Raw genomic sequence first — 56,211 nt, forward strand, 5'->3', positions numbered from 1 at the left:
TATTAGCCTCAGAATTTATTCTGAGGCGGGCTAGATGAGAATGAAATAGCCCTGTTATCGCACTCATTGAACAAGAGCGCGATACCGTAAAAGACTTGTTTGTTAGATTTCCTAGCCACCAGTAAAAAAAACACACTTCTTCCCAGTTTGATCTTTTAATTCCTCTTTGAATTTAGATATCTCTTGCCAACTCTTACCAGCAATTGCACTTTCTGGAACGTACAGACAGTCTCGATCTCTGACTTGTATTGATGGTTGCAACGATTTATCTGAGTTTGTTTGAGTGGTTTTTGAATTTTCTAGTTGAGTGGAATAGGGTACAAATCTTCCATAGCGAAAATAATTGCTTCCGAAGTATATTATAGCAACTACACTTATTACACCTAAAGTCTTGAGAAAGCCTTTTGAAAACATAATCTATAAATCCTAAAAAAGAAAAAATTTAAGCTATGCCAGTTCAGTAAGGTGCATTTTGAATCATAAAGATAACCAGACCTTCATAAATTGCAGTGAGCATAGTTTTCCCAAAAAATTAAAAAATCTAACTATAATTATCAGAATCAAAGCGGATAATGAAAATAGAGGCGAATGTATTGATCAAAGATTGAGATAGTATTACACACCCGATCCCTTGTATTGAAATGACAGTGATGAGGTTTAGCGTTTGAGCGATCACATGTTTGAAATTTTGGTGCGTTGCATTTGGCTACAACACACCACTTTCTAAGTAATCTAGCTTGACAAATGATTTTGAAACAGTTCTAGAACATGCTGCCAAGCATCAGGAGCAGCTTCAGGGTTATAACTTGGGTGTTGTTCCATAAATGGGTACTTATCTTTGAAAAATCCGGCAAAGAATCCATGTCCGGCATCGTATCGAAATACACGATGATTAATTTGATGTTTCTTTAATTCTGCCTCAATTTGCTCGTTTTCTTCCTGGGAAACTAATGTATCTCTTGTGCCAAAAAATGCATAAATAATACCTTTAATTTCCGAGGTACGATTAATTGTTGGAGTCTCTTCACCATAACTAGAAGTAGTAATCCCACCACCATAAAAGGAAGCTGTTGCTTTGATATCGGGTAAAGTTGCAGCCATATAAGCAACATGACCGCCAAAACAGAAACCAATCACACCTATGGCATCATCTTTGACATTGGGTAAAGTTTTTAAGTAGGCGATCGCAGCTTGAATGTCGCTGAATATCTCTTGATACTTTACTTGTTGATAATATTGCAAACCAAGTCGATATGCTTCTGGACTAAACCCAACATCTTCAGCGCTAAAATCAGCCTCAAAACCGGGAGCAATACGTTGATACATCGCTGGAGCTATTGCCACGTATCCTTGTTTGGCAATTAATTCTGTAATATCTCGAATATTGCTATTGATTCCAAAAATTTCTGGAAAAACTATAATCGCGCCAAAAGTCCCGTTTTGTGCTGGTTGAGCTAAGTAAGCATCGATTTCTAAGTCATCGTTGGGTACTTTGACATAGGAGGTGTTAATTTCGATGTTTGTTGTTTCTAGCATCTTTGTTTCGGCTGATTTTATACCAACTCATTTATTTTGACTGGTTTTCGACACAGACGGGCACAAACATCAGAAGTATTGCTCTCCTCAACCATGATTTTACAGCTATGAGCAAATCAAAGAAATTTCTAACTTTTGAATAGATACCATCTCAAACTTCTGGAAGATTCCAAGGGTTTTTGATTTGTGCGACCTTACATACAGTAAGCATAAAGACTCAAAATTAATAACCAGAAGAAAAAACAATGCCAGATCAAAGTTTTAGAACAAATATTCCAGAAGTTGACCCAACAGAGATTGAAGATACTCGAACTGCGATCGCTGATGAACATCACTCCTTTCTTGAAAAGGTCATGGTTAAAAGCGGATTTGCAGATTTGTATGACGCAAGAGACTTTACCGAAGTTGTGTATCGTGTCATGCGTGACTTAATGACCGCGGACACAATCGATCGCGTCGAGTCAGAACTGCATACAGAAGCTATACCTACAGATGAAAAAGCACTCCAGTTTGAAGTGGCTGAACTCTGGAAAGACACCAATCCCATTGTGAGATTTTTAAGTAAAATCCGTCAACCTTTAAAAGGCCCGGCTCCCATTGGAATTGATTCCAAGCTATTTCTAACGCGGGTTGCAAATGAAGGAGGAGTTCCAGGATCAGTTGAGGCAGAACAGGCAGTTAAAGCAGTATTTTCTGCCACCAAAGACGAACTTTCCCAAGAGCGAATTCAGGAAATTGCTGGCGCACTCCCTGATTATGTACGTCAGCTTTGGGAGCAAGCTTAATTAGAAATGTGAAAAAGTCAAGTCTGTTTGCGAGTAGCGATCGCAAACAGGCTTTTTCAATAGGTTTAGCCTACAGCAAACTCTGTATACTGCCTTACGTGAGGTGCATGATATGCGATCACAATATCTTGCTTAGGCACTCCTTCGCTCACAACCAATTCTGTGACAAAATAATATTGTTGTCATATAGCCAATGCGATCGCTTACAATCTATGATTTCTACCATCTCGCGCCGCTACAGCTTGGATGAATATCGCGCGATCGAAGAAAAAGCCGAAGGACGCAGCGAATATCGAGATGGAGAAATTGTGCCCATGCCTGGAGGAATGCTCAAACACAGCCGCATTGGTCGAAACATTTTGACCTATTTTACTTCTGTGATGCGCGATACTCAATTCGAGCCAATTAACAGCGATTTACGGCTATGGATTCCTGAACATCGACGCGGAGTATATCCAGATGTAATGGTTTTTGACGGCGAACCGCAACTAAATGGCGATGTCTACGACAAGCCGCAGGAGCGTCTACGTTTAGATGAAGTATTAAATCCCGTGCTGATTGTTGAAGTCTTATCTCCTTCCACCGCAGATTACGACCAACTCAGTAAATTTCGGATGTATAGATCAATTCCAAGTTTTAGCGAATATTTATTAGTTGAGCAGGATGAACCTTTTATTGAACGTTATAGTAAACAGGCTCAAGGTTGGTTACTCAGTGATTTTAGCGGTTTAGAGGTATCTATTTCTTTGGATTCAGTTAGTATTGAATTGCCAATGGCGGAAATTTATGGCGGCGTTGTTTTTGAATAAAGTGACTCTGGCTTTTTGCGACAACGCACGCTAAGTAAGGGATGCGTACTAAACAGACATTTATCCTGTAATTAGTTTTTAGACAAATTCACGCTACGCCATATTGCGTATATTGACGCAGGTAAGATGGCTGTAATCCCAAAACAATATCTTCTTTAGATACTCCCATCTCAGTCAAATCTTCAGCAATTTGGATATCGGTCATATTATGCTGAATCCATATTTTTTCATCTTTGATATCGAGATGTATCACACAATTATAAATTCGGTCATATCCATCCCAACCAATCTCTAGAATCTGGTAATGATCTCGCGCTGTATCGAATATCAATTGGATTTCAACATCTTCTTCTAAAGGTTGGTAACTGCCATACTTCGTTAGTAAATTTTGAATATATTCACGATACTGGTCTAGCTTTGCCATTGTACAATCACCTCAACTTTTGGATCGTAAACTATCAATTTAACTTGATACTCTTGTACTGAACTTTGGGCAAAGTCTCGGCTAAATAATGAGCGATAGGTTGAGACTGGAACTGCTAAAAACAAAACTCGTTCTGGCTCCCTGAGTCGCAGAGCTAATCGATAATTGAGAAACTGCCCTAAAGCCGCGTGGTACTCAAACAGTTCTGAATCCCCCAAAAAACTTTTAATCTCAACAGCAATTTTTTCAGTTCCTCGCTCGGCTGCTAATATTTTTTCTGCACCTAAATCGATTGACATTTTATCTTTGGCAAACTTAACAATTAGCGGATCATGAGTGATAACCCACCCTTCTTTTTGCAGTCCTCGTTTGACGGCTTCGTGAAAAATGTCTCTTGCAGACATGGACAGAACCAGAACCCAATACCTTTATAATACCGAAGCATTGTCAATCAATGCAATAACACACCCTACACGAGGAATGCGATCGCCTGCTGATATGATGAAGGTGCATTGGGATTTGCGATAACTCACTCTCATTAAGGATGCGATCGCATTACGACTGTGGACACACATCAAAATTTCTATCTTTCCACAAATTTTATCAGGCTGCGGTATCAGCTTTGTAAATTTGAGATCGTGCTGCGTTGCGCTTTGCAACGCCTGTACCTTATATTAGGTATGCGATCGCACTTAATTTATCAGTAAACGCTTAAAATCGTAGATGTCTTAATAGAAGTTTCATTATTCTATACTTCTAATGCATGTATTTTGCCAGAGATGGAGATTAAAATGCCGAAAGCCCGAAACATACCACCAGAGCCAGAGATTACTGATGAGCAAATAGAAGCCGCGGAAGAAGAAATCCGTGAAAAGCAGAAAATAGTTGACTACGATACAAAAGAATACCCGGTAGAAGTCCTTGTTCAGAAATATAGAGATGGCTTAGACGAGGATCTTAGTGAGTTATATATACCCGACTATCAAAGAGAACTTATCTGGGAAGATTCTCGGCAATCAAAGTTTATCGAATCTATTTTTTTGGGATTACCTATTCCATATATTTTTGTTGCTGATTTAGTGCCTGAAATAGATGATTTGGGTCGATTAGAGATCGTAGATGGAACTCAGCGTATTCGTGCTTTAGATAGATTTATTAACAATCAGTTGAGATTATGCGAACTAAAGAAGCTAACAAAACTTAATGGTTTTAGATTTAGTGATTTGCCACTTGCTCGACAAAGACGCTTTAATCGCGCTACTCTTCGCATGATCGTGCTTACTGAAAAAGCTGATGAGGAGACAAGGAGAGATTTATTTGAGCGTATTAACACAGGCAGTATTGCACTGAATGATATGGAGAAACGGAGAGGTATATCTCCTGGCCCATTTGTCAAACTACTTGAAGAACTTGCAAAAGAGCCAAAGTTTGTAAGACTGTGCCCTCTATCTGAAGCATCACGTCGCAGTCGAGAACCCGAAGAATTTGTACTACGCTTCTTTGCGTACTTGGATAATTACAAAAACTTTGAAAGACAAGTCAATATATTTTTAAATGATTATTTAGAAGTACATAATAATTCAGAAATTGATCAGGATGCTTTTCGGAATAGATTTAATACAATGTTAGATTTTGTTGATAAGTATTTTCCTAATGGATTTGCTAAAGCAAAAGGTAATGTTAGAACACCTAGAATTCGCTTTGAAGCTATCTCTGTAGGTGTTGCACTTGCACTGCAAAAAAAGAGCGACTTGGTACCAAGCTCAATAGATTGGCTTGACTCAAAAGAGTTCAAAGAATATACAACCTCTGATGCAAGCAACTCTAAACCTAAAGTAATTAGACGTATTGAGTACGTGCGCGATCAACTTCTAAATTAGCTATGCAAACAGTTTTGTTAGATTTCAATACTCGTGTTAAAGAAATTAATGAATATTTTTTATTTTTAGAAGAATTAATTAACGAGACAACTAAACTGGTTGTATTAGAGGATGATGGGAAACACAATATTAAGGCTATTGATCCTGAGTTGGCTAAAACTCTAAAAGCCAACGGCTTTCTACTCCTCTACAATCTTATTGAATCAAGTATGAGGAATGCGATTGAAGCTATTTTTGATGAGCTAAAAGGTAAAAAAGTTTCCTTTAATTCTGTCAGAATTGAAATCAAAAAAGTTGTACTTCAAAACTTCAAGAATCGTTCTCCTGATGATATACATGCTAGGATAACAGATATTTCTCTTGATATTATTACTGCTGGATTTAAGAGTAGAGAGTTATTCTCAGGAAATATTGATCGAGATGAAATTACAAAAACAGCTAGAAAATACGGTTTTTCTTGTGATACAGATTACTCTAAAACAAGGCATGGTGAAAACTTGTACAATATCATGCGGAACCGTAACGATCTAGCTCATGGAAACAAATCATTTTCTGAAGTTGGTAAAGAGACAAGTATCGGAGACCTTCTAAAATTTAAGGAAGAGGTAATAGAGTATATTGGACAGATATTGGAAAATATTGAAAAGTATTTAAATGCGAAAGAATATTTGGATTCTTCTTGTGTAAGCACTCTTTAAATAACTTGATTGATATGTTGCAGGATGCTTTGAGCAATAACTTGACCTAGTTTGACAGGAACAGCGTTTCCAATTAATCTTCCTACATGAGCAAACACAACAGGTTCATCAATGGCTACAAATTCATAATCTGCTGGAAAAGTTTGTAATAATGCTGCTTCTCTAAGAGATATAGCCCGATCTTGTTCAGGATGTCCAAAGCGTCCATTACCGAAACCAAAGCACTGTGTAGTGATAGTTGGGCTAGGCTGATCCCATTCCATCCTACCGTATACTCCTGAATAGTTTTTACCAGTGGTTTTAGTGTGACATTTAGCTATTAAGTCTTTAGACCAATCACGCCAAGTTCCACCAGGTTTGGAAGCACGGATACGTTGAAGATTTAAAGGAGATAATTTACTACATTGATGAAGTCTATCAGTTTTAGATGCTTGACCTGCTAAAAGAGGTTCAAGATGTCCAATTGTTTTACGTACTGTTCTGTATTGTTCGGTATTATGGATGGGTTTAATCAAATCAATTTTACCGAACTTTGAAGCAAGAAGAACTAAACGTTTTCGAGTCTGAGGAATTCCATAATCTGAACAATTAACTTCGTAAGTTTCAAATGAATAGTTCAAATCCTCTAACTGCTGGATAAATTCAGAAAAAACTGAGTGGTACTTTAACTGAAGTACGTTTTCCATCGAAACAATTTCAGGTTTGCACTCCTGCACAAGACGAGCAAAATCTTGCACAAGCTTCCATTTCGATTCTTTATCCGTGTAACGTCTTGAGTAGCTTGAAAAAGGTTGACAAGGGGCACAACCAGCTAAGACCTTAACACTACTGGCAGAAAAATGTTTTGCCAAATCAGAGCCGTTAACACGCTCCACATCTTCTAGTATAAATTCTGCTTTAGTGTTGTGTTCGTATGGAAATTGACACGCTGGATCAATATCATATCCAGCTCTAACTGGAAGACCTGCTTGCTCAAACCCATAAGTAAGTCCACCTACACCACAAAACAGATCAACTGTAGAGATGCTGTCAGCCATTCACTTCCTCTTCTTGTTGGTATATAGTAACCAACGAGCTAGTCTAGCCTATTTGCTATAGGGACTACAAGATAGCGAGTTAGCAGATTTACTTTTAAGTAGATCAGACAACCCTATTTTAGCTGATTTATGAGCAAATTCAACTATGCTTGTAAACCATCTCCATTTTCATTTTCTCAATCTCCAATCTCAACTTATCATTCTCCATCCTCAACTTTGCATTCTCTTCCCTAATCAACTCAACTTCATTTCTCTTACTCAAAGCCTGATTAATTGCCAACTTCCGCATATCTAGCGAAAACCAACGCTGATAAGTTTGCGTGTGAACTTGCACACTATGCCCCAAATTATCTGCCGCAGCTTTAATTGGTATTCCCAATATATGCGCCCGAATTGCCCAAGCGTGACGTAAATCATAAGGTTTAAAATCCAATCCTATCTTGCGAAACCACCAACTAACTCGCTGTGTTAACGCCGTTATCTCAGCATGATTAGTGTTATCTTTTTTAGCGATCGCACCCCTCAACATCTCCAAATACTTCGGATTTCTCAAATCAAAATCCTCAATCCATTGTCGATATAATGGTAATGCTTCTCTCTCACCAGTTTTACAATCTTTATGAACTTTCCATGTCAAGTCTATATTCTCTTGACTCAACCACCAATCAATATCAGGATTAATAAAAAGTTCCCGTGGACGTAAACCAAAAACTGCTAACATTCCACACGTCCAACGCCAAAGTTGCCAACTATCTTGAACGTTTTGATTAACTTGATTGCCTCTGTTATTTTGATAATCCTCAAACTTCATAATTCCCTCAGAGATTTCTGCATCTGTAGGGATATTGCGGGAATTATTCTCAGGCATTTTGGAATATTTAGATAAATCAATTTCGATATTGAATGTCACACAAAATGCTGCGATCGCTCTAGCAGCATTATACTTAGCCCATTCTTTATCGATTTGTTCAATTGAGCTTATCAGATTTTCAGCAGTTGCCAAATCCTGGGGATTAGTAAATCTCTTTGTACGGGAAAAGTAATAAAAGAAAGTATGTTCACTCTTCGTTGTGCGTTTGTGAGTTTTAAAATACTCTTCCTCAAATTTTTCCAGTAATTTTCCTATAGTTTGAAAATCTTTTTTAATTGCCTCATTACCTAAATATTTATCATTCCATTCAAAAGTTTTACGAGCGATTAACTTTCCCAACTCATAGGCTTCTTCCTCGGCCGTCTTGAGTCCATCCAAGTTAGCGGGAATATTCAAACTGAGATTGTATTGCTTTCTCCCAGTTCCATTACTATCTTTGTCTCCCGGCTTAATTGGTAAAGTCGCCCGTAATTGCAGACTTCCATTCGATTCTCTAATTGTCACCTTTGCCTTTGCAGACTTCAAACGCAGATTAACTTTCTCTAATTCCAGTAGTACTTTTGTTCTCATGTGTTCTTTTTGCTGCTGTGCTTGCAGAGATGAGCAAAAAAATGGGCGATTTTTTAATCGCCTTGGCTCAGGACAACATTTAGATGATGCGTGAGTCCTGAACCTGATTATGCATCGCTGTGTTTTTAGCCTATATTTAGGCTAAAAATAAATGTGTTCTCAGAAAACAATGTTTAGCAGAGACATTGCTTACTGCAAACATTAGGCTAGTGAAAAAAATTAAACCACAAAAAGGATTACTCCGGCCCTTATCACGGTTATGACGGCTTCGCCATCTTCGCACGTGACATGGACTTGGCACTTAACAGCCCAACCTGGTCATTAATTGGCGCTCCTTGGAATGAAAAAGCTCAGGCTAAGAAGGCTGAAGCTAAGGCTAAGGCTGCCGTTTAGGGAAATGGGAGAGTGAGATAAGTAAGGATAACCTGGGGCTAAAACCCCAGGGGGGAGTTGGGAATCCAAAATTCAAAATTGAAAGATTAAAAATTTATTTTGATTTTTGCATTTTGAATTTTGAATCATATTCCCATCTCCCTTGTAAAGACAGACGCGATTAATCGCGTCTCTACCTACTCTCGCCTCAATCAGTAAAAGAATTCAGTAAGCTTGGAGTCCAGAAGAAATGCCTCAGAATCCAGAAAAAATTCAAGATCACGTCGAGTTATTCCACCAACCTGAGTACCAACAGCTATTTGAAAACAAAAAGCAGTTTGAAAACGGTCACGAACCCGAAGAAGTACAACGGGTTGCAGAGTGGACAAAGGGTTGGGATTATCGTGAAAAGAACTTCGCTCGTGAAGCTTTAACCGTTAACCCTGCTAAAGGCTGCCAACCACTAGGAGCAATCTTTGCTGCTGTTGGTTTTGAAGGTACTCTACCTTTCGTTCAAGGTTCTCAAGGTTGCGTTGCTTACTTCCGCACCCACTTAACCCGTCACTATAAAGAGCCATTCTCTGGTGTATCTTCTTCAATGACTGAAGATGCAGCCGTGTTTGGTGGTCTGCAAAACATGATTGACGGGTTGGCGAACTCTTACCAACTGTACAAGCCCAAGATGATTGCTGTCTGCACCACCTGTATGGCAGAAGTAATTGGTGATGACTTACAAGCCTTCATCAACAACTCTAAGCAAGCTGGTTCAGTTCCTCAAGATTTCCCAGTTCCCTACGCTCACACCCCTAGCTTTGTCGGTTCCCACATCACTGGTTACGACAACATGATGAAGGGAATTCTTTCTAACTTGACCGCAGGTCATAAGAAAGAAACCAGCAATGGTAAAATCAACTTCATCCCAGGTTTTGACACCTATGTAGGCAACAACCGCGAAATCAAGCGGATTGCTTCTTTGTTCGGCTTTGACTACACAATTCTAGCCGACAACAGCGACTACCTCGATTCACCCAACACAGGTGAATTCGATATGTACCCAGGTGGAACAAAGCTAGAAGATGCAGCAGATTCAATCAATGCGAAAGCTACGATCGCACTGCAAGCACACTCTACCCCCAAAACCCGCGAGTACATCGAAAAAGAATGGAAGCAACCAACCTCAGTTTCCCGTCCTTGGGGCATTAAGGGTACTGATGAGTTCTTGATGAAACTCAGCGAATTGAGCGGTATCCCCATTCCTGAAGAATTGGAAATCGAACGCGGTCGTGCAGTTGATGCCATGACTGACTCTCACTCATGGATTCACGGCAAGCGCTTCGCTATCTACGGCGAACCAGATTTAGTATACAGCGTAGTTGGCTTTATGCTAGAAATGGGTGCTGAACCTGTGCATATCTTGGTTCACAACAGCAACGAAGTATTTGAAGCAGAAATGAAAGAACTGCTTGCTTCTAGCCCCTTCGGTCAACATGCAACTGTTTGGCCTGGTAAGGACTTGTGGCACATGCGATCGCTGTTGTTCACCGAACCAGTAGACTTCTTAGTTGGTAACACATACGGTAAGTACCTGTGGCGCGACACCAAGATTCCCCTCGTGAGAATCGGCTACCCCATCATGGATCGCCACCACCTACACCGCTATGCCACCATTGGTTATCAAGGTGTGATCAACCTCCTCAACTGGACTGTAAACACCCTGTTTGAAGAAATCGATCGTAACACCAACATTCCTTCTAAGACAGATATTTCCTACGACTTGATTCGTTAGAAATTGCGTAGAAACACAACGTGTTAATTAAAGGGTGAAGAAGGGGAGTAGGGACTGGGGAGTAGGGACTGGGGACTGGGGACTAGGGACTGGGAAAACACCCAATGCCCAATGCCCAATGCCCCATGCCCAATCCCCAATCCCCAATCCCCAACTCCCCTTTTTCTTGATAGCATTTACCCAAGGAATTGATAAATGGAAACCATCAATCACACTCACGAACATACTCACACTCATCCTCATCCTAATTACCATCCACCTAACCAGAAAAAACCAGGATGGTTCCACAATCTTCTTAATCCGTTGCGCCGTGTAGTGGATGGAATTCAGGTTAAAAATAATCGCTTCGCTCATCTAATTTGCCAAACAATTCCTTGTTGTTGTCCCTTTGAGCGACAAATTAAATTATTTGGGAAGTCTATTGATATTCCACCACTATGTAAACTCAATCCTTTATATGACGAATTTGTAGGATTGCGTTTCCGCGCTCTATCTTACCTCGCTGATGTATGTGGAGAGGATGTCACAAGATACATTTGTTAGTCATTGGTCATTGGTCATTAGTCATTAGTCATTGGTCACTTGTACTGAGCGTAGTCGAAGTATTGGTCATTAGTTGTTAGTTATTCAAAGGACAAATGACAAATGACAAAGGACAATTAACAATTAAGAGAAGAGAGATGAAAAGCACCCAAGGCAAAATCAACGAGCTGCTGACTGAGACAGGATGCGAACATAATCAGCACAAACAAGCGGAAAAGAAAAACAAATCATGCGCTCAACAGGCACAACCTGGCGCGGCTCAAGGGGGCTGTGCCTTTGATGGTGCAATGATTGCTCTAGTGCCGATCGCAGATGCAGCGCATTTAGTCCACGGGCCGATCGCCTGTGCTGGTAATTCCTGGGGCAGTCGTGGTAGTCTGTCGTCTGGCCCTCAACTCTACAAAATGGGCTTTACCACTGACTTGGGTGAAAATGATGTCATCTTCGGCGGCGAAAAGAAACTCTACAAAGCGATTCTGGAACTCAAAGAGCGCTACCAACCAGCAGCAGTATTCGTCTATGCCACTTGCGTTACAGCCCTAATTGGCGATGATATGGATGCTGTCTGCAAAGCGGCAGCTGAGAAAATCGGTATTCCTGTTGTTCCCGTCATTGCCCCAGGATTCATTGGCAGTAAAAATCTCGGCAACCGTTTTGGCGGCGAAGCTTTATTAGAATATGTTGTCGGAACAGCAGAACCGGAACATACAACGCCCTATGATATTAACTTAATCGGTGAATACAATATCGCCGGGGAAATGTGGGGAGTAACACCACTGCTAGAAAAATTAGGCATCCGTATTCTGTCTAAAATTACGGGCGATGCTCGCTACGATGAAATTCGCTACGCCCACCGCGCCAAGCTCAACGTCATGATCTGCTCACGAGCATTGCTGAATATGGCGAGAAAGATGGAGGAGCGTTACAACATCCCCTACATTGAAGAGTCTTTCTACGGCATCGATGATATGAATCGCTGTCTGCGAAACATTGCTGCTAAATTAGGCGATCCCGATTTACAGGAGCGCACAGAAAAGCTAATTGCAGAAGAAACGGCTGCTTTAGATTTGGCACTGGCTCCTTATCGCGCTCGACTCAAAGGTAAGCGGGTTGTTTTATATACTGGTGGTGTCAAGAGTTGGTCGATTATTTCGGCTGCTAGAGACTTAGGCATTGAAGTTGTTGCTACCAGTACTCGGAAAAGTACTGAAGAAGATAAAGCCAAAATCAAGAAGTTGATTGGCAACGATGGCATCATGCTAGAGAAAGGCAACGCTCAAGAATTGCTACAACTGGTTAAAGACACTCGCGCAGATATGCTGATTGCTGGTGGACGTAACCAATACACAGCTTTGAAAGCTCGGATTCCTTTCCTTGATATCAACCAAGAACGCCACCATCCTTATGCAGGTTATGTAGGAATGATTGAGATGGCGCGGGAATTGTACGAAGCTCTCTATAGCCCGATTTGGGAACAAATACGCAAACCCGCTCCTTGGGAAGAAGAGGAGGAAGTTTAATGGCGATCGTTACCGCTTCTAACAAAGCACTGACAGTTAATCCCCTCAAGCAAAGTCAAGCTTTGGGCGCAACCTTAGCCTTTTTGGGATTAAAAGGGACGATGCCCTTATTCCACGGTTCTCAAGGTTGTACTGCTTTCGCCAAAGTTGTCCTGGTACGGCATTTCCGGGAAGCGATTCCCCTAGCTACTACAGCGATGACGGAAGTCACTACTATTTTGGGTGGTGAAGAGAATGTGGAGCAAGCAATTCTGACTCTGGTGGAAAAGGCTAACCCGGAAATTATTGGTTTATGTACCACTGGGTTAACGGAAACTAGAGGAGATGACATTGAAGGTTTTCTTAAGGAAATCCGCGATCGCCATCCTGAATTGAATGATTTAGCGATCGTTTTTGCACCTACCCCAGATTTTAAAGGTGCGTTACAAGATGGCTTTGCTGTTGCTGTCGAAAGCATAGTTAAGGAAATTCCTCGCGCAGGTGGACTCAGAACTGAACAAGTCACGATTTTGGCGGGTTCTGCTTTCACACCTGGGGATGTACAGGAAATTAAAGAGATAGTCACATCCTTTGGATTAGTGCCGATCTTTGTACCTGACCTTGGCGCTTCTCTAGATGGTCATTTAGAGGATAATTACAGTGCGGTTACAGTCAGTGGGACTACCTTAAAACAGCTACGAGAAGTAGGTAGTTCTGCCTTTACCCTGGCATTGGGTGAAAGTATGCGGGGGGCTGCTAAGATTCTGGAAGAACGCTTTGGCACACCTTATGAGGTGTTTGGCGAACTGACGGGATTAGAACCAGTAGATGAATTTATCCAAGCATTGGCGATTCTGAGCGGTAATAGCGTACCGGAAAAATACCGCCGCCAACGTCGTCAGTTGCAAGATGCGATGCTGGACACCCACTTTTACTTCGGTGCAAAACGAGTTTCCTTAGCGTTAGAACCAGACTTGTTGTGGTCAACCGTGCATTTCCTGCAATCGATGGGAGCGCAAATTCATGCAGTGGTGACAACCACGCGATCGCACCTCTTAGAAAAACTCCCAGTTAAAAGCATCACTATCGGCGACTTGGAAGACTTTGAGAGTCTAGCGGGTGGTTCTGATTTGCTGATTGGTAACTCGAATGTGGGTGCGATCGCTAAACGCCTCTCAATTCCTCTTTATCGTCTAGGATTGCCCATTTATGACCGCTTAGGTAATGGTCAATTTACCAAAGTTGGCTATCGAGGCACGATGGAGCTTTTATTTGGCATCGGCAACCTATTTTTAGAGGCAGAAGAAACGAGAGTTAAGCAGTTCCAAGAGTTCGGAATTGTGAGCGCAGAGTTTTGAATTCTTCTTCAAGAATTCAGGAGTCAGAATTCAGAATTCAGAATTCAACCACTAATACCAATTCTTCCTTTGTGTCCTTTGCGTCCTTTGCGGTTCGTTCCTCATATAATTTGGCGCATCTTAAACAGAATTGGTCTAAATATGCAGATTTACTTCTGCCAGTCAAACTCTAATTACTCCTGAATTCTGACTCCTGACTCCTGAATTCCTTCTTCCCACTTCAAAATTCAAAACTTTAGAGAGGAGAATTACAATGAAAATAGCCTTCACGACGAGTGACCGAGTTCATATTAATGCCCACTTCGGATGGGCAAAAATGATTGATGTTTACGAAATTACCGATGAGGGATATCACTTCGTAGAAACCCTCACCTTTGAAGGCGAACTCAAAGAAGACGGGAATGAAGACAAAATCACCCCAAAACTTGAAGCAATAGGCGACTGTACGATTGTTTACGTAACAGCAATTGGTGGTAGTGCCGCTGCTCGGTTAATCAAGAAAGGTGTCACCCCAGTGAAGGCGCGATCGGAAGAAGAAGAAATTAGTGAAGTGCTAAATAAGCTAGTGAAAACCCTTAAAGGTAATCCTCCACCTTGGTTGCGTAAAGCTTTGCAGCCAAAAACCACAAACTTTGCTGATGAAATTGAAGACGAAGCAACAGTATGACCGCAAATAATAGTGTGAACGGAACCGCTACAACTGAAGTCTTGAACTCACCTTTTCTTAAGGTATTAATCAAACAAATCCGTGGTCAAGACAGTTATGGAGTTTATCGTACTTGGTCGGATGAGTTGATTCTCAAACCCTTTATTGTCACCAAACAAAAGAAACGGGAAATCTCCGTTGAAGGCGAAGTTGATGCGGTAACTCAAGCCCGGATTATGGCATTTTTTCGAGCTGTAGCGGCTGGGATTGAACAAGAAACAGGTTTGATATCCCAGGTTGTAGTTGATTTGAGCCACGAAGGATTTGGCTGGGCGCTAGTTTTTTCTGGTCGTCTTTTGCTAACTGTGAAAACCCTGCGAGATGCTCATCGCTTTGGCTTTGACTCGCTAGAAAAATTAGCAGAAGAGGGAGAAAACTACGTCAAAAAAGGTCTTGATTTGGCGAAGCGCTTTCCGGAAGTTGGGAAAATTTAATTAGTCATTAGTCATTGGTCATTGGTCATTAGTGAAAGACACATGACTAATGACAAAGAACGAAGGACGAAGGACAAATGACAATTGAGGAACTACAAGGACAAATCAGACGGCTTAACAGCAAAGCAGGTCAAATGAAAATGGATCTGCATGATTTAGCTGAAGGTCTGCCAACAGATTACAACCAACTTATGGATGTTGCCGCCGCAACTTATGAAATCTATCGCAAGTTAGATGAACTTAAGCAACATCTAAAACAATTGGAAAATGCTAAATGACCTAAAAGGAAAAAGATACAAGCCCCTAAAATCATGGGGATTGTTAATTTTGACTTTTGACTTTTGACTTTTGAATTCGGAGCAAAGCGACGTGACTGGAACTATTGATGAATTCAAGAAGCTCGTAGATGCAGAAGAATTTTTTCAATTCTTTAATATGCCCTACGACTTAGAAGTTGTAAATGTACATCGTCTACATATTCTGAAAAAGTTTTCTCAATATATGCAGGAAATTGATGATAATTCTCCTGACTTAAGTCAAGAAGAGAAATTAAATCAATATTCTTTGGCTTTGCAAAAAGCTTATCAGTTATTTATCGAATCGACAGCTTATGAACAAAAGCTGTTCAAAGTGTTTAACGACAAGCCGAAAAATGTAGTCACACTGACAGAAATCACTTCTGATTAGGAGGTATAAATTGGTTAACCTAACGCCTACCGAATTAGAACGCTATCGTCGCCAAATGATGCTTCCGAACTTTGGCGAAACAGCACAGAAACGCCTGAAGTCAGCGACGGTTTTGGTTACAGGTGTGGGAGGATTAGGCGGTACGGCGGCGCTTTACTTAGCAGTAGCGGGCGTTGGGCGGCTAATCCTAGTCCGGGGTGGTGACTTGCGGCTAGATGATATGAATCGTCAGGTTCTTATGACTGATGATTGGGTAGGTAAGCCAAGGGTATTCAAAGCTAAAGAAACTCTGGATGCGATTAATCCTGATGTCCAAGTGGAAATTGTTCATGATTACATCACCCCGGAAAATGTAGATTCCTTAGTGCAGTCGGCTGATATGGCTCTTGATTGCGCCCACAACTTTACAGAGCGCAATTTGTTAAATGAAGCCTGTGTGCGATCGCGTAAGCCAATGGTGGAAGCCGCAATGAATGGGATGGAGGCTTACCTGACAACGATTATTCCTGGTGTGACTCCTTGTTTATCTTGTCTGTTTCCAGAAAAGCCTGAGTGGGATCAGCGCGGCTTTTCAGTTCTAGGCGCTGTCTCTGGAACCCTAGCTTGTCTAACGGCGCTGGAAGCTATCAAGCTGATCACCGGGTTTAGTCAGCCTCTATTGTCGCAATTGCTGACAATCGACCTAAATCGGATGGAATTTGCTAAACGCCGTTCTCACCGCGATCGCTCTTGTCCAGTATGCGGTAATAGTGCGCCTTGGAGACACGCGCAATCCAATTCGATGGAACCCACGGGTATTACACAAAATAGTCATTAGTCATTGGTCATTGGTCATTAGTAAATAACAAAGGACAAATGACAAAGGACAACTGACAAATGACAACCTACACCTGAAATCAGAACAACTAATCGCTACAAATCAGGAGACTTAATGGCCGTTATCTTATCAGAAAAAGCAGAATTTCATCTGCGGGCATTCCTCAAAGGTTCCGCACCCGATGCTAATGGCGCAACTAAAGGTGTCCGCATCTCTGTAAGAGATGGTGGTTGCAGTGGCTATGAATATGCGATCGATATCACCAGCAAGCCCCAACCAGATGATTTGGTAAGTCAGCAAGGCAAAGTGCTGGTTTACGTTGATGCCAAAAGTGCGCCGTTATTAGACGGAGTTATCGTTGACTTCGTTGAGGGAGTGATGGAAAGCGGTTTTAAATTCATTAACCCCAATGCAACTGATACCTGCGGTTGTGGAAAGTCCTTCAAAACAGACGATGGTACGCCTACTGGTGTACCTTGCAGCTAACATCATTCCATTAGCGCCAAGTCTGATTATAGAGGCTTTCTATAGATGCATTACGCAGAGTTTCAATGCTCTTGAGATAGCTTCTAGTTCGCCTTGCATCCCTTACCCCTATAGAGAAGCTGACTAAACTTAGCATCTCTGTAAGAAGAAAGGAAGCAAAAAGTAGGATAGGTTGCTCAAAAAATTCGGAAATTAGACCAACTGTATAACGTTTGAGGAGAATCTGAAAATGGCTTCCTACCAAGTTAGATTAATCAACAAAAAAGAAGACCTCGACAGCACAATTGAAGTTGACGAAGAGACTACCATCTTAGAAGCAGCAGAAGAAAATGGTATTGAATTGCCTTTTTCATGTCATGCAGGATCTTGCTCTAGCTGTGTAGGTAAAGTTGTCGAAGGTGAAGTTAATCAAGACGATCAAAACTTCCTGGATGACGATCAGGTTTCTAAAGGATACGCTCTACTTTGTGTAACTTATCCTCGTTCTAATTGCACAATCAAAACACATCAAGAAGCGTATCTCGTATAAAGTATTACTTTGGCTGCTGTCTTTAGCAACCAAATAAAGCATGAAGGATGAAGGATGAAAATATACTTCCTTCTTCCCTTCAAAATTCTTAATTTATAATTCAAATGTTTACCCCCTTTAGTGTAACTGGCTGTTCATTAGAATTATTGAGAACAGGAGAGCGAGGAATCGTGACTTTCTGTAAAAGTCAGGATGAAAGAATCTTAAACGAACTGATATCAATAGGGGTAACACCAGGAACCACGATTACTTTAGAACAAAACTTTCCATCATTCCTTATTAAAATAGAAAATACATTTTTAGCACTAGATACAAAAAGAATCCAAGCTATTTATGTCCGCATTATTGATAGTTGAAATAATTAAAATATATATAGCAATTTTAAATAAGTTGTGAAAATCGAGAGACTCAGATCCCCGACTTTTCAGAGAAGTCGGGGATCTTATTGTTCATTTAGGACTGCTATATAATAAATAATATTTTCTTGAACAAAAGTTTTTGATTTCTTAATTAAGACCATACATAGCAATTACGAATTACTAATTACAAATTAAATTGACCTCACTCCTTTACTAATTAATTCCAGGAGTGAGGTCACTAAATTTAGAAATATAAATGCAATTCGGTATTAGAGATAGAGCCGCTTGCAAGAAAAGGCAACTTGCCTATTTTTACTCAACAGCAACTATCACATCTGATGATTTAATCACGGCATAAGCCTGCTTGCCTTCTGCAAGTCCCAGCTTTTCTGCTGATGACTTTGTGATAATTGACACTAACTCTACTCCTGGTGCAATTTCTAAAGTTACTTCAGTGTTAACTGTGCCAGGCACAACTTTTTTTACAGTACCTTTTAGAGAATTACGAGCGCTAATTTCCATGTTTTGCCTGTGTTTTACTTATTTCTACTTAAAAAAGATAGCAAATTTGGCTTGAAAAAAGAAAATGTTTTAAATTTCTTAATAAGTCTTAGATGTATAAAGTAAATCTCAACATCATAATTCAGTTTTATTAAAAACAAGATTTAATGGAAAAGTGGCATCAAATTTTAGCAAGACAATGAGCTTAAAATCATTATTAAAGCTAGGGAAACTTACACAATAATCTGCTATTAGTCTAGATAATGAAATTACATTGTAAAAAATACTGCATTTTAATTGTTTTTAAATATTTTTTCCTAGATATATCTAGGGATCTTTATAAATGATTCATAATTCAAACTTATCATAGTGATAATATATAACTAAGCTAAATTGTTGCTAGTTAACTTAGTACTAAAGCAAACCAAAATAAAATTGCTGGGTGAGGGTGGAGCGTGGAGCGTAGAGTGAGGAAAGATTTTTTGTTTTACCAAACTTTTAAATACCTAGCAAAGTTACTTTGGTAAACTACTAAACTTTAGCTATTTGTATAAGATTTTAAAATAATGGTGGGTAATGCCCACCATTAAGTTTTCCAAGCATAAAGTTGCTTAGAAAATACTTAATCGTGTGACGTTGAAAGAATAATTATGAGTCAACTAAACAGACAACACTTGAGTGAAGTAACAACTCAATGGCTAATAGCAAAAGGCTATAACCCTGGGGATTTAAATCAGCTAGGGGAAAATGGCGATACAGCTTTAATGAAAGCCACAAGGGAGGGAGTGTATGCAGTCGTCAAAGAACTAATTGATGTAGGTGTAGATATCAACGCTCGAAATAGCGATCGTAACAATGCTTTATGGTTTGCTTGTTTTGGCAATCACTACAATTTAATTAATTTGCTGCTTGCTAGCAACATTAACATAGATAACCAAAACGATAACGGTGCAACGGTTTTAATGTATGCAGCCTCAGCCGGAAAGACAGAAGTAGTCAAGTTACTTTTACAACATCAGCCTAATTTGTATTTGAAAAATTTAGATGACTATAAAGCTATCGATTTTGCCAGCAATGTAGAAGTTTTAAGGATTCTGAAAAATGCCATCAAATCAGATATCGGGCAAAACTTATCATGACGCTACTAAGCATTCTTACTTATCGGTACAACTCGATCCAAATTATGTAGATGCTTCAACACAGCCATCTGCATTTAAAGTTTATCCAAAGTTTTATCGGAGAGTGAAATTAAATCTCAATAATCATGTTCACTCTTTTATCTCGTTAACCAGTGCGGTAACACTAGAAAAAGTATATAAAGATGGCCCTTATAAACTGCGAGTCAATCCATCAGCAGGCGCTCTGTATCCTACGGAAGTTTACGTACAGGTTCGTGGGATTGAGGGAATGATAGATGGTATATACCATCTAGAAGTTGAGAATAATTGTCTAACTCTCATCTATGAATTAATTGATGATGGATTAGAGAATTATATTATACCGGGCAAATGTATCAACGGATTCATCTTTTTAATTAGTTGTGTTTATTATAGGTCTAGCTGGAAATATCAAAACAGGAGCATAAGATATTGCTTCTTAGATAGCGGACACCATTTAGGTGCGATCGCAGCTTCAGCTTTTCTCCACAACCGAGATATACAACTAATTTTTGACTTTGATAAACTTGCACTCAATTCTGAGTTGGGATTTGAGAATAAAGAGTTTATTACTGCTTGTGCGGTGTCAGGGGAAATACAAGACAAGAAAATCAGACGCTTAAGGCTGAAAATTCCTTTTGTCTCTGGTACTGATTATTTTGAATCCAATCAATTTATTGAAGATGCCTATCAAGCAACTACTTTACAAAAGAGTTGTCAGCAGCAATTAGAGTATTCTCAATTTGATTTTGATCGGGATCAATTTTATCAAACGATTTGGAATAGACGTTCTATTAGACGTTTCCGGAAAGAGTCTATTTCTCAAGAAGATTATTTATATGTAGTGCAACAACTTCAGCAGTCAATACCAACAGAAAATTATGAGGAAATAGAAATTTACTCAGTGGTGCATCGAGTAGAGGGAATGACACCTGGGTTATATAAAGGTACGTATCTGGTTAAGGCAGGTAATTTTAGTGAAAAGACAGGTTACTTATGTATTAATCAGGCTATTGCTAGAGATAGCGCTGTAACTTTATTTTTTGTGTCAGATTATTTAAACTATCAAACTGCTATGCAAATAGCTGGTTTTCTTGGACAGAGACTTTATTTAACTAGTAATTATTTGGGAATTAGCTGTAGTGGAATAGGTGCTTATTATGACGACGAAACCCAGGAATTATTAGAAACAAATAAAGATGTACTTTATGGAATGGTAATTGGAAGATAAGTAGGAAGCTAAAGAGATATGCCTAGAAAGACGTATTACTTAAATGGTGATGACTCACACCCTATACAACCGACATCAGCAGATATTATACTGCGGCAGCAACTAGAGTATTCTATTAGTAGATACTTTTATGACGCTTGCGATCGCACCATTCAAAATCTGCTATCTGATTGTCGGTGGTATGTCACAACCCACGCCAATGCTTTAACATTAGTTATTGAATGTCCCGATCAAGTTATTAATTGGCGTGTGCTACAAAAAATTGTGCCAATGGGAACATTACTATATGGAATTGTTAGCAGTGCTAAAATCCGTGTTTGTCCACCAGAGAGTCAAGGTGTACCTTTTGAAATGAGGGTAGATGAACTCTCTGTTTATCGGGATTGGGCATAATTCAATTTTGGATTTTGGATTAGTTAATATTCTGGCTGATGAGTGCAGCTACCTCTTCAAAAACTAAATCAGCAGAATGTTTTATAGCAGGACTTAACTCCAGTCCCAAATCAAGATTTGCCGCTTCAATTAAATAAACTGTTATATCTTCAGGAAAGTCATTTTGAAAGATTTTCCGTCCGGCGGCTAAAGCATTATCCCAACGAAAATCGTGCAAGTTATAACTAGGTTCTGGCAAAGCTTCCAGTTCTTTTCCTGGAACTTTAAACACAGCACCAGGTTCAGAACCTGTTGAACTTGCATCAATAATTATTAATTCTTTACTACCTCTAGCTTGAAACATTACTTCCATCCCTGCGGTGCCACAGTCATAAACTCGCACATGAGGATGAGGGTTTTCAGCTAGATATTTTTGTAAGCGTTGGGCAATGATTACGCCTACAGCGTCGTCACTGCGATTTAGATTGCCACAACCGATAATAGTGAGCATAAAATGAGATTTAATTGTTTAAGCGGTTGCAAATTCAGTCAAAGCGCGATCGCTTGGAGGATGAAAAGCTAACACAATATCACTTTGGGGAACCCCTGCGTTTAATAATTCGGTGGCAATACCTTCTTCAGTCCAGTCTTCTTCGATCCAAATTTTGTTATTTTTAATCCGAATATGTACAGTAATACCTTTAATGCGGCGATTTTTTTGCCAACCAATCTGAAACCATAAATATTGCTCGCGTTCATCATCTAGTGCTAAAAGGCTCTCTACGTCATTATCAGGTGAGCTATTGCAAAGACGGTCATATTCTATGAGAATATTTTTAATAATGTTTCTGTAGTTAGTTAGTTTATCCATTGAACTATAACCTCGCTTTCGACATCTACAACCATTAATAAGAGTTGATTCTGCTGAACTACTAATGTAATTGCTTTTAGCTGGAAAAAATTTTCATAAGTACTTTGCTTGATTGCTAAATAAAGTTGATATTGAGGTTCTGTAACCTTAATCAGATTACGATAAAGAATATATTGACCTAAAGCATTTTCAAAGTCATTTATTGGCGATTTACCCAGGAAGCTTTTAATTTCAACAATAATTTTAGTTCCATTGCGTTCAGCTGCAACTGTTCTCTCAGCCGCTAAGTCAGCAAATAGCTTAGTATTTTCATACTTAATGATGTAAGGGTCAGCTGTAATTATCCAACCGTCTTTGATGAGGGCTGCTTTTACAGCATTATGGTAGAAATCCCTAGCGGGCATAGAGTCACAAAATTATAGTAAGTATATTTTAGCAATACCACAGTAGGTATGTAGCTGTCAGTTTCCTGGTGGGGCGATCGCATATCCTAAGCAGGCACGAATATCTTCAATTTGTAGGTCTGGATAGTAGTCTCGGATAATTTCTTCAAATGAAAGTCCGTCATTGAGCAGTTCAAGAATGCTTTGTACAGTGATGCGTGTTCCTGCAATGCAAGGTTTACCGAAATGAATCTGAGAGTTAACTACGATTCTGTCCATTTAACTATAAACTAATAATATGTTTCCTAAATTATAAAATAAAAAGTCATACTGTATCTAGAAATGCAGTGAAACTTAGTTTAAAGCTTATGGTCATAGCAAAGGTATAAGATTAAGAACAACTCATCATCAATCTTCTGCTGATTGTGATTATTTCGAGTTTGTGTCAGAAACTGCAAAATACGAGGCTCTGACTGATGGGACAGACAAAGCCTCTGAAGAATAATTTATCAGCAGGAAACTAAAACTCTACACCATGTTTCTTGGCGATTTCATTCAGTTTATCATACTGATCTTGTGAGACTTTAGTTAATATCTCTTCAGCCTGTTCTTTAGTACTTCCTTCTTTAGGAATTAAATACTTGACATAAAGAGATACAAAATCAGCTGCGATCGCTAAACCAGATAAACTATGTTTGTCAGCTTCTTTACCTGCGATCGCAGCTACCAACCCGGCTTTAATTGGGTCTGGTTTAACTTTCATGAACTGCTCGACAAGTTTAGGAACATAGTCTTTTGGTGGCAAATTATCTAACTTACTTCTATCGGGAGTAAAGTTACATTCTGCGGCTTTTGCCTGTTCTAAAACACACCATTCTATGTATTCTTGCAATGCTGCATCGGGAACGCGAGGGAGATAATTATGTAGCGCTAAATCAGACACAAGCTTACCGTGTAAATTGCTGTTTTATGCAAGTGCATTAACGCAAGCCTAACCCACTGTTTCTATAAGTTTTAGTGTGGTACGCTACGAGTTTTGAATATAATGCATTGGGAATAGGACATTGGGAATAGGTTATTTATCTCTCATTTTCCCCAAATTTATCTTTTGGGCGATCGCTTAGGTAGATGGTTAATCCAGTAAGCTGTAAGTAACCCTAGTTGGAGAAATGGAGAGCCAAACATGACACTCACTGAGCTACTTCCTGCTGTCAGGAAACTCTCTATATCAGAAAAAATTAAGCTAATCCGCATTTTGGCGGAAGAATTGGATACCAACAAAGATATTTCACCTCTCGAACCATTTAAGACCTATGATTTGCCTACACCCTACAATTCGTTTGGTGCAGGTGAAATTCTCATGCAAGCCTTGAAGCAGGAAGATTCGGTCTGATCACATGCGATTCAAATACTCGACCACTGACCCTTCCCAAAATGAGTTTGACAGTTTGCCACGGATTCCACTTTGTCTTCGTCAGGGTGATAAAGCTGTTGAAGCTCTTGGATTAGTGGACAGTGGTGCAACTGTAAATGTCTTGCCCTATGAAATTGGTATTGAGTTAGGTGGGGTTTGGGATGATAGCAGGGCGATTATTCAATTAGCAGGCAACCTGAGCAATCTTCCAGCAATACCATTCTTGGCAAACGTTGAGATCGGTGACTTTGCGCCAGTTCAACTGGCATTTGCTTGGGTGAGAAGAGTGAATGTACCCTTAATTTTTGGACAGACAAACTTTTTCCTAAATGCAGCTATTTGGCAACGGCAGGTGTATTTTATGTCTTATGTTGTATGAATGGAGTAAGTAGACTCACAATAGCTGCTTAGGAAACTATAAACTACAAAAATTTCGGTGCGTTACCCTATGACTAACGCACCTGATAATTAAATTAAGCGCGTAAGTCCTAGAGATATTGTGATAATAGTAAGCTAATGATGTTTTTACCAGAAGGTAAGGTGATTATGGCAATCACATTAGATAAAGCTGCATCTGGGAATATGACTCTTGAGGAGTTCTTTAATTATGACGATGGTACAGATGCTCTCTATGAGTTTGAAGATGGAGAATTGCTTCTGATGACGGCCGAGAGTGAGATAAATCGACGAATTGCCATGTTTATCCTTGTCTGCTTTGTGCAACTGGGTATTCCTGCTTATCGGCTGTCGATGAAAACGGAAATTATGACTACTGGCTCACGGGTGCGCGTTCCTGATTTAGTGGTGTTTTCTGAGGAGTTGGCGACGGCGATGGAGGGGGCTAAACGATCTACGGTAATGCCAGAGATGCCACCGCCGTTATTAGTGGTTGAAGTAGTGAGTCCAAATCAGAGTAGTCGTGATTATCGCTATAAGCGATCTGAGTATGCAGCACGGGGTATTGTTGAGTATTGGATTGTTGATCCGATACAACAGCGAGTGACAGTTCTGGAATGGGTAGAGGGTTTTTATGAGGAGAAGGTGTATCTAGGAGATAGTGCGATCGCTTCACTGGTATTTGCTGATCTAAAGTTGACTGCTGTTCAAGTTTTGCAGTGCCATTAAGCAGCACTCAATGTAGGTTGTGGTAGATGATCTGATATTTTGAGAATTAAGCAGTCCGAAAACGCGCTAACTCTTCACCAGTCTTAGCATCATGGGCGTGAACTGTGCACACCAAACATGAATCAAACGATCGCGCCACATGACCAACTTCCACTGGATCGCTAGAATCGTAAATGGGTGTCCCAATTAACGCTTCTTCAATGGGGCCGCGAATTCCTTCACCGTCACGAGGGCCGATATTCCAAGTACCTGGGGCAATCACTTGGTAATTCTTAATCTTACCGCCCTCTATTTCCACCCAGTGAGATAAGGAACCGCGCGCTGCTTCCGTTGCACCCCAACCCTTGCCATCTTTTTCTGTGGGTTTGATATACCAGGGGTCGTTTAATTTGAATTCGCGCAAGCAGTGTTCAGCTTGGCGATATAACTTGACAATTTCGTGAACTCGTGCTAGCTGACGCACATGAATACTAGCACCACCCATCCGTTTAAAGACATCGAGGATAAAGCCGTCGTAGTGTTGCCAAGATTCGCCATGTTTACCACCAGCTACTAATTGACGCGCTAAGGGGCCAGTTTCCAAACGTCCGAAGTCTTTGTGAAGGACTGCACTTGACCAAGAGTAGGCGTTATCGAAGTCTTTGGTATTGATTGCAGTGGGTTTAGTGGTGCGATCGCTAGGGTGAATATCCTCTGTCCCTTCATCGTACCAGGAGTGAGTTGTATTCTCGCGGGTAAATGACTGATCCATTAAAACGTGAGTGTCTGCGAAGCTATCGTACACTCCACTTTTCATGATCATCGCCGCATTTCGCCCTTCGATAGTCGGCTTTTGGTATTTATCTTCATGGGCTAAATATCCCCAAGTCACATATTTACCAACACCAGCGCCATATCTATCTAAACCGATATCTAAACCCATGCGCCAATAAAAACCTAAGTCGGAATCCCGATGATTGCGGTCTTCATCTAACCAATCTCTAAAGTCATCATAAGTTTGGATTTGTTCGTAGCGTTCTAAGGAACAACCCAACCACACTGGTTCTAACCAATTGGTGCGGAAATATTCGAGAAGCGCCCAAGCACGGGTAATGTCTGTAAGGGTTGGGGCGCACATCACGCCACCAGGCACCATATAACTGCTGTGGCAACTGGTGATATGCTAAAAATGTTCCTGAGTAACTTATTACATAAAGTTATTTTGCTCGGCAATAACATTTTATTTTCACCATTTCAGCTTATAAATAAGGGAATATTTAGGGAATGAGCGGGCAAAATCAAGGTAATTGCGAGGAGACATATTCCACATCTACACATGAATATGCAAATGCAGACTCAACCGACTGGTTCGCAGATATGTTCGCAGATTTCGAGCCGCAGAACACTACAGATGGCAGCTATAGGGGAACAATGGCGAAAATAAAAGCAACGGAATTACAGTATCAAGCAGTTTTTGAGCAGAAGTTAATCGAAGCCAATACTAATTTAAAAAGAGAGAGAATAAGAGTTAGCATCAAACAAACTGGCAATTCTCTTCAGTTACGAGCTACGCTACCGTTAAAACCAGAAGATCGCAGCGTAGGTAAGACAAAAAAGCAGTATGATTTGTCTCTAGGGATACCAGCAAATTTAGAGGGACTGAAAACTGCGATCGAGGAAAGTTACGAGTTGGGTAAATTAATTGCTCGCCATACTTTCGAGTGGAATGAGAAGTATTTAGGAATTAAATCTAGAGAGAAGCAAGAGATAAAAACTATTGGGGAATTATTAGATACATTTGATGAAAAATATTATCAAACCCGTCAGAAAACTATAACTAGTCAAAATACTTTTGCTAACTATATATCCGTTATTAAAAGAAACTTTCCTCCAACAACTTTGTCAACAAAAAATCATTTTGAGGAAATTATTAATTCATTTCAGGGAAATAAAAAAAATGAATTAATTGCGGTAACTTCTGTTTTTATTAAAACCTTTCAGTTGGGATTTATACTTGATGTGACACGAGATCATGTCACTCCTGCCCATCGAGAAATACCTGACAATGATAAAATAGTATCTTCTTTTGATCTATTTGAAAAATTCGCGCTCAATCGCAAAAATACAAATATCACTGATGAAATAGACACCTGGGAAATGTGGCGTTGGGTATATGGAATGTTGGCAACCTTTGGGTTAAGACCAAGGGAATTATTTGTCGAACCAGATATTAATTGGTGGATGTGTCCCCAAAATATAGACCATACTTGGAAAGTCAATAAAAATACAAAAACTGGATATCGAGAAGTTATCCCCTTTGTACCAGAATGGATAGAATTCTTTGATTTACAAAATCCCAAACCATTAAAGATTTTAGAAAAAAAGGTCACAAAAATTGCATCTGTGCAAAATATTAATTGGATGCGGAGAGATATATCCAGATGGTTTAGAAAAGTGGGAATTGAGTTTCAACCCTACGATTTGCGTCATGCTTGCGCCATTCGAGCGCATCTTCAGGGAATACCCATCAAAGCAGCAGCAGATAATTTAGGTCATACTGTTGATGAACATACAAAAACCTATCAAAGATGGTTTGGGATTGAAAACCGGAAAAAAGCCTTTGGTGAGGTAATTAGTCAAAAGTCGTTAATTGAGTTGCAGAAGAATGAAATATTGGCGTTAAGTATGGAAAATGAAAGGTTGAGGTTGGAAGTTGAGAGATTTAGGAAAATTCTGGATATCAGCGAGAAATAAGCTCAAATTATCGGTTATTTGCAAAGCATAGGTAATTGTGAAGCGATCGCTGCATAACAAATCATTGGAGCGGACAATATTATGATATTTCAGTTTTGAGTTGGGGGTGATGTTTTACCGCTCAATTCAGCCGTTATACCGCTCAGGTTGTCTGTGATAACGGTAGGTGAAAGCCTGTCTGTTGACATTTATGGGTCAGTTGCTTTGAAATTATTGATAGACCGATCTGTTTATGGTGGGATAAAATACCAGTGGATAAAGTAAATTCAAACAATGAGACAGAAGCCCGCGAACTCACGACATATCCTGAACGGTTACGAGAATTATATCGATCTGCTATAGAAGTTCACCCTACTCTAGCAAATAACCCAAATACACCGATCGATATCCTACAACTTGCTGCATGCGACCATGACGAGTATATTCGTTTTTTTGTAGCAAGAAATCCCAGTACACCTGCTGACACGCTTGAGATGCTGGCTCATGACCATGCATTTGTTGAATCTTGCGGAAGATATGTTCGCAGTAATGTTGGTCTGAATCCAAATACACCTAATAGAATACTAGAGTTACTCGCTCAAGATATTGAATGTGTTCGGCAGTGTGTGGCACAAAATCCTAATTTACCCATTGCTCTTCTAAGAACTCTTGCCCAAGACGAATCATCAATTGTTCGCTCTAGTGTGGCGAGCAATCTCAGTACACCCGTTGATCTCTTAAGGCTTTTCGCGTCGGATAAATGCGAATTTACTCGCTGTTATGTAGCAAAAAATCCAAGTACATCTGCTGATATTTTAGAAAGCCTATCTCAAGATCAACTTCATAGAGTTCGCACTGCGGTAGCTGGTAATTTTCATACTTCGGCTAGCACACTTGAAAGACTTTTTTCCAACTGTCAAGCGATTGGCAACTCCTTTAAGAATAGAGATACTATGATTTCTGATTTAGCTAAAGTCAACTTCCAAGCTACAGGTTTCTTCGACCCTGATGTTTGGTTTCAAGAATACGAAAACTTTATCCTAGCAATTGCCGAAAATCCTAATACTCCTCTTCATATTTTAAGAATTCTTAATTGTTATCCGACTGGATCTATGTTAGGAAAAGCACTTCAAAATTGTGTCGCACGAAATCCTAACTGGAATTCAAACTAAGTGCGATCGCCGATCTTGTAGGGTGCGTTAACGGAGTGTAACGCACCATATTTGTGATTATTTGCTGATTTTCGGTGCGTTACGCTGTCGCTAACACACCCTACTGCTAATCGTCCCAATATCCTTGAGTGCGATCGCCGATCTTGTACGGTGCGTTAATGGAATGTAAAGCACCTTATAAATTCACCGTTAAACATCTTTGAAAAAAGCGATCGCTCAATATCCAAACAAATAAATCAATAAAAATATGCGTGCAAACATTGACACTCAGAAGTTAGAACGTCTGATGCAAGTCTTAGGTAGAGAAGCCCAGGGTTCAGGCTGCATCTACTTTACAGGTGGAGCTAGTGCCTTACTAATTGGATGGCGCAACTCCACAGTTGATGTTGATCTTCGTCTAGATCCTGAACCACCAGGCATTTTTCAAGCGATCGCCAAGCTCAAACAAGAATTAAACATCAATATCGAATTAGCATCTCCGCAGGACTTCTTGCCACCTCTTCCAGGATGGCGTGATAGAAGCGTATTCATTGGCAAACAAGGTCAAATTTCGTTTTATCACTATGATTTTACAGCCCAAGCTCTTTCTAAACTATCTAGGGGGTTTGACCGTGATATTAAAGATATTGAAGCCATGTACAAACAGAAATTATTTTCTTTGAGTAATCTACGGGATTGCTTTGAAGCGATCGCACCTGAACTAATCAGATTCCCATCTCTTAACCCTGATATGCTTAGAAGCAGAGTAGATAACTTTATTGAACGTTGTGAAGATAACCTGGAGGATGATCAATCATGAATCTCAATGAGTTGCCGGGATCTGAGATAATCTTGCCTGGACTGAGTGATCTTCACAGAGGTGAGTCCAATACAATTGGAGCATTGTTAGCTGCGATCGCGTCAACACGCTTAACTGAAGCTGGTTTAGATATCCCTAAAGATAACTTAGCCCCAGAGCCAGAGATAACCTTATATGCCCTTCTTGAAGATGAACGAGACGATGCTTACGTTTACTATAATGCTTTGCTTAATCAACTAAATAGCTTTTGCAATGCTCTTGAACTCAGTTATAAATATAAACCGTCTAACTTCATTGTTTAACATCTTTGAGAAAAGCGATCGCTCAATTTCCAAATAAATCAATACTTCTATACTCTAACCAACCTGTAAATATTTGAACTTTTATATTAAAGTGTACATATTTATATTGAGAATAAGCTGGGTTTATATTTCAATAGAAAGAAAAAATTATACTTAACCACTTGCCTTGTACTTCCTTAATTGCGATTAACTGCGATAGCTAATATCGAGTTAGTGCGATCGCCAATCTTGTAGGGTGCGTTAACGGAGTGTAACGCATCATATTTATGATTATTTACTGATTTTCGGTGCGTTATGCTGTCGCTAACACACCCTACTGCTAATCGTCCCATTGGTTGGGTAAGAACATTTTTTGCTAAACTATAATCAGGGAAACAGCAAGATGAGATTATGAACTTAGATAAAATTCAACAAGATATTGCGTCTCTTCCTCCCGATGCACAACAAATCATAGTTCAACTCGTAGAATTCCTGAAAAAACGCTACCTTCTGAATCAACACGAATCTTCAGAAAATTCCTTGCAAGACTGGTCAGACTTTATCGGTTGCATAGAAGCTGAAACAGACCTCTCAAAAAACTATAAAAACTACTTAGACCATGAACTTAACCAAAAATATGATCATAGTTGATACAGGCTTTTGGTTAGCTCTTGCCAATAAAAAAGATACAGTTCATATATCCGCAAAAAAACGATTTCAAGATTTAGCTAATCAGCAATTTATTACGACTTGGTGTGTCGTCACGGAAACGTGCTATCTATTACAAAAAAGAGTAGGAGTAGATGCTCCAAAAATCTTTATTCATAAAATTTCTACAGGAAAGCTACAAATCTTTGATCTGAAACAACATCATTGCCAGCGTATTGAAGAACTGATGGAAAAATATAAAGACTTACCGATGGATTTAGCCGATCCCTCTCTCGTTATTTTGGCAGAATAATTAGGTCATGGTCAAATTTTATCGGTTGATTATCGAGACTTCAACACCTATCGCTGGAAAAATACAGAACCGTTCGATAACCTCTTTCAGGAATTTTTATGACGTAGTGCGATCACGTTCGCGGAGCGTCCCGGAGGGAACTAGCTCTGCTGCAAGCAGTTCGCCGATCCTATAGGGTGCGTTAATGGAATCTCAATAATTTCACCGTTAAACATATTTGGGTTAATGCGATCGCTCAATATCCAAATAAATCAATACTTCTATACATAAGCTAACCTGTAATTATTTAAACTCAGATATTACTATTTGCGTATTTATATTGAGAAAAACCGCGCTTTATACTTCAATACAAAGAAAATAATTATACTTAACCACTTACCTTTTACTGCGTTAACTGCGCCAGGTTAAAATGATAGGGCAAGCAATGATGAATTTTCATCTTCATAAAATAATTTGATCGTGCTGAACTCCCGACGCAGTAAATTTTCAACTTGTAAGGTAGAACAGTTTCCAAGTCTAAGCCAGATGACTTTCGGGGGATTTCCAAACACTAAACTCAGATCGTGCATATCAGCATCTTTCGAGACGATCATAAAATCATTATCTTTTGCATAATTCCAAACTATCGGGTCTATTGTTGCTTTCATGCCTACATCCCGAACATGAAGTGAGTCTGGAAAAAGATCGCTCAAACGAGTGGATAATTTAGGGGATAAGTTTTCATCAAACAGTAATTTCATGCTGATAATGGAGAAATCATAAGCCGACGTTCACGGTCAGCCGCATAAGCAATACAAGCTTTTAAATCTTCTCGCGTTAGATCGGGAAAATCATCAAGAATTTCTGCTTCGGTCATCTCGGAAGCTAGGTATTCAAGCACCTCATAAACTGTAATTCGCAAGCCACGCACACAAGGCTTACCACCGCGTTTATTCGCTTCAATTGTGATATAGTTTCTGTAATTCATTATGTGGCTAGTGCATTTTTGCCAATTCGTCTGATCGTACCATGTATTTCTGCTAAAAACTCAATAATTTCACCATTAAACATCTTTGAGAAAAGCGATCGCTCAATTTTTAAACAAAGAAATCAATACTTCTATACTGAAGCTTGTATGTAATTATTTAAGTTTTTATATTACTGTTTGCGTATTTATATGGATAATAAATCGGGTTTATATTTCAAAAGTAAGAAAATAATTATACTTAACTACTTGAGTTGTACTTCCCTTAACTGCGATCGCTAATCTAGGGTTAGGGAAAAATTAGGTAATACCTGAGAAAAGCAAATAACTTTTAACAGAGAAAAATAAATGGATTTACTGCTTGCTATCTTTGCTTATGGTGTAGCTGACTGTGGATTTATCGCCTAATTTAAGGAAAAACCAGGGAATCATTACACATATCCTGGCAAATCCTTACTATATAAGCAATTCCCTAATTTCTTTCCATATAACTGCTGTGGGGCCATTGTCCGCCCAATAGTGCATAAATTTCTACGGGTTTAGCGGAAATTGTTATGCCTAGTTCATAAGATTTGCCTGTGAAGGCGGCGAAGCGTTTAACAGCTTCCTCATAAAAGCGACTATTGCGGTATTTTCTATTTGTTAAATCAATAGCAAACAGTCCATAAAAATAGCGGGGGATGCTTTGAATTGTCTCGACAATTTGTCCGAGATTTCTCGCCAAAATTGCATTGCGGGGAACTTCTGTTTCCCAAGCTGTATCTAATGCCCAAGATGCACTAGTCAGGTGAGAACCGCCGCAAATTCCGCAAATGCGAGGTGTGACAATTAATCCAGCTTGGGGATCTTTACCACGGAGGATAACTTCAAATCCACGAAATAATTCAGCGTGTGTCCAGGCATTGACTACCCGCCCATGTTCAATATCAACTCGAACATCTAAATCGCCTTCAACTCTACCGACGGGCGAAATGTCTAATGATTGAATTGTCATTTGTCATTTGTCCTTTGTCATTTGTTATTTGTCATTGGTAATTATTCACTTGTCTCCCTGTAAAATGGTCGAAACCCTTGATTGATCGTTGATGGGAGTGTGAAAAGGTTATGGTCTAATACTCTTGGGTTTTCAAGACGCGATAAATCGCCGTCTCTACAAGTGTTTTGTTGCTCATTCTGAACTGTATTGGGTTATAGTCATTGGTCAAATCACAAATGACTAATGACCAATGACCAATGACTAATGACTAAACTGTAAAAAAGTCTTCTTCTGCCCAAGGTGGTGCTGCATCTTTTGCAACCATTGTAAGTAAGGCGTAGTCTTTTTTGTTCACCCCTGGCGGTAATTCTTTGGGAACTCCCATTACTGTTTGAGTTTTGAATACTGTTCCTGGTTTAAGATCAAAGAAGGGAAATTCTGGTTCTGTGCAACCTAAACAAGGCATTCCGGCGCGAGTTTTGGAAGAGACACGGTTCCATAAGATGCGGTTGCAGGAAGAATGGGTCATGGGGCCGCGACAACCCAAGTCATAAAATAGACAGCCTTTGCGCTGACCAAATTCGGCGGTTGATGCTTTGTAAGCAAAGTGGACGTTGCGGGTACAACCTGTTTGAGTATAGGTGTTGAAGAAGGTTTGGGGACGATTTAGTTCATCGAAAGCAATGTCTGCTATGCGTCCAGTAGCGATCGCTACTAATATCTGCGTTATCCAGTCGGGATGGGCAGGACATCCAGGTATATTAATTACAGGTAATCCGGCTTGTGAGAGAAAATCTTTCCCTAAAAAACCGCCTTCTTGACGTTTGAGAAATTGCAAACCTTCCGATTCGCTGGGGTTGGGTGACATGGCGGGAATTCCTCCCCATGTAGCACAGTCTCCCACGGCGACGATAAATTTAGCAACTTTGGCAAGGTCTGCTAACCAATCTTTCATGGCGCGATCGGCAAACCGATTCCATTCGCCAGTACCGTTGGGGGCGTTAACAACACTGCCTTCAAATACCAAGATATCTAAAGGAATTGTGCCAGAAATACAATTCCGTAGCAGTGTTTGCAAATCGTTGCCCAGTTCCAATCCCAAGGAAGGATGCCAAAGTATATTGATACCAAAGTCGGCAATCAAATCGCAGACTGTCGGTTCTTCAGCGTTGAGAAATGACATGGTGTTGCCTGAACAAGCACCACCTTGTAGCCATAGTACGTTAGTCATGGGCTAGGTATTTTTGTATTGTTTGCCACACGTGATTTAAGAAATAGCGCTTGTAGAGCATCACGTATTTAATCAATATTTATTTCTTAATATTAGTATATTTTCTATTGAATTACCTTTTGTTAAATAAAAATTAATCATTGGCAATAATTTAAATCTAATTAAGATTCACGAAAAGGTTGTGTTAATCGTATATTTTTAACAAGATATTGAACAATAAACTAAATACACTGATTCTAGATAGCTGTTCTAAATCATTTTTAGGAAGTTCAATCCCTAATTATTTGATATAAATAGACTGATATTTTAAAGGTGAAATTCTTGTATATTAAGAAATACAAGCCATAAGCAAAAAAGGAAATAGTTATATTTCGATAACAAAGTTAGGTATTAAATATATAAGATGTTATGAGTTCAATATAGAATGACATAACTGCGTTGTGTTGAAGAATGATACAAAACATCTGATAAAAATGTAAGGTGTTTAAAGCTGACATTAATATTGGCAATTTCCCCCTAGAATTTTAGAAATAGAGTGTTTTATATTTTAGAGATTGGGAATTAAGGACTAGGTATTGGGGATTGGGTATTGGGTACTGGGAAAACTTTTCCCAAATCCCCAGCGATACACTGAGCTTGTCGAAGTGTAACCCCCAGTCACCAGTCACCAGTCACTAATTCCTAGTCTCAGACGAAAAAGGGGAATTCCGCCTAAAGGACTCGAAGCCTGCGTAAATCAGTATGGCCCGTGATTAGATGCGATCGCGTGTCTTGATCATTCATGGGTGTTGACTCAATTCCCAATTGGCTAGAGTACGGCAGAGTTATGACCCCCAGCATTACAGATTCAGCGGTGAAGGCTGCGGTAGCAGCTGTTGCATCGGAGTCAGCCACAGCAGAAGAAAAAATCCAGATGCTGATTGAGATAGCACAGGGTTTTCAAAAAAAGCCCAAAGCTGCCCAAGACTTGCGAAATGCAGTTGGGTTATATTACCGGGCCTATGAAATGTGTGGTGAGGAGTATCCCCTGCTGAAAGCCAGGGCCAAAGTGGGCATGGCAGGGACGTTACAGGCAATACCGGATGCTGATTACCAACTGTTGATGCAAGCGAAAGTCGGTTATGAAGAGGCGTTACCGATTTTACAACAATTAGCAACACCAGAGGAAGTAGCAGAGACGCAGATGAATTTTGGGTTAGTGTTGCAGTCATTAGTGCCATTCAATTTGGCGCGGATAACTGACAGCATCCAGGCTTACCATGAGGCTTTACGGGTGTTTACTTGGGAAGATTACCCCCAAGAATACGCGATTTTGTATAACAATATTGCGATCGCTTATCTTTCTATGCCCTTAGCATCAGAACGGGAATACTTGCGTCAAGGGTTAGCTGTGCAATCATTTGAGGTGGCGCTAAAGCACATTACTTTGATTGACCATCCTAGAGAATATGCGATGTTGCAAAACAACTTAGGTAATGCTTTGCAATATTTGGTGAGTTCCCATCCTGTGGAGAATAACTTACGTGCGATCGCAGCTTATGACGAAGCGCTAAAAGTGCGTAATGCCAACGATACACCTCTAGAGTACGCTAACACAATTTCAAACAAAGCCAACGCTCTATTCAACTTACCAGATGACCAGGAAAAACCAGAAGCTGGTAATCTTCAAAATCTTTTACAAGCGCGTATCTACTATCAAAATGCTTTAGAAATATTTACGAAATACCAACAAATTGGGCAAGCAGAGGTAGTAACCCAAGCACTACAAGATGTAGAAGCAGAAATAGGGGATAGGCAATAGGTGATAGGTTACTTATTCTTTCTCCCTCATCTCCCCACTCCCCATTCCCCACTCCCTACTCCCCTAATTCCTAACAATCAGGACAAAACAGCATGAGAGATATTTTAACCTACCCAAACGTGATAAATTTTATCACAAGTTTAGCAGATGGTGACCTGAACATAGCAACAGAATTAGTGTGGCTAATCATAGCAGTAGTATTGTCTATGGTCGGCGGTGCAATTGGTGGAATGCTGTTAGCTGGGAAAGATATAGGCTATCAGTTTTCAGCAATGCTTGGTGCATTACTTGCCCCTGCGGGTGTAATTCCTGCCATTCTCTTAGGGCTTGCTGCTTTAAATTTATTGACAAATTATTAGGAGAAAACATGTTAGAGCTAGGATGGCTATCTGCCAAGCTATTTTTTAAAGGAAAGCTAATACGCGACCCGATGTATTTTGCCAAGCAAACTACTATTGGTATTGCTGTAGGTTTCTTATTGCTCGTGTTACTTGCACAAGCTCCAATTCCCTTCTACTTACCAATAATATTATCTAGTTTAGTGACAGGCATAATTATGCCATTTCTCCTCAAGGATTTCAAAATGAAGTAATTTGTCATTAATGAATAACCAATGCCCAATGCCCAATTCCCAATGCCCAATGACTAATGACAAACCTTGAAGAATTAGTTCAGGAAATTAACCGCTTTGAGGCGATTATATCCGAGTGGGATGAAAGCCAAAGGTGTGTAGCAGTAGGTCTGAAAAGAGCAATTGAGGCTTTGCATAAAGCTGCGTTGACTAGTTTGATTAAAAGCCTCAAACAAGAATCAATGTCAGCTTTACGCCATGCTGTTGCTGATGAAGTAGTGTATGGTGTGCTGCTTTATCACGAACTAGTTAAACCACCAAAAGCACCATTAGCACAGCGCATTCAGACAGCCCTTGAAGAAGTTCGCCCAGGTTTAAAAAGCCATAATGGAGATGTAGAACTAGTGGCAATTAAGCCACCAGATACCGTAGAAGTCAGATTAATAGGAACTTGCAGTAGTTGTCCGACTTCTACTTTAACTTTATCTCAGGGAATAGAACAGGCAATCAAAAACCATTGTCCCGAAGTTACCAAAGTAGTTGCAGTAAATCATAACTCTTCTGTTAACAACAGGAATTCTGGTTTAATCAGTCCATTCTCTTCAAAAATAACTTCTACCTGGATCAAAGTGGCAACTATTGATCAAGTTCCTGAATTTAGTATTTTAGCAGTACAACTTGCTGGTACTTCACTAATTTTACATCGTCAAGGTGTTACGGTAACATGTTACCGTAATGCTTGCAGTCATTTAGGATCTCCCTTAGAAAAGGGTAAAGTTGAAAATGCTATTATTACCTGTCCTTCCCACGGATTTCAGTACAGTTTAGAGACAGGTAAATGCTTAACTGCGCCTGATGTTTCGCTTCAGTCGTATCTAGTAAACATTAAAGGTGATAAGGTCTTTGTGAAACTGCAAAAATGAGGATGCGAAAATCACATTTAGGCAAATATACCCGGCGATTAATAAATTACAACGACTTTGCCTTTTCATTTCAATAGTTCATGCATTGATTTTAGGGTTTTGTGCAAGCAAAATGCCTGAATCCTTTTTCAATATGTCTGAATTGATTCTCATTTGTGTAATTCAGCTATTCATTTTAGGCTTTGAGGAAGCAAAAGGTCATTTGGCTTACTCAAAATGACCTTTGACTTATTCATTTTGGTGTTTTCCGCAAGCAAAAGGTCATTTGACTTACTCAAAAGGTCATTTGACTTACTCATTTTGGTGTTTTCCGCAAGCAAAAGGTCATTTGACTTATTCATTTTAGTGTTTTCCGCAAGTAAAAGAAGCTTTTACTTTCTCAAACCCCAGTTTGCTTTCTCATTTCAGTACATCACATACTCATGCCGAAAATTCGCTATGTAGCAAAAGTTACGAAAGGTTAGCTGGCTTTTTTAACTTAATTTGAAAAAACATAATGTAAAATCTTACTGCTATTACATCCTAATCAACCTGGCAAAATTTACACACGAAAAATAGTTCTCTCCATGCAAGTCTACAGTACATACACAAGTCAAAAAAGCTTGAGTCAGCATTCCAGATGAATGCATTCCCATACTCCATATGGGAACGAGGAAAACTTTATAGTACAAGATTGCGGAAAGCTATAACCACGGCTTGTAGACAAGAATGTACTGTTTTAGAGATAAAGAATTAAGGGTGTAAGTCATGAGCGATAACACTTCACAGGGCAGTTTCTGGACTACATTGCCTGGTATTCTTACCGGACTTGCAGGTGTGTTAGGTGGAATATTAGGAATTGTTCAAGTTTTTAAGCCTCCATCGCCACCACCTGGTACTCAAGTTCCTCCTCTGGGACAAGAAAGAGTTATCGAAGTAGATGCTAAATTTATTCAAGGTACTGCATTTACAAATTCTGAAGATAAACCTGTAAGAATAAAATTTCAAGCTGAGGGAAAATGGAGCATAATACCTACAAATGTCAATGGAGATAATTTACCCAAAGGTTTGATATCAGCCAATGGTTCTGGTGACTTTGCTGCTAATTCCAATAGGCTGTGTCCTGGGTTTGCACTAGGAGCATTGGTAGTCAGAACCAAACAAGGGGAATGTATTACATCAGGTGCAAACGGTAATTTTGATTTAACAAGTGGACAAACTGTATATTTTTCAGCTAATGATGTCAAGAGACTTTATGAAGATAATGATGGTTCAATTACAGTATATTTATCAACTGTCAATTAAGTTATAACTTTGATTTTCAGAGCAAAAAAAGTAAAATACTTAGTTATGCTGGCTTGTACAAAGCATCCTTTTGAAAATTTAAACAATAAAAATTGATTGATTTTTGAAAAGGATGTTATTTTTAAATCTATTTGCATAGCTTGAAATTCAAATTAGTTACAAACTGCTACTCTTGATACACATCAATATACGCGAATGCGGTTGGATATTAATTATCACTTATCTCCAATTACTCATCAACGAAAATTGCCATCAGACAAAACAGTAAATCACCGAACTTTACCTTTATCACCTCAAGGTGCAGAGGTAATTTTAGGCAACATTATTGAACCACAGCAATTAGTAATACCTGTAGAACCCAGTCCCGCAACAATGTTTGGGCCTCGTGCTGCTTGTTTGTTATCAGAAACAGGCCCCTTATGGGTATCAGATACAGGACATCATCGATTATTAGGATGGCAGAATTTGCCTACCAGAGATAGTCAACCTGCTGATTGGGTAATTGGACAACCTGACTTTTATCATGAGGGACAAAATGCTAAAAGTATACCGGGAAGGGCAACCCTAAGTGTACCAACAGGGATTTGTGCTTGCGGTGAAGGGTTAGCTGTAGCAGATGCTTGGAATCATCGGGTTTTGATTTGGAAAAACTTACCAGAAGATAACAATGTTCCGGCAGATTTGGTGTTAGGGCAAGTTAATTTTACTGATAATGAACCAAATCGGGGAAGTCAACAAGCATCTGCTTGTACAATGCACTGGCCCTATGGTGTTTTTTATCATCAAGGGCGGCTATTTATTGCTGACACTGGTAATAGAAGAGTATTAATTTGGCATCAATTACCAACAGAAAATGGTCAACCCGCTGATTTAGTTTTGGGACAACCAGATATGATATCTCGCAATGAAAACGGCGGTGGTTCTCCAACCGCAGCGAGTATGCGTTGGTGTCACGACATCACCCTTTGGGGAGAAAATCTGGTTGTTAGCGATGCAGGTAATCACCGGATAATGATTTGGCAGGGAATACCAACAGAAAATAATACTCCTTGTGCAGTAGTTTTAGGACAAAAAAGCTTTGATTTTGTGGAAATGAATCAAGGAGTTTATTTGCCAAGTGATAGTAGTTTGAGTATGCCTTATGGTGTAGATGTGGCTGGCGATTGGTTAGTAGTTGCAGATACTGCTAATTCCCGTTTGTTAGGATGGAGAAAACCAGAATCAATTTTATCACTGCAAAATGTAGTGGCAGATGGGTTAGGAGGACAAATAAATTTTCAAAGTAAAGGTGAAAATCGTAATTTTGGACTACCTAAACGAGATAGCTTAAATTGGTGTTACGGAATAAAAATTTGTGGTAATACAGCAGTCATAGCTGATTCTGGAAATAACCGAATTTTGCTGTGGCAGTTTAATAATTCGTAATTCGTAATGGGCTACGCCCCGCTACGCCCCGCTACGCTAACGTAATTCATAATACTTGCCTCCGGTGAGAAGCAAGCTACATAATTTTTGAAAGTCAGATTTATATGGCGACTGAAGAAATTAGAGTTCGCGGCACAGTTCAAGGGGTAGGATTTCGCCCTACTGTATATCGTCTGGCTAAAACCTGCGGTTTGCGTGGAGATGTTTATAATGATGGCCAAGGTGTATTAATTCGGGTATCTGGTAGTGAGGAGGCAATAAACGAATTTGTTGCCAGATTGCAAACAGAGTGTCCACCGTTGGCAAAAATTAATCAAGTAACAAGAATTATTTATAAAGGTGAATTTAAATTTGATGATTTTGTAATTTCTACTAGTGTCAGTAATGCCATTAAAACAGAAATTACCCCTGATGCAGCCACTTGTCCGCAATGTCAAAAAGAAATATTCGACCCTTTTAGCCGCTTTTATCGTTACCCATTTACTAACTGCACTCATTGCGGCCCCCGCTTGAGTATTATTCGTGCCATTCCTTATGACAGAAGCAATACCAGTATGTCTGCGTTTGCTATATGTTCAGAATGTGCAAAGGAATACCACGATGTCGAAAACCGCCGTTTTCACGCCCAACCTGTTGCTTGTCATGCTTGCGGCCCTACAGCTTGGTTAGAACGCGCTGATGGTAAATCGGTTACTGCTTCCATGTTCTCTATGTTGGATGATGTTGATGCCGTTTGTACTTTGTTACAAAAGGGTGAGATTGTAGCAATTAAAGGCTTAGGTGGTATTCATCTGGCTTGCGATGCAACTCAGGAAACCGTTGTACAAAAACTGCGTCAGCGTAAAAGGCGCTATCATAAACCCTTTGCTTTAATGGCGCGAGATATTGAGGTAATTGAAGAGTATTGCACTATTAACACCAAGGAAAAAGAATTATTAATAAGTTCTGCTGCACCAATAGTTTTACTACAAGCGACAGGTAAAAAAGTAGTAGCACCATCAATAGCATCCGGGCAAAATACTCTCGGTTTTATGCTACCTTATACACCCTTACACCATTTAATTTTGCGGCGGATGAATCGCCCAATTATTTTAACAAGTGGCAATATTGCCGATGAACCGCAATGTATTGATAACGACGAAGCAAGAGAAAAATTAGGGACAATCGCTGATTATTTTATCTTTCACAATCGAGAGATTATTAATCGAGTAGATGATTCTGTTGTGCGTGTTATTGGTGATAAAGTTCAAACAATTCGCCGTGCCAGAGGGTATGCACCAGCACCAATTAGTTTACCACCGGGATTTGACAAGGTGCCGCAAATTTTAGCAATGGGCAGTGAGTTAAAAAATACCTTTTGCTTATTGCGTGAAGGAGAAGCAATTCTCTCTCAACATTTGGGAGATTTAGAAAATGCTGCGGCTTTCAATGCATACCGAGAAACTTTGAATTTATACTTAAATTTATTTGAGCATAAACCAGAAGTAATCGCTATAGATAAACATCCTGAATATCTCTCAAGTAAACTTGGAAAAGAACTTGCAGACACAAATCAAATTCAAATTCATCAAATCCAACATCATCACGCCCATATTGCCGCTTGTATGGCAGAAAATGGTATTTCTCTAGATTCGCCTCCAATCTTAGGCATTGCTTTAGATGGTTTAGGTTACGGCGACAATAGTACACTCTGGGGCGGAGAATTTCTTTTAGCAGATTATCGAAAGTTTCAGCGACTAGCAACATTTAAACCAGTAGCAATGATTGGTGGTGAACAAGCGATATATCAGCCTTGGCGTAATACCTATGCTCAATTAATATCTGCTAACCTTTGGGATGATTGTCAAGAACAGTATGCTGATTTAGAAATCGTAAAATTTCTGAAAAGTAAGCCACTTAAACTACTTAATCAACTTATAGAGAAAAAAATTAACTCTCCTTCAGCTTCCTCAGTGGGGCGATTGTTCGATGCGGTGGCTGCGGCTATCGGTATTTATAGAGATGAATGTAGCTATGAAGGACAAGCTGCGATCGCAATGGAAGCTATAGTAGATGTTAGCAGCTTAAATAATGATGAAGAAACGCTAATATATCCTTTTAGTTTTAGCTTTTCAGATAGGATTTATTGTATAGACCCACGCCCAATGTGGCAAGCCTTACTCTCTGACTTGCAGCAGCAGATTCCCCAACCAGTTATCGCTGCTAAATTTCACAAAGGTTTAGCTAATGCGATTGTGGAAATGGTTAAGTACCTTCGTCAAGACAATCTGATTTATCAGGTAGCTTTAACAGGAGGAGTATTTCAAAATTGTATATTGTTACAGCAAGTTAGCAAACGATTAGAAACATTGGGGATAAAAGTACTAACTCATAGCTTATTTCCAGCTAATGACGGCGGATTATCTCTAGGACAAGCAGTGATTGCAGCCGCGAAATTAATACACAAGTATTGATATTTAACAACCCTTCTCTGACAAATAATTCTCTCTGTGTTCTCCGCGCCTCTGCGGTTAGTTTATCTTCAAAATAAAAAAATGTGTTTAGGAATCCCCGGACAAATTATAGAAATTACCAACGTTAACCATAAATTAGCCCTAGTTAATATTGGTGGTGTGAAGCGCGAAGTAAATATTGCCTGCATCGTTGATGAACAACATCCCCCCGAAGCTTGTATTGGCGATTGGGTGCTAGTACATGTTGGCTTTGCCATGAATCGAATTAACGAACAAGAAGCAGCAGAAACATTACAACTATTTCAAGAATTAGCAGCAGCACAAGCAGGGATTAGTACTTAAATAATATTTTTTCTCACACATAAAACAGTTTCAAACATCTTTCTTTCTTTCTTTCTCTCTCTCTTTCTTCGCGCCCTTCGCGCCCTTTGCGGTTCGTTAAAAAAAATTCCCTACCACAAAAGCGAAATTAACTATTCCCCAATCCCTATGAAATATGTTGACGAATTCCGCGAACCGGAAAAAGCAGAAGCCATACTCCGCGAAATCACCAAATTAAGCCACCAGCTAGAAAAACCCATCAAAATCATGGAAGTATGTGGCGGACATACCCACTCCATTTTTAAATATGGTATCGAAGAAATTTTACCCCAAGCCATCGAACTAATTCATGGGCCTGGTTGTCCAGTATGCGTGATGCCAAAAGGGAGATTAGATGATGCGATCGCAATCTCCCAAAATCATAACGTCATTTTTGCCACCTTTGGCGACGCAATGCGAGTTCCCGGTTCCAAAACGAGTTTACTGCAAGCTAGGGCACAAGGTGCAGACATCCGTATGGTGTACTCTCCCTTAGATAGCCTACAAATTGCCAGAGATAACCCCGATAAAGAAGTAGTTTTCTTCGCATTAGGCTTTGAAACCACAGCCCCCAGCACCGCCTTCACTATTCTGCAAGCAGCAGCCGAAAAAATTCCTAACTTTAGTATGTTTTCCAATCACGTCCTCGTGATTCCCGCCCTCAAAGCATTATTAGATAATCCCGACTTACAACTAGATGGATTTGTTGGGCCTGGCCATGTCAGTATGGTAATTGGCAGTGACCCATACCAATTTATTTCCCAACAATATAATAAGCCAATTGTTGTCTCAGGATTTGAACCCTTAGATATTCTCCAATCAATTTGGATGCTATTGCAACAGCTATTAGAAAATCGTTGCGAAGTTGAAAATCAATATAACCGAATTGTCCAAAAATCTGGAAACACAGTAGCGCTAGAAGCTATCAATAAAGTTTTCGCAGTGCGAGATAGTTTTGATTGGCGCGGCTTAGGTGACATCCCTTATTCAGGATTAAAAATTAAACCTGAATATGCTCAATTTGATGCCGAACTTAAATTTACCATTCCTAACCTCAAAGTAGCCGACCATAAAGCTTGTAAATGTGGAGAAATTCTCAAAGGAGTCTTAAAACCTTGGGAGTGTAAAGTATTCGGTACAGCTTGCACACCAGAAACACCAATCGGTACTTGCATGGTATCTTCCGAAGGCGCTTGTGCAGCCTATTACAAATATGGACGACTCTCCACCATTGCTAAAAGAACAATCACCCAAAAACCAAAAATAACTCAAGAACCTCTCCCCGCCTGCGGCTTCTCTTCAGACTTATAATAGTCTGCGTTCCTTTGCGTTTAAAAAAAATTTAATATGAATATTTCCCCCACAAACCCAATCCCAAATCCCCTATTCCAAAAAATAGAAAAAGTCCGCCGTCGCCAAAGTAAAGTACAAGATACTCACATAACTCTCGCACATGGTAGCGGTGGTAAAGCCATGCGCGATTTAATAGATGATATCTTTATCAGCAATTTTGATAACCCAATTCTCTCACAACTAGAAGACCAAGCCAGCTTCAACCTAACCCCTCTCCTCCAACAAGGAGACAGACTCGCATTTACAACAGATTCTTATGTTGTAGACCCGTTATTTTTCCCCGGTAGTGATATAGGAGAATTAGCCGTAAACGGTACAGTTAATGATTTAGCTGTCAGTGGTGCTAAACCTTTATATCTAACTTGCAGCGTAATTTTAGAAGAAGGATTACCTGTAGAAACCTTACGCCGTGTTGCAAACAGTATGAAAGCAGCCGCAGAAAAAGCGGGTATTCAAATTGTCACTGGTGACACAAAAGTTGTACATCGTGGTGCTGCCGATAAACTCTTTATTAATACTGCTGGTATTGGTATCATACCGCGAGGAATTAGTATTTCTGCCCACAATATTCAACCTGGAGATGCAATAATAATTAATGGTGAAATAGGCAATCATGGTACAGCAATTTTAATTGCCCGTGGAGAATTAGCCTTAGACACTAATATTGAAAGTGATTGTCAGCCGTTGCATAGTTTAGTAGAAACTATTCTCCATGCATGTCCACAAGTTCATGCTATGCGAGATGCTACACGCGGTGGTTTAGCGACAGTCTTAAATGAATTTGCCCTCAGTTCTAATGTGGGAATTCGTCTGTACGAAGAATCTATCCCAGTGCGGGAAGAAGTCAACGGAGTTTGCGAAATTCTCGGTTTAGACCCGTTGTATTTAGCTAATGAAGGTAAGTTAGTTGTAGTGGTTCCAAAAAAGAATGCTGAAAATGTTTTATCAGCTATGAAATTACACCCAGCAGGCAAAGATGCTTGTATTATTGGCGAAGTTATTCCTTCACCCCCAGGTATCGTATTGTTAAAAACAGGTTTTGGTGCTGAAAGAATTGTTGATATGCTGGTAGGCGACCAATTGCCACGAATTTGTTAATCTTTAATAGATTTTATAATATGCACGAATTTGGAATTACCCAAAATATTGTGGCAATTGTGACTGAACACGCTAAAGGCGCAAAAGTGCAACGAGTTTCATTAGAAATCGGCAAACTTTCAGCCATAATGCCTGACGCTATCCGATTTTGTTTTGATATTTGCACTCAAGGCACAGTTTTAGAAGGGGCGACATTAGAAATTTTAGAAATTCCTGGTTTGGGTCGATGTCGCCAATGTGGTGCAGAAGTTTATTTAGATAAACCATTCGGTATCTGTAACTGCGGTAGCGTGCAATTAGATTTAATTACTGGTGAAGAACTTAAAATTAAAGAAATAGAAATCGAGGAATTATGTGTGTAACCTGTGGTTGTTCTGATGATGGCGAAATCAAAATTACCAATCTGGAAACAGATGAAGCTGAACATAATCATACTCACACTTTACCAGATGGAACTGTCATCACTCATTCCCACAGTCATGATACTCATATAGAAGCACCTCAAATTCATGCAAAAATACACAATACAACAATATCTTTAGAACAGGATATTTTAGCAAAAAATAATCTACTAGCTGCCCAAAATCGGGGATGGTTTAAAGGTCGAAATATTCTTGCTTTAAATTTAATGAGTTCTCCCGGTGCAGGGAAAACAACTCTTTTAACGCGAACCATCAATGATTTAAAGCATCAACTATCTATTAGTGTCATTGAAGGCGACCAAGAAACTGCTAACGATGCCAAAAAAATTAAAGAAACAGGTTCCAAAGTCATCCAAATCAATACCGGAACAGGCTGTCATTTAGATGCATCAATGATAGACAGGGGTTTACAACAACTGAATCCACCACTAAATTCAGTTGTAATGATTGAAAATGTCGGAAATTTGGTTTGTCCAGCCTTATTTGATTTGGGAGAACAGGCAAAAGTAGTAATTCTCTCAGTCACCGAGGGAGAAGATAAGCCGCTAAAATATCCGCATATATTCCGTGCGAGTGACATAATGATTCTCACGAAAATCGATTTGCTACCTTACCTGCAATTTGATGTTCAAAAGTGCATAGAATATGCTAAAGAAGTAAATCCCCAAATTCAGATTTTTCAGGTTTCCGCAACTACTGGTGCTGGCTTAGAAAATTGGTATACGTGGCTAACTGTATCGTCATAGCAAAAACTCCGCGCCCCTCTGCGCTTTCCTTTCCGTACCTCTGCGTTTAAAATAAAACCTATCATCACAAAATTAAGCCACCAATAATCCCTCTGTGGGTTGATGAAAAGTGGAAGTATTTTTGCAAGATATGAGATGCATACTGCCATTCTCCTATCTGTGCGTAAATCCTCATGGCTAAAGTTGAAGAATTGACACCCCAGCAACTCTCCGAAACAAACCTGAAACCACGAGGGAGAGTTTATCCGAGTCCTATCAATTGGCGCGACCAATTTTTGTACCAATTGATATTAGATAGATTCAGTGACGACAATGAAAATAAAAGGGAACTTTTTGACCGCAGCGACCTTTCAAAATTCCAAGTTAAAGACAAAGCCGACTGGATGGTAGCAGGGACAAAGTTTGTTGGTGGCACTCTTAGGGGAATTAAGAGTAAATTGGATTACTTGCAGCGATTGGGAGTAACAACGCTGTGGATTAATCCACCTTGGCGACAACCTTCTGAGTTAGAAGCTTACCACAGCGATCGCATCCAAGATTTTTTAAGTATTAACCCCCACTTTGGAAGCCCTCAAGATTTAAGAGATTTAATTGATGCTGCCCACGATCGCAGGATGTATGTCATTCTTGATGTAGTATACAACCAGAGTGCCGATAACTGGTTCAACAGAAATGACGCGATCGCAGCTTTAGCAAGAGTTTATCAATATTGGATTGCTCTTTCTGACTGCGATGGTTTTAGGATAAATAGCCTCAAGCATGTTTCTCCAGAAGATTCCCGCAAATTCTGTACAGCAATTCATGAATACGCTGAATCTATTGGTAAAGACAACTTTTTACTAACTGGGGAAATGACTTCCGGTAGTATGGCTGGTGCGTACATAGACATTATTGGTCGCAACCTCAGTGCTGTATTAGACAGCGTACACGCCCCTAATGAATTGACTGCATTTGCAAAAGGGTTAGTACATCCAAAGCAATTTTTCGATTTATATAGCGAAAAGAATCTTGCAGGAGAATACCGCCAAATTGGGACATATCATGTCTCCATTTTGGATGATGATGAGATGTCATTCCGTACTCATAAGCAGCGATTTGCCGCAAACAGTAATGTGCCTAATCTTTATGAACAAGTTGCTCATGCTGTCGGAGTGCAATTAACTACGCCAGGAATTCCTGCTATTTATTATGGAACAGAACAGGCTTTTGATGGTAATGAAGGTTATCACGATAACACCATAGAAGGTGGCAGCTTTGCCGAAGATAGATATATCAAAGAAGCCATGTTTGGCGGTGCTTTTGGCGCATTTCAAACAGCAAACTGTCATTTCTTCGATATTGACCATCCTACCTATTTGCGGATAGCTGCGATCGCGCGGATTCGTAACAGTCACGATAAAATTGGCAAAGCATTGCGCCGTGGACATCACTACCTGCGCGAAACATCCTTTTATGATTCCCCCTTCTCGATTCCCGGACAAGGTGAATTAGTTGCTTGGTCACAGACTTTATTTGACACAGAAGTGTTGATGGTGCTGAATACCAACGGCTTAGAAAATCGCGGTGCAGAAGTGACAGTAGATACTTACATGCATCCTCCAGACTCGACTATGAGCTTTTTATACAAGAGTGATTGGAGTGATTCATATTTACGCTACCCACCGCGCGGACAAACTGTAGATGTACAACATCATGACGACCTTCGCGCAACTGTGCGAATTGATTTGCCTCCTTCAGGAATGGCGATTTTGGTGTAGCTACAACCGTTTGCCTGATTACTTAATTAAACCCGAAGAACCCTACCTCTTAATCTCCTCCACTTGCTAAGGCTACCGTATACACACAAGTCTTACCGCAGCCATATATTTGTTAACAAATCTGGCACTGCGTTTCTATTCCGCCTCGGAATGAATTCCGAGTCTCATAGCTGAAGTCCACTCAAGTGGGCTGAATTAATCATTTAGTCCACTTGAGTGGACTTTAGCTATCAGCCCTGAACTTCAGTTCTGGGCGGGATATCGGTCAGTGTAACAGTTTCACTCTGACAAAAATGTGGGTAGAGGACGACTTGTGTATATGGCGAGGCGAGACAAAGCGTAGTTTTGGCGGGGTGCAATGACTGTGAGAAGCATGAATTGATAAAAATTGCAACACCCTGCACTTTAGGAGTACAGGGTGTAAGACAGCTATATTTTGTGTGATTCCCAGTTTCTATTTACCTCAAAGCCAATCTCGATAAGCTGATATTTCATTTACGCTGATTTCAAATGGCATCCCCTTGCCAAATGGCGGATAAACGCGGATTTTACCGTTGCTAGCAAACCGCTCTAACCTATTACCTAACTGGGCAATATTGCTGACTATATGCCAGTAAGATACTAAGTCAGGGCAGTCAACAATTAATGTTAGAATGCTAGCATTTGTTGTGATATACCACTGACAATTAGATAATAGGACTCGCGTAATGCGATCGCAGGCTTGATAAAAGCACCTACCTGTAGACTGTTCTAGCTCCATTTGCAGCATTCCATCCTCTTTTGTTACCTCAGATGGAGGTAAATCATCGGGAGGAAGCTGGTATAGTTTAGAAGACATAATTTCGCACCTCTTGGTTGTAGCGCGTCAAACTCTCCAGGTTTTTTTGCATATCCGAAGACGAGGGTTTGAGTGCTAACGTACCTAAATTTAATTCGTCTTGAAATTTCTTGATTTTGTCTCGACAAGTCTCCACATCACCAATAATTGAATTTTCAATCAAATAATCTTCGTCGAAACAAATGTTTGTGCGATCAAATGGTTTTTGGTTGGGATTCGCACTATTCTGTAATACTTCAGCCGAATTAGCTGTCATTTTCTTGCTAAATTGGCGGATGAAAGGCAATGCCTCACTCACTGCCTCATCAAATGTTTTGCCAACATAAAAAAAGCGTGCCAACACGAAGTTTTCCGCACCACTAGAATTTAAGGCTCGATATTTAGCAACAGTATCCTTCAATCTCTGTAGGGAGAATGGCGGCCCACCCATCAAGCTGAAGGAATGTTTAGCAGCAAACTCGATACCATCATCGCCGCCAGTGGCAACATACACTGGTATTTGACTCTGCAATGGTTTTGGGTAAATTGTTAAGCGATCGCATTGATAATACTTGCCATTAAATGATACATCAGTTTCATATAACAGCTTGTGAATCAGTGCGATCGCTTCTAGCATTCTGGGACGGGCTTCACTGGGGAGTGTCGCAAAATGTTTATTTTGTTGGGGAAAGGGGCCACCTTTGGCAACTCCAAATAATAATCGTCCATTGCACAGGTTATCCAGAGTGGCGATATCCTCCGCTACCCGAATTGGGTTATGAAATGGCAGTAACACCGCCGCAGTCCCCAATTGGATAGTTGAAGTCATTCCCGCCAAGTGTGCCATTAACAGCAACATAGACGGACTGAGATTGGATTCACTAAAATGATGTTCACTCACCCAGGCTGACTCAAAACCTAAACTTTCTGCCTGTTTTATCAGCGCGACTTGCTCAGAAATGGCACGACGAGCATCTTGGTGATGATTATCGTAATTGCAGAAAATTCCAGTTTTCATTACTTGCGTTAATACTTTGTGCTGGCTATTCTAGTGGTCAATATGTTCGTAGTAAGCACTTTAGTGCTTCAATATTTAAGGATTAAAGCTCCCACTACAAACACCTTTACTCCTCTCCATTAATGCGATCAAAAACTAATTTGCAACCCACTGCAACTCCAACCATAGGCGTGGGTTATTGTGTTTGATGTTCGACATCGGATCGCGCAATAATCGTTTGGCATTCATGCAGACTACTTGTACTAGACCCATGTTGTCTGCTACTTCTCTGAGTATTTCTTTGTGGGCTTGCACACAGGAAATCATTTCGGCAGAGCAATAAATTCCGATATATTGCAAGCGTCTAGCAGGTCGTCCCCAAAAACAGGTGATGACTTTCACATAACACCCGTCTAGTAATTCCCCAACTTTTGGGTAGTAGTGGTTGAGGACTCTTGTGAATTCTTTGGCTAAGATATCTTCAGCAATCATTGGAACTGATATTTCTGTAGCGTCCATCACGCTATTTAATATAACATAATTTTGTCAGTTAAATATGACAAAATAGCCTATTAGGTTTAAATTAAATATTAAATATTGCATAAAAAAAGAGGTGTACCTTATTTGGTATCACCTCCGATTTGCGTAAAGCATATTTATATTAAAAATTCGTAATTCGTAATTCGTAATTCGTAATTAAATCAAGTATCAAAGTAAGCGATCTCTACAGGTTTTACTATTCATTATGGGTAAGGTCTAAATCCCAATCTATAAGCGTAGCGGTAGTTAGCCCGCAAACTTCATTACGAATTACGAACTATTGTTGAATTCTAAATTTTGAATTTTTAATTATTATCGAGCGTTGCGTTCACAAACTAAGACTTCTGCTACGATATCTGGCACATTTATAAAGTCCGTAAATCCTTCAGAACCACGGATTGGTGAGATAAACGTATAGTTTGGATCACACACTCCATTGTCATATACTTGAATAAACCACCTATCTGGAAATCCTTCCACACCTAGTTCTACAGTATACCAACTCTCGCCAATCAGACGAGAGTTAAAGATTGTAAACCACTCCCTATTCTCTTCTGAAATATTCCAATCTGCCATGAGCAGTTCTAAAGCTATTTGTCCCGCATCCGTTGAAGTCAACAACATTTTTACTCCTTATTGGCGACTTCAGAATTTGCAACTTCAGTATTGGGAACTTCCGGGTATAACCCTAGTTCTTTAGCTAGCTCACGCGCTACAAAAAATAAGAATTTGGCACCATCTTGATTGCCTTCATGGGCAAACATAGTTGCTACTTGTAACATTGTTTCTACGAAACCAGAATCAATCAATTCTGGCTTAGATTCTAAAATTTCTGGTTCTTGACCATTAGGGCATCTGAGTAACTCATCAATCAGATTAAAATACAGTTGTTGGCGTTGTTCTGACATGGTATTTTTTTGATTTTAGTGAGTTAATTGGGAATTGGTCACTGTTCGATACTTTGCTGCCACAGTCTTTCTAACATTTCAACTTGTTCTTTTAAAACAGCCGCACGATGTACAAGATATCTGTCGTAAAAGAGAATGCCTAACCCAATACAAATAGGGGTTAACAAGAAGAACCATTGCAGGATTGTGGCAAATTTATATTTTTCAGCAACAGTCAGCATTTGATGAATCACATTACGATCAGAGGATTGGATGCTAGTCTGAGGGGAATGTGTAACCTCTGTCTGGGGAGCCAAGGCGGGAGCATCTTTAGTAATCTTGTTAACTTCGTAAGCTAAATTCTGAGATTTTACTAAGTCCAGATGTCGCTCCCAAATTATGCCAAATACTACTAGCCCTGGAGAAAGCATTGTTAAGGTAACTACACAAACTGTAAGGACATTTAAAACTTTTGCTTTCATCTCGGCTCTCCCTTGCTAGGTAGTCTGCACCCAGTAAGAAAATATCCTTTGCTGTTTATCTCAAACAGTTTTGATATTAAAATATGTGTAATCGGTAATTTTCACAATCATAAGTTGTCAGATGTTTTTCTAACTTCTACTGACTCCTGACCAATGAAAAGTTACCAATACTTTCACAAAATGTAGGATTATTCAATCAGAAAAAACGCACTTAGATCCTATAATCTGGTTTAATCTTACTCTCAAAAGGGAGATTAAGAAGTCCCCCCTAGTTCACTAAGCTTGCGCTCAGGAATGTTGGGGGGTAGAGGGGAATCTCTGCGTAAATCCTATACGATTTATATCAGCCGCTCTCCACAAAACAGTTTACCCTAGCCCCGTTAAGATTATTAAATTCATTAGAATAGTACTCAAAGCTTGTAATTACCGTCTGATAAGGCTTATAAAAATTAATTGGGGTATGGGTACTAGTGTTTTTGGGACGGGGTTCTAGTGTTTTCGAGGTGGGGTTCTGGTATTTCTGCACTCAAGCTTAAAGCAATGTAGGCAATGGTTAAGGACTGTTTTTAATGCAAATCTAGGCAAAGAAAAATTGCACTCAAAGGAAAATATCAATGTCTTTTGATAAAGATAAACTAATAAATTAGAAAAAACCATTAAATGTTGTGAAAGTAAATTATATTTCCATAACAAATAGGAGATATTAAAAATAATGGTAAAAATTATGCATATATACAGAATTTCAGACTAAAACGCAATAGTCAGCAAATCCAAATGGTAAAATACAAATATGGCTAGCTAGTACAGAACGGTGGAAATGAACCTACATTTCATTACAGTCAGAAAGCCTAAAATTAAAGCATGTGTAACTTTTGACTTTTGACTTTTGGCTTTTGACTTCCGCCTAGCGGTACAGCCCTTTGGGAAAGTAAGAATCAATGGGAGCATCTGATAAAAGTTCTTCCTAAACTTTCATATCTTGTGGTTTAGTTAGAATACATAGTATATGCACTCATTGACACTAAACTACAAGTTCAATACACAAAAGCTTATTGTTATAAGTAAATACTCTGTACTAAAATTTAGGATTTTAGGAGTTAAATAATGCGGATTGCTCAAGACATAACAGAACTTATCGGACGGACTCCTTTAGTTCAACTGAACAAGATTCCTCAAACTGAGGGAGTAGTAGCAAGGATAGTTGTCAAATTAGAAGGGATGAACCCAGCGGCTTCGGTGAAAGACCGCATTGGGTTAAGTATGGTACTCTCAGCAGAAGCAGCTGGCTCAATTTCCCCTGGAAAAACTATTTTAGTTGAGCCTACTTCAGGTAATACAGGAATTGCTCTAGCGATGGTAGCAGCAGCGCGTGGCTACAGTTTGATTTTGACAATGCCAGAGACAATGAGCCAAGAACGGCGGGCTATGCTCAGAGCTTATGGTGCATCTTTGGAGTTGACACCAGGTACTGAGGGAATGCGGGGAGCTATTCGCAAAGCTGAAGAAATTGTGGCTAATACTCCCAATGCTTTTATGCTGCAACAGTTCCGCAACCCTGCAAATCCTAAAGTTCACCAGGAAACTACCGCCGAAGAAATTTGGGGAGATACAGACGGGGAAGTGGATATCGTCATTGCTGGGGTAGGTACTGGTGGAACCATTACTGGTGTTGCAGAAGTACTCAAACAGCGCAAACCGACATTTAAAGCGATCGCAGTTGAACCCAGCAACAGCCCAGTTCTCTCCGGTGGTGAAGCCGGGCCACACAGAATTCAAGGTATTGGTGCCGGATTTGTCCCCGATGTTCTCCGCCTAGAATTGGTTGATGAAGTAATTAGAGTCAGCGATGAACAAGCGATCGCTTATGGACGACGATTGGCAAAAGAAGAAGGCTTATTATCTGGCATATCCTCTGGTGCAGCTTTGTGTGCTGCAATTCAAGTAGGGAAACGTCCAGAAAATGCCGGGCGGTTAATCGTGATGATTCAGCCTTCCTTTGGCGAACGTTACCTCAGCACACCCATGTTTCAAGACTTGTCCTTAGAAACTGCTGGCGTCCGTTAAGGAAAGCAAGAAGATATCTAAAAAGTTAGGAGTCGGAAGTCACAAGTCTTCTGGCTCCTAAACTATATTTACCACACTATGTACTTTTTACAACTTAACTCTACTGTTCAACTAAGTATATAATTTAACGCTATCTTTGTGTGATCGTTACTCAAATCGCAATAATATTTCACAAAACAATGATAATTTAATCTATCTTAAGATAGATTTTAAAAACTCACGGTAACAAATATGCTGTTAGTACTAACATCTTGTGTTCCTGATTAATCGTTCCTGATAGATCATTTGTAAAGTAAATCTTAAGTGCTTAACTGATATATATTTTTCAGTTCTGTTTATGTTTAGGTTAGTGTATGCAACAAAGTTAAATAAATGTTGTATTTTGCTTTGTGATAGTCAAAGTCATCTTTATGCTGCGAAAGCATTTAGCTGCCTGGCTTCCTAAACTAGATACGCTTAATAATTACCTTACAAGTAGTCAATAGTGATCTTTGTTGAGAGCGATCATTTTAGATTATTCTCCAGTATTTTGTAGAACACACTTAGTATTTAATACTACTAACAATAATGAGAAACTCATTCTTTCTTAAGAGTGCATCTGCTATATCTCTGCTTGTTTTTACTGCTATTCCAGCAGCTCATGCTCAGGTTCCCAATCAGCCAGATAATGTACGCTTCAACCCTAAAGATACTTTCACCAATCCCCAGTTTCCAGCAATCCTAGACGATTCGCAGATTGTTGCTCCTACTGCCCCCAACTGGGTGATCCCCCAGAATCCGGTGAGAAGATTTGACAGGTTTATCCTTCCTGCACCGCCCTCTAATACCTCTGCCCAAACCGCAGATGAACTAAGGGAATTGAACCAATTGGCAGCTACTCGTACCAATCCTAATACGATCAAAGTTATTAGTCGTTGGAACTTTGACCCACCGGCTTCAAGCTACAACGACTATTTTGACCATTTAGCTCAACTTTATAAATACAGTCCACCCTTGGCAGCGCGTTGTAGTGCCATGCTGAACGAAGGTATCTATGCTGGTCTTTTATCGGCGTGGTACAACAAATTCATGTACTTACGTCCCCGCCCGGATCAAGTAACTAATTATGCTTTTCGAGCGGATAATCCAAGTCTACCTACACCTTATCATCCAGCTTACCCCTCTGGTCACTCCACCTCCGCCGGTGTCTTTATGGCTGTGGGGGCGGCATGTTTTCCTGAAGAACCAGTGGAAAACTTCGTTGCCTTGGGTAGAGAATCCTCCCTTGCCCGGAGACAAGGAGGTGTACACTACTACTCTGATTCAGTAGCTGGTGAAGCCTTGGGGTATACCGTTGGCAGTGCAGTGGTAAGGGGTTATAGAGACGACGGTTCTCCACTTGGTGGCAATACTGCTGCTTCTGTATATAGTCGTCCACCGTCGTTTAACTCTAACGGTACGCCGACTACTACCATCGCAGTAAAGAAAAAAGCCACCATTACTGTTGGGCCACAACTTAGTTCAGACCCAGGTAGGCCTGGCAAGCTGAGGATCATCTTAGTACCCATCAGGCAAAACGGACAGTTTTCCAATGCTCCTGTTGTGAAGAATCCACCCGATCCACTGTTCAATATCCCAGCAGCTAGTACAACACAGCTTGGCCCCGTTGCACCAACAACTATCAATCCTAGTGGAAGAGAAAGGAACGCTCCAGCGGCTTTCTCCGATCCAGATCCAGCCCCTAATACGGGTAATGTAAATAATCTTGCTCCTATAGCTCCATTAAATGAGGTAGATTCTGCTCCCTCAAACAAATAAGCTTCCCAAAGCATTGTTTTAGAAGTCTTTCAAAATCAGCTGTTGTGTATATAACTTATATACACAACAGATTAAATCTGCTTTATTCATTTGGCGTA

The 56,211-nt window shown here is 39.9% G+C and carries 67 protein-coding genes and 3 pseudogenes; 44 read left to right on the forward strand and 26 right to left on the reverse strand.

Annotated elements, in window-relative coordinates; genetic code table 11:
* Positions 1-111: 111 nt before the first annotated feature.
* Both VB740_RS18240 and VB740_RS18245 read right to left on the reverse strand, forming a co-directional pair.
* A complete protein-coding gene (locus tag VB740_RS18240; protein WP_323201366.1) occupies positions 112-414 on the reverse strand; it encodes a hypothetical protein in 303 nt (100 codons plus the stop codon).
* A 318-nt stretch (positions 415-732) separates the two neighbouring features.
* Entirely contained in the window at positions 733-1,536 is an 804-nt protein-coding gene (locus tag VB740_RS18245; RefSeq protein ID WP_323201367.1) for a dienelactone hydrolase family protein, read from the reverse strand.
* Positions 1,537-1,781: 245 nt separating this feature from the next.
* Here VB740_RS18245 and VB740_RS18250 point away from each other — a divergent pair, with 245 nt between their 5' ends.
* Complete coding sequence (locus tag VB740_RS18250) at positions 1,782-2,321, forward strand: DUF2267 domain-containing protein (RefSeq protein ID WP_323201368.1); 540 nt, start codon at positions 1,782-1,784, stop codon at positions 2,319-2,321.
* A gap of 65 nt (positions 2,322-2,386) precedes the next feature.
* On the opposite strand, the gene VB740_RS18255 is transcribed toward VB740_RS18250, so the two are convergent.
* The gene (locus tag VB740_RS18255) at positions 2,387-2,479 is read right to left on the reverse strand and encodes an element excision factor XisI family protein (protein WP_323201369.1); all 93 of its coding nucleotides are present in this window, start codon (positions 2,477-2,479) and stop codon (positions 2,387-2,389) included.
* Between the two features lie 54 nt (positions 2,480-2,533).
* On the opposite strand from VB740_RS18255, the gene VB740_RS18260 reads away from it, so the two are divergent.
* A complete protein-coding gene (locus tag VB740_RS18260; RefSeq protein WP_323201445.1) occupies positions 2,534-3,130 on the forward strand; it encodes a Uma2 family endonuclease in 597 nt (198 codons plus the stop codon).
* Positions 3,131-3,218: 88 nt separating this feature from the next.
* Here the strand turns inward: VB740_RS18260 and VB740_RS18265 are convergent, their stop codons facing one another.
* From VB740_RS18265 to VB740_RS18275, 3 genes are read right to left on the reverse strand one after another with little or no spacing between them, the layout of a single operon-like run.
* Positions 3,219-3,554, reverse strand: coding sequence for a XisI protein (locus VB740_RS18265; RefSeq protein WP_323201370.1), 336 nt, complete (start codon positions 3,552-3,554; stop codon positions 3,219-3,221).
* Positions 3,542-3,958, reverse strand: a complete 417-nt coding sequence (locus VB740_RS18270; protein ID WP_323201371.1) for a XisH family protein — start codon at positions 3,956-3,958, stop codon at positions 3,542-3,544. The genes VB740_RS18265 and VB740_RS18270 overlap by 13 nt, the downstream gene beginning before the upstream one ends.
* Before the next feature lie 24 nt (positions 3,959-3,982).
* The gene (locus VB740_RS18275) at positions 3,983-4,213 is read right to left on the reverse strand and encodes a hypothetical protein (RefSeq protein ID WP_323201372.1); all 231 of its coding nucleotides are present in this window, start codon (positions 4,211-4,213) and stop codon (positions 3,983-3,985) included.
* Positions 4,214-4,345: 132 nt separating this feature from the next.
* Between VB740_RS18275 and VB740_RS18280 the strand changes: the two genes are divergently transcribed.
* A complete protein-coding gene (locus VB740_RS18280; RefSeq protein ID WP_323201373.1) occupies positions 4,346-5,434 on the forward strand; it encodes a DUF262 domain-containing protein in 1,089 nt (362 codons plus the stop codon).
* A 2-nt stretch (positions 5,435-5,436) separates the two neighbouring features.
* Positions 5,437-6,132, forward strand: a complete 696-nt coding sequence (locus VB740_RS18285) for an MAE_28990/MAE_18760 family HEPN-like nuclease (RefSeq protein ID WP_323201374.1) — start codon at positions 5,437-5,439, stop codon at positions 6,130-6,132.
* Here VB740_RS18285 and VB740_RS18290 read toward each other — a convergent pair.
* Together VB740_RS18290 and VB740_RS18295 are read right to left on the reverse strand one after the other, a co-directional pair.
* A complete protein-coding gene (locus tag VB740_RS18290) occupies positions 6,129-7,169 on the reverse strand; it encodes a DNA cytosine methyltransferase (RefSeq protein WP_323201375.1) in 1,041 nt (346 codons plus the stop codon). The two genes, VB740_RS18285 and VB740_RS18290, sit on opposite strands and share 4 nt — an antisense overlap.
* Positions 7,170-7,308: 139 nt before the next feature.
* Positions 7,309-8,610 (reverse strand): site-specific integrase, encoded by a 1,302-nt coding sequence (locus VB740_RS18295; RefSeq protein WP_416290114.1) that lies wholly within the window; start codon positions 8,608-8,610, stop codon positions 7,309-7,311.
* A gap of 225 nt (positions 8,611-8,835) precedes the next feature.
* On the opposite strand from VB740_RS18295, the pseudogene VB740_RS36815 reads away from it, so the two are divergent.
* The 13 genes and pseudogenes from VB740_RS36815 to VB740_RS18360 all read left to right on the forward strand — a co-directional run.
* Positions 8,836-9,003, forward strand: a pseudogene (locus VB740_RS36815) (nitrogenase molybdenum-iron protein alpha chain); the annotation flags it as partial.
* A gap of 229 nt (positions 9,004-9,232) precedes the next feature.
* Complete coding sequence (gene nifK / locus VB740_RS18305; RefSeq protein WP_323201376.1) at positions 9,233-10,768, forward strand: nitrogenase molybdenum-iron protein subunit beta; 1,536 nt, start codon at positions 9,233-9,235, stop codon at positions 10,766-10,768.
* A 195-nt stretch (positions 10,769-10,963) separates the two neighbouring features.
* Entirely contained in the window at positions 10,964-11,311 is a 348-nt protein-coding gene (locus VB740_RS18310; RefSeq protein ID WP_099099967.1) for a Mo-dependent nitrogenase C-terminal domain-containing protein, read from the forward strand.
* Between the two features lie 137 nt (positions 11,312-11,448).
* Positions 11,449-12,831 carry a nitrogenase iron-molybdenum cofactor biosynthesis protein NifE gene (gene nifE / locus VB740_RS18315; protein WP_323201446.1) on the forward strand — a complete coding sequence of 461 codons (1,383 nt, stop codon included), beginning with the start codon at positions 11,449-11,451 and terminating at the stop codon, positions 12,829-12,831.
* A complete protein-coding gene (nifN, locus tag VB740_RS18320) occupies positions 12,831-14,168 on the forward strand; it encodes a nitrogenase iron-molybdenum cofactor biosynthesis protein NifN (protein ID WP_323201377.1) in 1,338 nt (445 codons plus the stop codon). Before nifE ends, nifN begins: the two co-directional genes overlap by 1 nt.
* 253 nt (positions 14,169-14,421) lie before the next feature.
* Complete coding sequence (gene nifX / locus VB740_RS18325; RefSeq protein WP_012407194.1) at positions 14,422-14,835, forward strand: nitrogen fixation protein NifX; 414 nt, start codon at positions 14,422-14,424, stop codon at positions 14,833-14,835.
* Positions 14,832-15,308: a NifX-associated nitrogen fixation protein gene (locus VB740_RS18330; RefSeq protein WP_100900532.1), complete on the forward strand. Its 477-nt coding sequence runs from the start codon at positions 14,832-14,834 to the stop codon at positions 15,306-15,308. Before nifX ends, VB740_RS18330 begins: the two co-directional genes overlap by 4 nt.
* A 77-nt stretch (positions 15,309-15,385) precedes the next feature.
* The gene (locus VB740_RS18335; RefSeq protein WP_229484039.1) at positions 15,386-15,586 is read left to right on the forward strand and encodes a CCE_0567 family metalloprotein; all 201 of its coding nucleotides are present in this window, start codon (positions 15,386-15,388) and stop codon (positions 15,584-15,586) included.
* Positions 15,587-15,677: 91 nt separating this feature from the next.
* Positions 15,678-15,995: a nitrogenase-stabilizing/protective protein NifW gene (nifW, locus tag VB740_RS18340; protein WP_323201378.1), complete on the forward strand. Its 318-nt coding sequence runs from the start codon at positions 15,678-15,680 to the stop codon at positions 15,993-15,995.
* Between the two features lie 10 nt (positions 15,996-16,005).
* On the forward strand, positions 16,006-16,812 hold the full coding sequence (locus VB740_RS18345) for a HesA/MoeB/ThiF family protein (RefSeq protein ID WP_179064231.1): 807 nt from the start codon (positions 16,006-16,008) through the stop codon (positions 16,810-16,812).
* Between the two features lie 114 nt (positions 16,813-16,926).
* Entirely contained in the window at positions 16,927-17,298 is a 372-nt protein-coding gene (locus VB740_RS18350; protein WP_069069800.1) for a HesB/IscA family protein, read from the forward strand.
* 229 nt (positions 17,299-17,527) lie between these two features.
* Positions 17,528-17,827, forward strand: a complete 300-nt coding sequence (locus tag VB740_RS18355) for a 2Fe-2S iron-sulfur cluster-binding protein (RefSeq protein ID WP_323201379.1) — start codon at positions 17,528-17,530, stop codon at positions 17,825-17,827.
* Positions 17,828-17,931: 104 nt separating this feature from the next.
* Positions 17,932-18,183, forward strand: a complete 252-nt coding sequence (locus tag VB740_RS18360) for a FeoA family protein (RefSeq protein ID WP_323201380.1) — start codon at positions 17,932-17,934, stop codon at positions 18,181-18,183.
* 315 nt (positions 18,184-18,498) lie between these two features.
* On the opposite strand, the gene VB740_RS18365 is transcribed toward VB740_RS18360, so the two are convergent.
* Positions 18,499-18,708, reverse strand: coding sequence for a TOBE domain-containing protein (locus VB740_RS18365; RefSeq protein ID WP_265270008.1), 210 nt, complete (start codon positions 18,706-18,708; stop codon positions 18,499-18,501).
* 629 nt (positions 18,709-19,337) lie between these two features.
* On the opposite strand from VB740_RS18365, the gene VB740_RS18370 reads away from it, so the two are divergent.
* From VB740_RS18370 to VB740_RS18380, 3 genes are read left to right on the forward strand one after another with little or no spacing between them, the layout of a single operon-like run.
* Positions 19,338-19,826 carry an ankyrin repeat domain-containing protein gene (locus VB740_RS18370; RefSeq protein ID WP_323201381.1) on the forward strand — a complete coding sequence of 163 codons (489 nt, stop codon included), beginning with the start codon at positions 19,338-19,340 and terminating at the stop codon, positions 19,824-19,826.
* The gene (locus tag VB740_RS18375) at positions 19,789-21,075 is read left to right on the forward strand and encodes a SagB/ThcOx family dehydrogenase (protein ID WP_323201382.1); all 1,287 of its coding nucleotides are present in this window, start codon (positions 19,789-19,791) and stop codon (positions 21,073-21,075) included. Before VB740_RS18370 ends, VB740_RS18375 begins: the two co-directional genes overlap by 38 nt.
* Before the next feature lie 18 nt (positions 21,076-21,093).
* A complete protein-coding gene (locus tag VB740_RS18380; protein ID WP_323201383.1) occupies positions 21,094-21,468 on the forward strand; it encodes a hypothetical protein in 375 nt (124 codons plus the stop codon).
* 19 nt (positions 21,469-21,487) lie between these two features.
* Here the strand turns inward: VB740_RS18380 and VB740_RS18385 are convergent, their stop codons facing one another.
* From VB740_RS18385 to VB740_RS18405, 5 genes are all read right to left on the reverse strand, one after another.
* Positions 21,488-21,958 (reverse strand): hydrogenase maturation protease, encoded by a 471-nt coding sequence (locus tag VB740_RS18385; protein WP_323201384.1) that lies wholly within the window; start codon positions 21,956-21,958, stop codon positions 21,488-21,490.
* Positions 21,959-21,976: 18 nt separating this feature from the next.
* Complete coding sequence (locus VB740_RS18390) at positions 21,977-22,318, reverse strand: XisI protein (RefSeq protein ID WP_323201385.1); 342 nt, start codon at positions 22,316-22,318, stop codon at positions 21,977-21,979.
* Positions 22,306-22,722: a XisH family protein gene (locus tag VB740_RS18395; RefSeq protein ID WP_323201386.1), complete on the reverse strand. Its 417-nt coding sequence runs from the start codon at positions 22,720-22,722 to the stop codon at positions 22,306-22,308. Before VB740_RS18395 ends, VB740_RS18390 begins: the two co-directional genes overlap by 13 nt.
* A 57-nt stretch (positions 22,723-22,779) precedes the next feature.
* On the reverse strand, positions 22,780-22,980 hold the full coding sequence (locus VB740_RS18400) for a DUF433 domain-containing protein (RefSeq protein ID WP_323201387.1): 201 nt from the start codon (positions 22,978-22,980) through the stop codon (positions 22,780-22,782).
* A gap of 241 nt (positions 22,981-23,221) precedes the next feature.
* The gene (locus VB740_RS18405; protein WP_323201388.1) at positions 23,222-23,644 is read right to left on the reverse strand and encodes a hypothetical protein; all 423 of its coding nucleotides are present in this window, start codon (positions 23,642-23,644) and stop codon (positions 23,222-23,224) included.
* A gap of 240 nt (positions 23,645-23,884) precedes the next feature.
* Between VB740_RS18405 and VB740_RS18410 the strand changes: the two genes are divergently transcribed.
* From VB740_RS18410 to VB740_RS18420, 3 genes are all read left to right on the forward strand, one after another.
* Positions 23,885-24,094 carry a hypothetical protein gene (locus VB740_RS18410; RefSeq protein ID WP_323201389.1) on the forward strand — a complete coding sequence of 70 codons (210 nt, stop codon included), beginning with the start codon at positions 23,885-23,887 and terminating at the stop codon, positions 24,092-24,094.
* Positions 24,095-24,098: 4 nt separating this feature from the next.
* Complete coding sequence (locus tag VB740_RS18415) at positions 24,099-24,494, forward strand: hypothetical protein (RefSeq protein WP_323201390.1); 396 nt, start codon at positions 24,099-24,101, stop codon at positions 24,492-24,494.
* A gap of 137 nt (positions 24,495-24,631) precedes the next feature.
* Entirely contained in the window at positions 24,632-25,240 is a 609-nt protein-coding gene (locus VB740_RS18420) for a Uma2 family endonuclease (protein ID WP_416290124.1), read from the forward strand.
* A gap of 46 nt (positions 25,241-25,286) precedes the next feature.
* Here VB740_RS18420 and VB740_RS18425 read toward each other — a convergent pair.
* A pseudogene (locus VB740_RS18425) lies at positions 25,287-26,387 on the reverse strand (nickel-dependent hydrogenase large subunit); the annotation flags it as partial.
* A 116-nt stretch (positions 26,388-26,503) separates the two neighbouring features.
* Between VB740_RS18425 and VB740_RS18430 the strand changes: the two are divergent.
* The 4 genes from VB740_RS18430 (at position 26,504) to VB740_RS18445 (ending at position 30,225) form a co-directional block, all read left to right on the forward strand.
* Positions 26,504-27,973, forward strand: coding sequence for a site-specific integrase (locus VB740_RS18430; RefSeq protein ID WP_323201391.1), 1,470 nt, complete (start codon positions 26,504-26,506; stop codon positions 27,971-27,973).
* 251 nt (positions 27,974-28,224) lie between these two features.
* A complete protein-coding gene (locus VB740_RS18435; RefSeq protein WP_323201392.1) occupies positions 28,225-29,124 on the forward strand; it encodes a hypothetical protein in 900 nt (299 codons plus the stop codon).
* A gap of 247 nt (positions 29,125-29,371) precedes the next feature.
* A complete protein-coding gene (locus tag VB740_RS18440; RefSeq protein ID WP_323201393.1) occupies positions 29,372-29,923 on the forward strand; it encodes a DUF6036 family nucleotidyltransferase in 552 nt (183 codons plus the stop codon).
* Complete coding sequence (locus VB740_RS18445; RefSeq protein WP_323201394.1) at positions 29,920-30,225, forward strand: hypothetical protein; 306 nt, start codon at positions 29,920-29,922, stop codon at positions 30,223-30,225. Before VB740_RS18440 ends, VB740_RS18445 begins: the two co-directional genes overlap by 4 nt.
* A gap of 176 nt (positions 30,226-30,401) precedes the next feature.
* On the opposite strand, the gene VB740_RS18450 is transcribed toward VB740_RS18445, so the two are convergent.
* On the reverse strand, positions 30,402-30,557 hold the full coding sequence (locus tag VB740_RS18450) for a hypothetical protein (RefSeq protein ID WP_323201395.1): 156 nt from the start codon (positions 30,555-30,557) through the stop codon (positions 30,402-30,404).
* Positions 30,558-30,615: 58 nt separating this feature from the next.
* Here VB740_RS18450 and VB740_RS18455 point away from each other — a divergent pair, with 58 nt between their 5' ends.
* Both VB740_RS18455 and VB740_RS18460 read left to right on the forward strand, forming a co-directional pair.
* On the forward strand, positions 30,616-30,855 hold the full coding sequence (locus VB740_RS18455) for a hypothetical protein (protein ID WP_323201396.1): 240 nt from the start codon (positions 30,616-30,618) through the stop codon (positions 30,853-30,855).
* The gene (locus VB740_RS18460) at positions 30,824-31,165 is read left to right on the forward strand and encodes a type II toxin-antitoxin system VapC family toxin (RefSeq protein ID WP_323201397.1); all 342 of its coding nucleotides are present in this window, start codon (positions 30,824-30,826) and stop codon (positions 31,163-31,165) included. Before VB740_RS18455 ends, VB740_RS18460 begins: the two co-directional genes overlap by 32 nt.
* A 404-nt stretch (positions 31,166-31,569) precedes the next feature.
* On the opposite strand, the gene VB740_RS18465 is transcribed toward VB740_RS18460, so the two are convergent.
* From VB740_RS18465 to VB740_RS18480, 4 genes and pseudogenes are all read right to left on the reverse strand, one after another.
* A complete protein-coding gene (locus tag VB740_RS18465) occupies positions 31,570-31,905 on the reverse strand; it encodes a DUF5615 family PIN-like protein (RefSeq protein ID WP_323201398.1) in 336 nt (111 codons plus the stop codon).
* Positions 31,902-32,132: a DUF433 domain-containing protein gene (locus tag VB740_RS18470; protein WP_114083639.1), complete on the reverse strand. Its 231-nt coding sequence runs from the start codon at positions 32,130-32,132 to the stop codon at positions 31,902-31,904. The genes VB740_RS18465 and VB740_RS18470 overlap by 4 nt, the downstream gene beginning before the upstream one ends.
* Positions 32,133-32,613: 481 nt before the next feature.
* A pseudogene (locus tag VB740_RS18475) lies at positions 32,614-33,123 on the reverse strand (nickel-dependent hydrogenase large subunit); the annotation flags it as partial.
* 250 nt (positions 33,124-33,373) lie between these two features.
* Entirely contained in the window at positions 33,374-34,336 is a 963-nt protein-coding gene (locus tag VB740_RS18480) for a hydrogenase small subunit (protein ID WP_323201399.1), read from the reverse strand.
* An 826-nt stretch (positions 34,337-35,162) separates the two neighbouring features.
* Here VB740_RS18480 and VB740_RS18485 point away from each other — a divergent pair.
* The 13 genes from VB740_RS18485 to VB740_RS18545 all read left to right on the forward strand — a co-directional run bounded on the left by VB740_RS18485 (position 35,163) and on the right by VB740_RS18545 (position 48,529).
* Positions 35,163-36,137, forward strand: coding sequence for a hypothetical protein (locus VB740_RS18485; protein WP_323201448.1), 975 nt, complete (start codon positions 35,163-35,165; stop codon positions 36,135-36,137).
* A gap of 92 nt (positions 36,138-36,229) precedes the next feature.
* Positions 36,230-36,496, forward strand: a complete 267-nt coding sequence (locus VB740_RS18490; RefSeq protein ID WP_229553993.1) for a hypothetical protein — start codon at positions 36,230-36,232, stop codon at positions 36,494-36,496.
* Positions 36,497-36,504: 8 nt separating this feature from the next.
* On the forward strand, positions 36,505-36,729 hold the full coding sequence (locus VB740_RS18495; protein ID WP_323201400.1) for a hypothetical protein: 225 nt from the start codon (positions 36,505-36,507) through the stop codon (positions 36,727-36,729).
* 56 nt (positions 36,730-36,785) lie between these two features.
* Positions 36,786-37,631 (forward strand): NifU family protein, encoded by an 846-nt coding sequence (locus tag VB740_RS18500; RefSeq protein WP_323201401.1) that lies wholly within the window; start codon positions 36,786-36,788, stop codon positions 37,629-37,631.
* A gap of 747 nt (positions 37,632-38,378) precedes the next feature.
* Positions 38,379-38,915: a hypothetical protein gene (locus VB740_RS18505; RefSeq protein ID WP_323201402.1), complete on the forward strand. Its 537-nt coding sequence runs from the start codon at positions 38,379-38,381 to the stop codon at positions 38,913-38,915.
* A 195-nt stretch (positions 38,916-39,110) separates the two neighbouring features.
* Positions 39,111-40,340, forward strand: coding sequence for a hypothetical protein (locus VB740_RS18510; protein WP_416290130.1), 1,230 nt, complete (start codon positions 39,111-39,113; stop codon positions 40,338-40,340).
* A gap of 104 nt (positions 40,341-40,444) precedes the next feature.
* Positions 40,445-42,793: a carbamoyltransferase HypF gene (gene hypF, locus VB740_RS18515; RefSeq protein ID WP_323201403.1), complete on the forward strand. Its 2,349-nt coding sequence runs from the start codon at positions 40,445-40,447 to the stop codon at positions 42,791-42,793.
* 81 nt (positions 42,794-42,874) lie between these two features.
* A complete protein-coding gene (locus tag VB740_RS18520; RefSeq protein ID WP_190940095.1) occupies positions 42,875-43,135 on the forward strand; it encodes a HypC/HybG/HupF family hydrogenase formation chaperone in 261 nt (86 codons plus the stop codon).
* A gap of 147 nt (positions 43,136-43,282) precedes the next feature.
* Positions 43,283-44,464, forward strand: a complete 1,182-nt coding sequence (gene hypD / locus VB740_RS18525; RefSeq protein WP_323201404.1) for a hydrogenase formation protein HypD — start codon at positions 43,283-43,285, stop codon at positions 44,462-44,464.
* A gap of 36 nt (positions 44,465-44,500) precedes the next feature.
* Complete coding sequence (gene hypE / locus VB740_RS18530; protein ID WP_323201405.1) at positions 44,501-45,604, forward strand: hydrogenase expression/formation protein HypE; 1,104 nt, start codon at positions 44,501-44,503, stop codon at positions 45,602-45,604.
* A gap of 20 nt (positions 45,605-45,624) precedes the next feature.
* Positions 45,625-45,966, forward strand: a complete 342-nt coding sequence (gene hypA, locus VB740_RS18535; RefSeq protein ID WP_323201406.1) for a hydrogenase maturation nickel metallochaperone HypA — start codon at positions 45,625-45,627, stop codon at positions 45,964-45,966.
* Positions 45,957-46,772: a hydrogenase nickel incorporation protein HypB gene (hypB, locus tag VB740_RS18540; protein WP_323201407.1), complete on the forward strand. Its 816-nt coding sequence runs from the start codon at positions 45,957-45,959 to the stop codon at positions 46,770-46,772. The genes hypA and hypB overlap by 10 nt, the downstream gene beginning before the upstream one ends.
* 173 nt (positions 46,773-46,945) lie before the next feature.
* On the forward strand, positions 46,946-48,529 hold the full coding sequence (locus tag VB740_RS18545; protein ID WP_323201408.1) for an alpha-amylase family glycosyl hydrolase: 1,584 nt from the start codon (positions 46,946-46,948) through the stop codon (positions 48,527-48,529).
* A 463-nt stretch (positions 48,530-48,992) separates the two neighbouring features.
* Here the strand turns inward: VB740_RS18545 and VB740_RS18550 are convergent, their stop codons facing one another.
* The 6 genes from VB740_RS18550 to VB740_RS18575 form a co-directional block, all read right to left on the reverse strand.
* Positions 48,993-49,367, reverse strand: coding sequence for a hypothetical protein (locus tag VB740_RS18550; RefSeq protein WP_323201409.1), 375 nt, complete (start codon positions 49,365-49,367; stop codon positions 48,993-48,995).
* A complete protein-coding gene (locus VB740_RS18555) occupies positions 49,357-50,364 on the reverse strand; it encodes an LLM class flavin-dependent oxidoreductase (protein WP_323201410.1) in 1,008 nt (335 codons plus the stop codon). The genes VB740_RS18550 and VB740_RS18555 overlap by 11 nt, the downstream gene beginning before the upstream one ends.
* Positions 50,365-50,499: 135 nt before the next feature.
* On the reverse strand, positions 50,500-50,862 hold the full coding sequence (locus VB740_RS18560; protein ID WP_323201411.1) for a hypothetical protein: 363 nt from the start codon (positions 50,860-50,862) through the stop codon (positions 50,500-50,502).
* Between the two features lie 333 nt (positions 50,863-51,195).
* Positions 51,196-51,507 carry a hypothetical protein gene (locus tag VB740_RS18565; protein WP_196509908.1) on the reverse strand — a complete coding sequence of 104 codons (312 nt, stop codon included), beginning with the start codon at positions 51,505-51,507 and terminating at the stop codon, positions 51,196-51,198.
* Between the two features lie 2 nt (positions 51,508-51,509).
* Complete coding sequence (locus VB740_RS18570; protein WP_323201412.1) at positions 51,510-51,791, reverse strand: hypothetical protein; 282 nt, start codon at positions 51,789-51,791, stop codon at positions 51,510-51,512.
* A 38-nt stretch (positions 51,792-51,829) separates the two neighbouring features.
* Positions 51,830-52,252, reverse strand: coding sequence for a hypothetical protein (locus VB740_RS18575; protein ID WP_323201413.1), 423 nt, complete (start codon positions 52,250-52,252; stop codon positions 51,830-51,832).
* 1,104 nt (positions 52,253-53,356) lie between these two features.
* Here VB740_RS18575 and cysK point away from each other — a divergent pair.
* Both cysK and VB740_RS18585 read left to right on the forward strand, forming a co-directional pair.
* Positions 53,357-54,316 (forward strand): cysteine synthase A, encoded by a 960-nt coding sequence (cysK, locus tag VB740_RS18580; RefSeq protein ID WP_323201414.1) that lies wholly within the window; start codon positions 53,357-53,359, stop codon positions 54,314-54,316.
* Positions 54,317-54,883: 567 nt separating this feature from the next.
* Positions 54,884-56,113: a vanadium-dependent haloperoxidase gene (locus VB740_RS18585; protein WP_323201415.1), complete on the forward strand. Its 1,230-nt coding sequence runs from the start codon at positions 54,884-54,886 to the stop codon at positions 56,111-56,113.
* The last annotated feature ends 98 nt before the right edge of the window (positions 56,114-56,211 follow it).

Source organism: Nostoc sp. UHCC 0251, from assembly GCF_034932245.1.
GTDB lineage: Bacteria > Cyanobacteriota > Cyanobacteriia > Cyanobacteriales > Nostocaceae > Nostoc.

Coding starts and splice junctions, on each gene's coding strand:
- VB740_RS18420 (WP_416290124.1), top strand. CDS start 24,632: ATGATGTTTTTACCAGAAGGTAAGGTGATTATGGCAATCACATTAGAT.
- VB740_RS18510 (WP_416290130.1), top strand. CDS start 39,111: ATGCGGTTGGATATTAATTATCACTTATCTCCAATTACTCATCAACGA.
- VB740_RS18410 (WP_323201389.1), top strand. CDS start 23,885: ATGACACTCACTGAGCTACTTCCTGCTGTCAGGAAACTCTCTATATCA.
- VB740_RS18555 (WP_323201410.1), bottom strand. CDS start 50,364: ATGAAAACTGGAATTTTCTGCAATTACGATAATCATCACCAAGATGCT.
- VB740_RS18270 (WP_323201371.1), bottom strand. CDS start 3,958: ATGTCTGCAAGAGACATTTTTCACGAAGCCGTCAAACGAGGACTGCAA.
- VB740_RS18560 (WP_323201411.1), bottom strand. CDS start 50,862: ATGGACGCTACAGAAATATCAGTTCCAATGATTGCTGAAGATATCTTA.
- VB740_RS18550 (WP_323201409.1), bottom strand. CDS start 49,367: ATGTCTTCTAAACTATACCAGCTTCCTCCCGATGATTTACCTCCATCT.
- VB740_RS18285 (WP_323201374.1), top strand. CDS start 5,437: ATGCAAACAGTTTTGTTAGATTTCAATACTCGTGTTAAAGAAATTAAT.
- VB740_RS18495 (WP_323201400.1), top strand. CDS start 36,505: ATGTTAGAGCTAGGATGGCTATCTGCCAAGCTATTTTTTAAAGGAAAG.
- cysK (WP_323201414.1), top strand. CDS start 53,357: ATGCGGATTGCTCAAGACATAACAGAACTTATCGGACGGACTCCTTTA.
- VB740_RS18545 (WP_323201408.1), top strand. CDS start 46,946: ATGGCTAAAGTTGAAGAATTGACACCCCAGCAACTCTCCGAAACAAAC.
- VB740_RS18290 (WP_323201375.1), bottom strand. CDS start 7,169: ATGGCTGACAGCATCTCTACAGTTGATCTGTTTTGTGGTGTAGGTGGA.
- hypD (WP_323201404.1), top strand. CDS start 43,283: ATGAAATATGTTGACGAATTCCGCGAACCGGAAAAAGCAGAAGCCATA.
- VB740_RS18310 (WP_099099967.1), top strand. CDS start 10,964: ATGGAAACCATCAATCACACTCACGAACATACTCACACTCATCCTCAT.
- VB740_RS18265 (WP_323201370.1), bottom strand. CDS start 3,554: ATGGCAAAGCTAGACCAGTATCGTGAATATATTCAAAATTTACTAACG.
- VB740_RS18430 (WP_323201391.1), top strand. CDS start 26,504: ATGAGCGGGCAAAATCAAGGTAATTGCGAGGAGACATATTCCACATCT.
- VB740_RS18440 (WP_323201393.1), top strand. CDS start 29,372: ATGCGTGCAAACATTGACACTCAGAAGTTAGAACGTCTGATGCAAGTC.
- hypA (WP_323201406.1), top strand. CDS start 45,625: ATGCACGAATTTGGAATTACCCAAAATATTGTGGCAATTGTGACTGAA.
- VB740_RS18500 (WP_323201401.1), top strand. CDS start 36,786: ATGACAAACCTTGAAGAATTAGTTCAGGAAATTAACCGCTTTGAGGCG.
- VB740_RS18485 (WP_323201448.1), top strand. CDS start 35,163: ATGACCCCCAGCATTACAGATTCAGCGGTGAAGGCTGCGGTAGCAGCT.
- nifN (WP_323201377.1), top strand. CDS start 12,831: ATGGCGATCGTTACCGCTTCTAACAAAGCACTGACAGTTAATCCCCTC.
- VB740_RS18395 (WP_323201386.1), bottom strand. CDS start 22,722: ATGCCCGCTAGGGATTTCTACCATAATGCTGTAAAAGCAGCCCTCATC.
- VB740_RS18240 (WP_323201366.1), bottom strand. CDS start 414: ATGTTTTCAAAAGGCTTTCTCAAGACTTTAGGTGTAATAAGTGTAGTT.
- VB740_RS18575 (WP_323201413.1), bottom strand. CDS start 52,252: ATGAAAGCAAAAGTTTTAAATGTCCTTACAGTTTGTGTAGTTACCTTA.
- VB740_RS18490 (WP_229553993.1), top strand. CDS start 36,230: ATGAGAGATATTTTAACCTACCCAAACGTGATAAATTTTATCACAAGT.
- VB740_RS18260 (WP_323201445.1), top strand. CDS start 2,534: ATGATTTCTACCATCTCGCGCCGCTACAGCTTGGATGAATATCGCGCG.
- VB740_RS18330 (WP_100900532.1), top strand. CDS start 14,832: ATGACCGCAAATAATAGTGTGAACGGAACCGCTACAACTGAAGTCTTG.
- VB740_RS18460 (WP_323201397.1), top strand. CDS start 30,824: ATGAACTTAACCAAAAATATGATCATAGTTGATACAGGCTTTTGGTTA.
- VB740_RS18335 (WP_229484039.1), top strand. CDS start 15,386: ATGACAATTGAGGAACTACAAGGACAAATCAGACGGCTTAACAGCAAA.
- VB740_RS18445 (WP_323201394.1), top strand. CDS start 29,920: ATGAATCTCAATGAGTTGCCGGGATCTGAGATAATCTTGCCTGGACTG.
- VB740_RS18565 (WP_196509908.1), bottom strand. CDS start 51,507: ATGTTGTTGACTTCAACGGATGCGGGACAAATAGCTTTAGAACTGCTC.
- VB740_RS18380 (WP_323201383.1), top strand. CDS start 21,094: ATGCCTAGAAAGACGTATTACTTAAATGGTGATGACTCACACCCTATA.
- VB740_RS18505 (WP_323201402.1), top strand. CDS start 38,379: ATGAGCGATAACACTTCACAGGGCAGTTTCTGGACTACATTGCCTGGT.
- VB740_RS18280 (WP_323201373.1), top strand. CDS start 4,346: ATGCCGAAAGCCCGAAACATACCACCAGAGCCAGAGATTACTGATGAG.
- VB740_RS18470 (WP_114083639.1), bottom strand. CDS start 32,132: ATGAATTACAGAAACTATATCACAATTGAAGCGAATAAACGCGGTGGT.
- nifE (WP_323201446.1), top strand. CDS start 11,449: ATGAAAAGCACCCAAGGCAAAATCAACGAGCTGCTGACTGAGACAGGA.
- hypF (WP_323201403.1), top strand. CDS start 40,445: ATGGCGACTGAAGAAATTAGAGTTCGCGGCACAGTTCAAGGGGTAGGA.
- VB740_RS18355 (WP_323201379.1), top strand. CDS start 17,528: ATGGCTTCCTACCAAGTTAGATTAATCAACAAAAAAGAAGACCTCGAC.
- VB740_RS18400 (WP_323201387.1), bottom strand. CDS start 22,980: ATGGACAGAATCGTAGTTAACTCTCAGATTCATTTCGGTAAACCTTGC.
- VB740_RS18455 (WP_323201396.1), top strand. CDS start 30,616: ATGAACTTAGATAAAATTCAACAAGATATTGCGTCTCTTCCTCCCGAT.
- VB740_RS18370 (WP_323201381.1), top strand. CDS start 19,338: ATGAGTCAACTAAACAGACAACACTTGAGTGAAGTAACAACTCAATGG.
- VB740_RS18385 (WP_323201384.1), bottom strand. CDS start 21,958: ATGCTCACTATTATCGGTTGTGGCAATCTAAATCGCAGTGACGACGCT.
- VB740_RS18450 (WP_323201395.1), bottom strand. CDS start 30,557: ATGGGACGATTAGCAGTAGGGTGTGTTAGCGACAGCATAACGCACCGA.
- VB740_RS18585 (WP_323201415.1), top strand. CDS start 54,884: ATGAGAAACTCATTCTTTCTTAAGAGTGCATCTGCTATATCTCTGCTT.
- VB740_RS18245 (WP_323201367.1), bottom strand. CDS start 1,536: ATGCTAGAAACAACAAACATCGAAATTAACACCTCCTATGTCAAAGTA.
- VB740_RS18390 (WP_323201385.1), bottom strand. CDS start 22,318: ATGGATAAACTAACTAACTACAGAAACATTATTAAAAATATTCTCATA.
- hypE (WP_323201405.1), top strand. CDS start 44,501: ATGAATATTTCCCCCACAAACCCAATCCCAAATCCCCTATTCCAAAAA.
- VB740_RS18365 (WP_265270008.1), bottom strand. CDS start 18,708: ATGGAAATTAGCGCTCGTAATTCTCTAAAAGGTACTGTAAAAAAAGTT.
- VB740_RS18295 (WP_416290114.1), bottom strand. CDS start 8,610: ATGAGAACAAAAGTACTACTGGAATTAGAGAAAGTTAATCTGCGTTTG.
- VB740_RS18350 (WP_069069800.1), top strand. CDS start 16,927: ATGGCCGTTATCTTATCAGAAAAAGCAGAATTTCATCTGCGGGCATTC.
- VB740_RS18520 (WP_190940095.1), top strand. CDS start 42,875: ATGTGTTTAGGAATCCCCGGACAAATTATAGAAATTACCAACGTTAAC.
- VB740_RS18415 (WP_323201390.1), top strand. CDS start 24,099: ATGCGATTCAAATACTCGACCACTGACCCTTCCCAAAATGAGTTTGAC.
- VB740_RS18570 (WP_323201412.1), bottom strand. CDS start 51,791: ATGTCAGAACAACGCCAACAACTGTATTTTAATCTGATTGATGAGTTA.
- hypB (WP_323201407.1), top strand. CDS start 45,957: ATGTGTGTAACCTGTGGTTGTTCTGATGATGGCGAAATCAAAATTACC.
- nifK (WP_323201376.1), top strand. CDS start 9,233: ATGCCTCAGAATCCAGAAAAAATTCAAGATCACGTCGAGTTATTCCAC.
- nifX (WP_012407194.1), top strand. CDS start 14,422: ATGAAAATAGCCTTCACGACGAGTGACCGAGTTCATATTAATGCCCAC.
- VB740_RS18480 (WP_323201399.1), bottom strand. CDS start 34,336: ATGACTAACGTACTATGGCTACAAGGTGGTGCTTGTTCAGGCAACACC.
- VB740_RS18250 (WP_323201368.1), top strand. CDS start 1,782: ATGCCAGATCAAAGTTTTAGAACAAATATTCCAGAAGTTGACCCAACA.
- VB740_RS18465 (WP_323201398.1), bottom strand. CDS start 31,905: ATGAAATTACTGTTTGATGAAAACTTATCCCCTAAATTATCCACTCGT.
- VB740_RS18360 (WP_323201380.1), top strand. CDS start 17,932: ATGTTTACCCCCTTTAGTGTAACTGGCTGTTCATTAGAATTATTGAGA.
- VB740_RS18375 (WP_323201382.1), top strand. CDS start 19,789: ATGCCATCAAATCAGATATCGGGCAAAACTTATCATGACGCTACTAAG.